This window comes from Isoptericola luteus (assembly GCF_020297055.1).
In the GTDB taxonomy this organism is placed as follows: domain Bacteria; phylum Actinomycetota; class Actinomycetes; order Actinomycetales; family Cellulomonadaceae; genus Isoptericola; species Isoptericola luteus.
Map to the genome: position 1 here is coordinate 85975 of NZ_JAIXCQ010000010.1, position 53203 is coordinate 139177.

The 53203-nt window shown below is 74.3% G+C and carries 42 protein-coding genes and 3 tRNA genes; 28 read left to right on the forward strand and 17 right to left on the reverse strand.

The genetic code is table 11. The annotated features are described in order from the left end of the window. Positions 1–86: 86 nt before the first annotated feature. From LEP48_RS14250 to LEP48_RS14260, 3 genes are all read right to left on the reverse strand, one after another. Positions 87–2723 (reverse strand): heavy metal translocating P-type ATPase, encoded by a 2637-nt coding sequence (locus LEP48_RS14250; RefSeq protein WP_225566263.1) that lies wholly within the window; start codon positions 2721–2723, stop codon positions 87–89. A gap of 161 nt (positions 2724–2884) precedes the next feature. Beyond that, positions 2885–3265: a heavy-metal-associated domain-containing protein gene (locus LEP48_RS14255; RefSeq protein WP_225566264.1), complete on the reverse strand. Its 381-nt coding sequence runs from the start codon at positions 3263–3265 to the stop codon at positions 2885–2887. Positions 3266–3289: 24 nt separating this feature from the next. Further along, positions 3290–3616: a metal-sensitive transcriptional regulator gene (locus LEP48_RS14260; protein WP_225566265.1), complete on the reverse strand. Its 327-nt coding sequence runs from the start codon at positions 3614–3616 to the stop codon at positions 3290–3292. A 293-nt stretch (positions 3617–3909) separates the two neighbouring features. Here LEP48_RS14260 and LEP48_RS14265 point away from each other — a divergent pair, with 293 nt between their 5' ends. Together LEP48_RS14265 and LEP48_RS14270 are read left to right on the forward strand one after the other, a co-directional pair. Continuing rightward, a complete protein-coding gene (locus tag LEP48_RS14265; RefSeq protein ID WP_225566266.1) occupies positions 3910–4242 on the forward strand; it encodes a helix-turn-helix transcriptional regulator in 333 nt (110 codons plus the stop codon). Next, entirely contained in the window at positions 4232–5524 is a 1293-nt protein-coding gene (locus tag LEP48_RS14270; protein WP_225566267.1) for a type II toxin-antitoxin system HipA family toxin, read from the forward strand. The genes LEP48_RS14265 and LEP48_RS14270 overlap by 11 nt, the downstream gene beginning before the upstream one ends. Positions 5525–5578: 54 nt before the next feature. On the opposite strand, the gene hemL is transcribed toward LEP48_RS14270, so the two are convergent. From hemL to LEP48_RS14300, 6 genes are all read right to left on the reverse strand, one after another. Beyond that, complete coding sequence (hemL, locus tag LEP48_RS14275) at positions 5579–6949, reverse strand: glutamate-1-semialdehyde 2,1-aminomutase (RefSeq protein WP_422723843.1); 1371 nt, start codon at positions 6947–6949, stop codon at positions 5579–5581. Continuing rightward, positions 6937–7968, reverse strand: a complete 1032-nt coding sequence (hemB, locus tag LEP48_RS14280) for a porphobilinogen synthase (protein WP_225566269.1) — start codon at positions 7966–7968, stop codon at positions 6937–6939. The genes hemL and hemB overlap by 13 nt, the downstream gene beginning before the upstream one ends. Further along, positions 7965–8822: a uroporphyrinogen-III synthase gene (locus LEP48_RS14285; protein ID WP_225566270.1), complete on the reverse strand. Its 858-nt coding sequence runs from the start codon at positions 8820–8822 to the stop codon at positions 7965–7967. The genes hemB and LEP48_RS14285 overlap by 4 nt, the downstream gene beginning before the upstream one ends. Then, positions 8819–9814 carry a hydroxymethylbilane synthase gene (gene hemC / locus LEP48_RS14290; protein WP_225566271.1) on the reverse strand — a complete coding sequence of 332 codons (996 nt, stop codon included), beginning with the start codon at positions 9812–9814 and terminating at the stop codon, positions 8819–8821. Before hemC ends, LEP48_RS14285 begins: the two co-directional genes overlap by 4 nt. An 85-nt stretch (positions 9815–9899) precedes the next feature. Further along, positions 9900–11381 carry a protoporphyrinogen/coproporphyrinogen oxidase gene (locus LEP48_RS14295; RefSeq protein WP_225566272.1) on the reverse strand — a complete coding sequence of 494 codons (1482 nt, stop codon included), beginning with the start codon at positions 11379–11381 and terminating at the stop codon, positions 9900–9902. Continuing rightward, entirely contained in the window at positions 11378–12571 is a 1194-nt protein-coding gene (locus tag LEP48_RS14300; RefSeq protein ID WP_225566273.1) for a uroporphyrinogen decarboxylase, read from the reverse strand. The genes LEP48_RS14295 and LEP48_RS14300 overlap by 4 nt, the downstream gene beginning before the upstream one ends. A gap of 49 nt (positions 12572–12620) precedes the next feature. On the opposite strand from LEP48_RS14300, the gene LEP48_RS14305 reads away from it, so the two are divergent. The 3 genes from LEP48_RS14305 (at position 12621) to LEP48_RS14315 (ending at position 15653) form a co-directional block, all read left to right on the forward strand. After that, a complete protein-coding gene (locus LEP48_RS14305) occupies positions 12621–14030 on the forward strand; it encodes a glutamyl-tRNA reductase (protein ID WP_225566274.1) in 1410 nt (469 codons plus the stop codon). A gap of 199 nt (positions 14031–14229) precedes the next feature. Beyond that, positions 14230–14610, forward strand: a complete 381-nt coding sequence (locus LEP48_RS14310; RefSeq protein ID WP_225566275.1) for an SHOCT domain-containing protein — start codon at positions 14230–14232, stop codon at positions 14608–14610. 119 nt (positions 14611–14729) lie between these two features. Continuing rightward, positions 14730–15653: a Ppx/GppA phosphatase family protein gene (locus LEP48_RS14315; protein ID WP_225566276.1), complete on the forward strand. Its 924-nt coding sequence runs from the start codon at positions 14730–14732 to the stop codon at positions 15651–15653. A 43-nt stretch (positions 15654–15696) separates the two neighbouring features. Here LEP48_RS14315 and LEP48_RS14320 read toward each other — a convergent pair whose 3' ends face one another. Beyond that, complete coding sequence (locus tag LEP48_RS14320) at positions 15697–17112, reverse strand: CoA transferase (RefSeq protein ID WP_225566277.1); 1416 nt, start codon at positions 17110–17112, stop codon at positions 15697–15699. Between the two features lie 105 nt (positions 17113–17217). Here LEP48_RS14320 and LEP48_RS14325 point away from each other — a divergent pair, with 105 nt between their 5' ends. The 9 genes from LEP48_RS14325 to LEP48_RS14365 all read left to right on the forward strand — a co-directional run bounded on the left by LEP48_RS14325 (position 17218) and on the right by LEP48_RS14365 (position 26656). Beyond that, positions 17218–18033 carry an N-acetylglucosamine kinase gene (locus tag LEP48_RS14325; RefSeq protein WP_225566278.1) on the forward strand — a complete coding sequence of 272 codons (816 nt, stop codon included), beginning with the start codon at positions 17218–17220 and terminating at the stop codon, positions 18031–18033. Beyond that, entirely contained in the window at positions 18027–18233 is a 207-nt protein-coding gene (locus LEP48_RS14330) for a hypothetical protein (RefSeq protein WP_225566279.1), read from the forward strand. The genes LEP48_RS14325 and LEP48_RS14330 overlap by 7 nt, the downstream gene beginning before the upstream one ends. A 14-nt stretch (positions 18234–18247) precedes the next feature. Further along, positions 18248–19516, forward strand: a complete 1269-nt coding sequence (locus LEP48_RS14335; RefSeq protein ID WP_225566280.1) for an anhydro-N-acetylmuramic acid kinase — start codon at positions 18248–18250, stop codon at positions 19514–19516. A gap of 66 nt (positions 19517–19582) precedes the next feature. Further along, entirely contained in the window at positions 19583–20407 is an 825-nt protein-coding gene (locus tag LEP48_RS14340; protein WP_225566281.1) for a DUF5926 family protein, read from the forward strand. A gap of 207 nt (positions 20408–20614) precedes the next feature. Continuing rightward, positions 20615–21502, forward strand: coding sequence for a glycosyltransferase family 2 protein (locus tag LEP48_RS14345; RefSeq protein ID WP_225566282.1), 888 nt, complete (start codon positions 20615–20617; stop codon positions 21500–21502). A 225-nt stretch (positions 21503–21727) separates the two neighbouring features. Then, positions 21728–22693: an ROK family protein gene (locus LEP48_RS14350; protein ID WP_225566283.1), complete on the forward strand. Its 966-nt coding sequence runs from the start codon at positions 21728–21730 to the stop codon at positions 22691–22693. Then, positions 22690–23646 (forward strand): polysaccharide deacetylase family protein, encoded by a 957-nt coding sequence (locus LEP48_RS14355; RefSeq protein WP_225566284.1) that lies wholly within the window; start codon positions 22690–22692, stop codon positions 23644–23646. Before LEP48_RS14350 ends, LEP48_RS14355 begins: the two co-directional genes overlap by 4 nt. After that, a complete protein-coding gene (locus LEP48_RS14360; RefSeq protein WP_225566285.1) occupies positions 23643–25010 on the forward strand; it encodes an MFS transporter in 1368 nt (455 codons plus the stop codon). The genes LEP48_RS14355 and LEP48_RS14360 overlap by 4 nt, the downstream gene beginning before the upstream one ends. Positions 25011–25102: 92 nt before the next feature. Beyond that, entirely contained in the window at positions 25103–26656 is a 1554-nt protein-coding gene (locus tag LEP48_RS14365) for a SulP family inorganic anion transporter (protein WP_225566286.1), read from the forward strand. On the opposite strand, the gene LEP48_RS14370 is transcribed toward LEP48_RS14365, so the two are convergent. Both LEP48_RS14370 and LEP48_RS14375 read right to left on the reverse strand, forming a co-directional pair. Then, positions 26650–31365: a hypothetical protein gene (locus tag LEP48_RS14370; protein ID WP_225566288.1), complete on the reverse strand. Its 4716-nt coding sequence runs from the start codon at positions 31363–31365 to the stop codon at positions 26650–26652. The two genes, LEP48_RS14365 and LEP48_RS14370, sit on opposite strands and share 7 nt — an antisense overlap. A gap of 150 nt (positions 31366–31515) precedes the next feature. After that, positions 31516–32616: a diacylglycerol/lipid kinase family protein gene (locus LEP48_RS14375; protein WP_225566290.1), complete on the reverse strand. Its 1101-nt coding sequence runs from the start codon at positions 32614–32616 to the stop codon at positions 31516–31518. A 165-nt stretch (positions 32617–32781) separates the two neighbouring features. Here LEP48_RS14375 and serS point away from each other — a divergent pair, with 165 nt between their 5' ends. Continuing rightward, positions 32782–34056, forward strand: coding sequence for a serine--tRNA ligase (gene serS / locus LEP48_RS14380; RefSeq protein ID WP_225566291.1), 1275 nt, complete (start codon positions 32782–32784; stop codon positions 34054–34056). Then, on the forward strand, positions 34053–34856 hold the full coding sequence (locus LEP48_RS14385; protein ID WP_225566293.1) for an HAD family hydrolase: 804 nt from the start codon (positions 34053–34055) through the stop codon (positions 34854–34856). Before serS ends, LEP48_RS14385 begins: the two co-directional genes overlap by 4 nt. Positions 34857–34980: 124 nt before the next feature. Here LEP48_RS14385 and map read toward each other — a convergent pair whose 3' ends face one another. Continuing rightward, entirely contained in the window at positions 34981–35763 is a 783-nt protein-coding gene (gene map, locus LEP48_RS14390; protein WP_225566295.1) for a type I methionyl aminopeptidase, read from the reverse strand. A gap of 237 nt (positions 35764–36000) precedes the next feature. On the opposite strand from map, the gene LEP48_RS14395 reads away from it, so the two are divergent. The 3 genes from LEP48_RS14395 to LEP48_RS14405 all read left to right on the forward strand — a co-directional run bounded on the left by LEP48_RS14395 (position 36001) and on the right by LEP48_RS14405 (position 39432). Continuing rightward, positions 36001–37386, forward strand: a complete 1386-nt coding sequence (locus tag LEP48_RS14395; RefSeq protein WP_225566297.1) for an ABC transporter substrate-binding protein — start codon at positions 36001–36003, stop codon at positions 37384–37386. 109 nt (positions 37387–37495) lie between these two features. Beyond that, positions 37496–38488: a carbohydrate ABC transporter permease gene (locus LEP48_RS14400; protein WP_225566299.1), complete on the forward strand. Its 993-nt coding sequence runs from the start codon at positions 37496–37498 to the stop codon at positions 38486–38488. Next, entirely contained in the window at positions 38485–39432 is a 948-nt protein-coding gene (locus tag LEP48_RS14405; protein ID WP_225566301.1) for a carbohydrate ABC transporter permease, read from the forward strand. The genes LEP48_RS14400 and LEP48_RS14405 overlap by 4 nt, the downstream gene beginning before the upstream one ends. A 71-nt stretch (positions 39433–39503) precedes the next feature. Here LEP48_RS14405 and LEP48_RS14410 read toward each other — a convergent pair whose 3' ends face one another. Continuing rightward, positions 39504–39965: a DUF805 domain-containing protein gene (locus LEP48_RS14410; protein ID WP_225566303.1), complete on the reverse strand. Its 462-nt coding sequence runs from the start codon at positions 39963–39965 to the stop codon at positions 39504–39506. A 239-nt stretch (positions 39966–40204) separates the two neighbouring features. Between LEP48_RS14410 and LEP48_RS14415 the strand changes: the two genes are divergently transcribed. Continuing rightward, entirely contained in the window at positions 40205–41077 is an 873-nt protein-coding gene (locus LEP48_RS14415) for an EamA family transporter (protein WP_225566305.1), read from the forward strand. A gap of 14 nt (positions 41078–41091) precedes the next feature. On the opposite strand, the gene LEP48_RS14420 is transcribed toward LEP48_RS14415, so the two are convergent. Together LEP48_RS14420 and LEP48_RS14425 are read right to left on the reverse strand one after the other, a co-directional pair. Further along, on the reverse strand, positions 41092–41793 hold the full coding sequence (locus LEP48_RS14420) for a bacterial proteasome activator family protein (RefSeq protein ID WP_255641451.1): 702 nt from the start codon (positions 41791–41793) through the stop codon (positions 41092–41094). A 57-nt stretch (positions 41794–41850) separates the two neighbouring features. Further along, the gene (locus LEP48_RS14425) at positions 41851–42828 is read right to left on the reverse strand and encodes an NAD(P)H-quinone oxidoreductase (RefSeq protein ID WP_225566306.1); all 978 of its coding nucleotides are present in this window, start codon (positions 42826–42828) and stop codon (positions 41851–41853) included. A gap of 186 nt (positions 42829–43014) precedes the next feature. Between LEP48_RS14425 and LEP48_RS14430 the strand changes: the two genes are divergently transcribed. The 5 genes from LEP48_RS14430 to LEP48_RS14450 all read left to right on the forward strand — a co-directional run bounded on the left by LEP48_RS14430 (position 43015) and on the right by LEP48_RS14450 (position 48684). After that, positions 43015–46638 (forward strand): sensor histidine kinase, encoded by a 3624-nt coding sequence (locus LEP48_RS14430; RefSeq protein WP_225566307.1) that lies wholly within the window; start codon positions 43015–43017, stop codon positions 46636–46638. A 34-nt stretch (positions 46639–46672) separates the two neighbouring features. Further along, entirely contained in the window at positions 46673–47122 is a 450-nt protein-coding gene (locus LEP48_RS14435; protein WP_225566308.1) for a roadblock/LC7 domain-containing protein, read from the forward strand. A gap of 10 nt (positions 47123–47132) precedes the next feature. Then, the gene (locus LEP48_RS14440; RefSeq protein WP_225566309.1) at positions 47133–47549 is read left to right on the forward strand and encodes a DUF742 domain-containing protein; all 417 of its coding nucleotides are present in this window, start codon (positions 47133–47135) and stop codon (positions 47547–47549) included. A gap of 343 nt (positions 47550–47892) precedes the next feature. Further along, positions 47893–48432, forward strand: a complete 540-nt coding sequence (locus LEP48_RS14445) for a GTP-binding protein (RefSeq protein WP_225566317.1) — start codon at positions 47893–47895, stop codon at positions 48430–48432. 167 nt (positions 48433–48599) lie between these two features. Then, positions 48600–48684: transfer RNA gene (locus LEP48_RS14450), tRNA-Ser, on the forward strand. A 49-nt stretch (positions 48685–48733) separates the two neighbouring features. Here the strand turns inward: LEP48_RS14450 and LEP48_RS14455 are convergent. Further along, entirely contained in the window at positions 48734–50539 is a 1806-nt protein-coding gene (locus LEP48_RS14455) for a GMC oxidoreductase (protein WP_225566310.1), read from the reverse strand. 115 nt (positions 50540–50654) lie between these two features. Here LEP48_RS14455 and LEP48_RS14460 point away from each other — a divergent pair. The 3 genes from LEP48_RS14460 to putP all read left to right on the forward strand — a co-directional run bounded on the left by LEP48_RS14460 (position 50655) and on the right by putP (position 52767). Beyond that, positions 50655–50746: transfer RNA gene (locus LEP48_RS14460), tRNA-Ser, on the forward strand. A gap of 153 nt (positions 50747–50899) precedes the next feature. Beyond that, a tRNA-Arg gene (locus LEP48_RS14465) sits at positions 50900–50972 on the forward strand. 286 nt (positions 50973–51258) lie between these two features. After that, positions 51259–52767, forward strand: a complete 1509-nt coding sequence (gene putP, locus LEP48_RS14470) for a sodium/proline symporter PutP (RefSeq protein ID WP_225566311.1) — start codon at positions 51259–51261, stop codon at positions 52765–52767. Positions 52768–53203 lie beyond the last annotated feature (436 nt).

Genomic DNA, 53203 nt, shown 5'->3' on the forward strand with positions numbered 1-53203 from the left:
TGTGAGCGCGCGTTTGGCCCACTTTCCGAGATGGAAGTGGGCCAAACGCGCGCTCACAACGGTCGGGGCGGAGAACGCAGTCGAGGTCAGGCGGCGCGGCGCAGGCGCAGGGAGTTGCCCACGACGATGACGGACGACGCGGCCATGGCCGCCCCGGCGATCATCGGGTTGAGCAGCCCCGCCGCGGCCAGCGGGATCGCGGCCACGTTGTAGGCGAACGCCCAGAACAGGTTCTGCTTGATCACCCGCAGCGTGCGCCGGGACAGCCGGACGGCGGCCGCCGCGGACCGCAGGTCGCCGCGCACCAGCGTGATGTCGCTCGCCTCGATGGCGACGTCCGTGCCGGTGCCCATGGCCAGGCCCAGGTCGGCGGTGGCGAGCGCCGCCGCGTCGTTCACGCCGTCGCCCACCATCGCGACGACGCGCCCCTCGCCCTGCAGGCGCCCCACGACGGCGGCCTTGTCCTGCGGGAGGACCCGGGCGATGACGGCGTCGTCGGCGATGCCCACCTCGCGGGCGGCGACGCGGGCTGCGCCCTCGCCGTCGCCGGTGAGGAGGACCGGGCGCAGGCCGAGGTCACGCAGCTCGCGCACCGCGGCGGCGGAGGTCGCCTTGACCGGGTCGCGCAGTACGACGATGCCTCGCGCGGCGCCGTCCCAGGCGACGACGACGGCGCTCGCGCCGGTCCGCTCGGCGTCGTCGAACGCTGCGGCGAGACCGCCGTCGAGCACGACACCCTGACCGGCCAGCCACGACGGCTGCCCGACCAGCACGCGCCGGGCGTTGAGCCCGCCGTCGGCGGCGAGCCCGGCGAGCCCCGAGTGGGCGCGCCGCACCACCGCCTCGACCCCGCCGCCCGGCGTGGCGCGGAAGTCGAACGCCTGGAGCGCGCCGATGCCGACGCCGTCGGCCCCGGTCGAGCTGTCAGGATCAGGTGCATCAGAACGTGCACGTGGTCCTGACAGCTCCGTGGCGGCGTCCGCGACGGCCGTGGCGATCGGGTGCTCGCTGAGCGCCTCGACGGCGCCGGCGTAGGCCAGCACCTCGCGCTCCGCCGCCCCGAGCGAGCTGTCAGGCCCAGGACCACCGGAACGTGCACGTGAACCTGACAACTCGGGGGAGGTGGGGGTGAGGACCCGCTCCACGCGCATGCGGCCCTGCGTGACGGTGCCGGTCTTGTCCAGCACGACGGTGTCGACACGGCGCGTGGACTCCAGGATCTGCGGGCCCTTGATGAGGATGCCGAGCTGCGCGCCCCGGCCGGTGCCGACCAGCAGGGCGGTGGGCGTGGCCAGGCCCAGGGCGCACGGGCACGCGATGATCAGCACCGCCACGGCGGCGGTGAACGCGAGCTGCAGGTCCGCGCCGGACAGCAGCCAGCCGGCGAGCGTGAGCACCGCCAGCCCCAGCACCACGGGCACGAACACGGCCGAGATCCGGTCCGCCAGCCGCGCCACGGGCGCCTTGCCGGTCTGCGCGCGGGCGACGAGTCGCCCGATCTGCGCGAGCGTCGTCTCCTCGCCGACCCGCGTCGTGCGGACCAGCAGGTGGCCCGACGTGTTCATCGTCGCCCCGGTCACGGCGTCGCCCGGCCCGACGTCCACCGGCACGGGCTCGCCCGTGAGCAGCGACGTGTCGAGCGCGCTCGCGCCCTCGACGACCTCGCCGTCCGTCGCGACCTTCTCGCCCGGGCGCACCACGAACACGTCGCCCACGCGCAGCTCCGCGACCGGCACGCGGTCGGTGAGCCGGGCGCCATCAGGCCCGACGGCGGGCGTGCCGTCGCCCGTGAGCCGCACCCGCTCGGCGTCCTTGGCGCCCAGCTCGAGCAGCGCGCGCAGGGCGTCGCCCGCACGCCGGCGCGAACGGTGCTCGGCGTACCGGCCGGCCAGCAGGAACGTCGTCACGACGGCGGCGACCTCGAAGTACAGCTCCGGTGCGCCGTCCGACGGCGAGGGCAGCAGCGACGGCCGCATCCGCATGCCGAGCTCGCCCGCGCCGCCGAGCAGCAGCGCCCACAGCGACCACAGTGTCGCGGCGACGACGCCGAGCGACACGAGCGTGTCCATCGTCGACGCCCCGTGGCGGGCCGCGCGTGCCGCCGCCGTGTGGAACGGCCACGCCCCCCACGTCACGACCGGCAGCGCGAACGCCGCCACGAGCCACTGCCAGCCCGTGAGCTGCAGCGCGGGGAGCATCGACAGCGCGACGACGGGGACGGTGAGCACGGCGGACACCACGAGCCGGCGGCGCAGGTCCGTGCCGCGCAGGTCCGTGTGGCGCAGGCCCTTGGCGTCGTCGGCCCGGTGAGCGGCGGGGGCGCCGGCACGGCCGTCGGCCACGTCGTGCGACGGCTCGGCCGCGACGGGACCGGCGCCGGCTGTGGACGTCGCTGTGGACGTCGCTGTGGACGGGCCTGTGGGTGCGGGCGAAGGCGCGGAGGGCTCGGGCGGCGCGACGTCGCGACGGGCGGTGACGTGCGCGGTGTACCCGGCCTTCTCGACGGCCTCGACGAGCGCGGCGTCGTCGACGTCGGCCGTGAGCTCGATGTGCGCGCTCTCCAGCGGCAGGTTCACGGTCGCGAGGACGCCGTCGACGCGGTTGAGGCGCTTCTCGACGCGGGCGACGCACGACGCGCACGTCATGCCGTCGATGGCGAGGTCGATCTCCGCGATCGGCAGGCCGGGGCCGTCAAGGGCCGTGGATGCGGTGGGGGTGCTCATCCGGGGTGACTCCCTGGTGCAGGTGCTGGGCGGAGGTCACCCGCGACGACCCGGGGTGGCGGGGTCGCGGTGGGGGCGCCGCGGTGGTGGACGGCGGCGCGGCGCGAGGAGCCGGACGTCGTGGGACGACGGGTCGGCCGGCTCCCCGCGGAAGGGGGCGGTCAGGCGCGCGGCGGGACCGACAGGTCGTACGTCTTGGTGGCAGGCTGCTCCGCGGTGCCGGACGCGCCGCCACCGCCGCAACCGCACGCGCAGCTGTGCGCCTCCTGGCGCGCGGGAGCCTGCGCCGCCTGCTGGGCGGCGAGGGCGTCGGCCTGGACGGAGACGGACGAGACCTCGTAGCCGGCCTCGTCGACGGCCTCGCGCAGCGCGGCCTCGTCCAGGGGCTCGTCGGAGAAGACGGCGACCTCGGACTCGCCGCCGACGTTCAGCTCGACGGTCACGTCCTCGACGCCGGCGACATCCTTGAGGTCCGACGTCACGTGCGCGACGCAGTTGGCGCACGTCATGCCGGTGACGCCCAGGGTGGTGACTGTGCTCATGAGTTCTCCTTGGCGGTGGTGGGTCTAGCTACGGACGAGGCGGCCGATGGCGTCGGCGGCCTCCTTGACCTTCGCGGCGCCCTCGGCCTCCGACGCGCGGGCGGCGTCGACGACGCAGTGGCCCAGGTGGTCCTCGACCAGGCCGATGGAGACGGCTTGCAGGGCCTTGGTCACCGCGGACACCTGGGTGAGGATGTCGATGCAGTACACGTCCTCGTCGATCATCCTCGCGATGCCGCGCACCTGTCCCTCGATGCGGCGCATGCGCTTGAGGTACGCCCCCTTGTCGGAGGCGTAGCCGTGCGGTCCGTCGTGCTGGTGTCCGACGGCGGGGGCGGTGGTCTCGGTCATGACGCCATCATACCCCTAGGGGGTACACGGTCAAGCGTGCGGGTCGCCGTCGCCCAGCCCTCCGTTGACCCGAAGGCTCTCGCGCAGGCGTCCGCCGCGTCGTCTGACCAGCCCGTCCGGGTACCAGATCAGCGTGTCACCTGTCCCGAGGACTCACGTCTGGTCGGCCCCGCGCTCGCGCCGCGCGCGGGGCACGCCGTACCGGTGCGTCGCCGGACCGCGCCTCGAGGCCATGCGGTAACATAAGCGCACGGTTACGCCGCTAGACATATGTTTATGGAAGGGAGGATCGAGTGAAACGCCACCGGTCGTACCTGCCGCAGACGCACGCCGCGCTGCGGGCCCTCGGTGGTGAGATCGCGATCGCTCGTCGTGAGCTCGGGTGGAGCGCTGCTGAGCTCGCCGACAGGCTCGGCTCGAGCCCTGGTCTCGTCGGGCGGATCGAACGCGGCGAGCCCGGGACGGCGGTCGGCACCGTGCTCGAGGCTGCCGTGCTGTGCGGCGTGCCGCTGTTCGGCGTCGAGGCGCGAGAGCTCGGGAGCGTGGCGTCGCGTGTGATCGACAAGCTCGCGCTGCTGCCCCAGCGGGTGCGACGTCACGACATCGAGGTGCCCGATGACTTCTGAGCCGCGCGCGCCGGAGCGGGTGTACGTCTGGGTGTGGCTGCGCGGCCAGTCGGAGCCCGTGGTTGCGGGCGCCCTCCAGGACTCGCACGCGGTTCTCGAGGGGCAGTCGGTGCTCGTGTTCCGGTACGCCGCCAGCTACCGGCGCCGCCCGGAGGCGGTCTCCCTGTTCACCCCCGAGCTGCCGGTGTCTGACCAGGTGCTGGATCCGCGAGACCGGCCGGGCCGTGTTCCGCTCCCGGTCGCGGGGGTGCTCAGAGACGCAGCGCCGGACGCGTGGGGCCGGAGGGTCATCAACGCTCGGCTCGGAGCCGAGGAACGGGACCTGAGCGAGCTGACGTACATGCTCTCGTCCGGGTCGAACCGGATCGGCGCGATCGACTTTCAGCCAGCGCCGGACGAGTACATCGCCCGTGACCAGGATGCGACGCTCGAGGAGCTGCTCGAGCTGGTCGACCTGATCGAGCGGGGTGAGCCGGTTCCAGCCTCGCTCGCCGCGGCTGCGCAGCACGGTACCTCCATCGGAGGGGCACGACCGAAGGCGCTCCTGCAGGACGGCGACCGGCAGCTCGTGGCGAAGTTCTCGTCGTCGACGGACACCCGACCGGCGGTGCAGGCGGAAGCCGTGGCGATGCTCCTTGCGCGGAGGGCCGGCATCAACGTCCCGGACGTCGAGGTGACGCGGGCCGCGGGCCACGAAGTCCTGCTGCTCGACCGGTTCGACCGTGTCGCGAAGCCAGCGGGAGAGGGGACGGCACGATTCGAGCGCCGCCAGATGATCACGATGCTGACGGTGCTGGGCCTGCGCGAGATGAGCTCCTACCAGGCGACGTACGCGCAGCTGGCGGACGCCGTACGCACCGGGCCGTGGACCGACGTCCGAGGGACGCTCACGGAGCTGTACACGCGGCTGGTGTTCAACGTCCTCGTCGGGAACAACGACGACCACCTGCGCAACCACAGCGCGTTCTGGGACGGGCACAGGCTGTCCCTGACGCCCGCCTACGACCTAGCACCTCAGATGCGGTCCACCCGGACGTCTTCACAGGCGATCGGCATCACGCGCGACGGCCGACGCAGCTCGCAGCTGCGCCTGTGCACGATGGTCGCCAGCGACTTCCAGCTGTCGGAGGCGGCCGCGGGCGAGATCGTCGACCGGGTGCGCGGGGCGATCGACGAGCACTGGGACGACGCGTGCGACCAGGCACGGCTGACCGCGGCCCAGCGCCAGTCGCTGATGGGGCGGGAGTTCCTGAACCCCTACGTGTTCTACGACGAGGCATAGCGGGTCGAGACCCGGCGTGGGGTCGTCCACGCCGACCGTGCGCCGCCCGAGCGGTCAGGCGCGCGCCCGCGCGGCGGCCTTCGCCCCCGCAGGGAGCGCGTCGAGGATGCGCGAGACCGCGTCGTCGTCGTGCGCCGCGGAGACGAACCACGCCTCGAAGACCGACGGCGGCAGGTTGACGCCCTCGTCGAGCAGCGCGTGGAACAGCGCGCGGTAGCGGAATGCCTCCTGGGCCTGCGCCTGCGCGTAGTCGCGCACGCCGTGCTCGGCCGCGGCGGGCCCGAAGAACGCGGAGAACAGCGAGCCGGCGCGCTGCACGCGGTGCGGCACCCCCTCCGCGTCGAGCGCGGCCCCCAGGGCGGTGGCCAGGGTGTCGGCGACGGCGTCCACCCGGTCGTAGACGGCGTCGTCAGCCAGCCGCAGCGTGGTCAGCCCGGCGGCGACGGCCACCGGGTTCCCGGACAGCGTGCCCGCCTGGTACACCGGCCCGGTCGGGGCGAGCTGGTCCATGATCGCCGCCGGGCCGCCGAGACCCGCCACGGGCATCCCGCCGCCCACGACCTTGCCGAACGTCAGCAGGTCGGGGTCGTAGCCCTCGCCTCCGGCCGCGTGGATCGCGGCGTTCTCCAGGCCCCACCAGCCGGACGGGCCGACGCGGAAGCCGGTGAGCACCTCGTCCATGACGAACAGGGCGCCGTGCTCGCGGGTGATGCGGCGCAGGCCCTCGTTGAACCCCTCGGCGGGCGGCACCACGCCCATGTTGGCGGGGCTCGCCTCGGTGATGACGGCCGCGATGCGGGGGCCGTGCTCCGCGAACGCGGCCTCGACGGCCGCGAGGTCGTTGTACGGGAGCACAAGCGTCTCCGCGGCGGACGCCTCGGTCACGCCCGCGGTGCCCGGCATGGCGAGGGTCGCGACGCCGGACCCGGCCTCGGCCAGCAGCGCGTCGACGTGCCCGTGGTAGCAGCCCGCGAACTTCACGACCAGCGGGCGCCCGGTGACGCCGCGCGCCAGGCGCACCGCCGTCATCGTCGCCTCGGTGCCGGTGGACACCAGCCGCACGCGCTCGGCGAGCGGCACCCGGCGGCGGATCTCCTCCGCGAGCTCGACCTCGCCCTCGGTCGGGGCGCCGAACGACAGTCCCCGGGCCGCGGCCTCCTGCACCGCGGCGACCACGGCCGGGTGCGCGTGCCCCAGCAGCGCCGGCCCCCACGAGCAGACGAGGTCCACGTACTCGCGGCCCGCGACGTCGGTGACGTAGGCGCCGCGCGCGGACGCGAGGAACCGTGGGTCGCCGCCCACGGAGCCGTACGCCCGCACGGGCGAGTTCACGCCCCCGGGGATGACGGCCTGCGCGCGCGCGAACGCCGCGCCGTTGTCGTGGGAGCTGCCGCCGGTCGGGGTCGTGCCGTTCACTTGATCCACTCCGCGATCTCGAGGGCCCAGTAGGTGAGGATGATGTCGGCGCCGGCGCGCTTGATGCCGAGCACCGACTCCAGGACGGACGCCTTGCGGTCGATCCAGCCGTTCGCCGCCGCGGCCTCGATCATCGCGTACTCGCCCGACACCTGGTACGCCGCGACGGGCACGTCGGACCGGTCCGCGACGCCGCGCAGCACGTCCAGGTACGACCCGGCGGGCTTGACCATCACCATGTCGGCGCCCTCGGCGAGGTCGAGGTCCGCCTCGCGCAGCCCCTCGCGGGCGTTGGCGGCGTCCATCTGGTAGGTCCGGCGGTCGCCCTGCAGGGCGGAGTCCACGGCCTCGCGGAAGGGGCCGTAGAACGGGCTCGCGTACTTGGCGCTGTAGGCGAGGACGCTCACGTGCTCGAAACCCGCGTCGTCCAGCGCGTCGCGAATCACGGCCACCTGGCCGTCCATCATGCCCGACGGCGCGACGACGTCCGCGCCCGCCTTCGCCTGCGCCACGGCCATGGCGGCGTAGCGCTCGAGGGTGGCGTCGTTGTCCACGACCTGCTCGCCGTCGGGACCGGTGACCAGCACGCCGCAGTGGCCGTGGTCGGTGAACTCGTCCAGGCAGGTGTCGGCCATGACGACGGGCCCGGGGCGTCCGGCGGTGCCGGGCGCGGCCTCCGCCTCGACGGCGGCGACGGCCTCGCGGGCGGTCCGGATCGCGCGCTGCAGGATGCCGTCGGGCGCCTCGGCGGCCGAGCCGGTCGCGTCGCGCACGGCGGGGATGCCGAACAGCATGACGCCGCCCAGCCCGGCGCGGGCGGCGTCGGCGACGGCGTCGCGCAGCGTGGCCTCGGTGTGCTGCACCTGCCCGGGCATGCTCGTGATCGGCACGGGGGCGTCGATGCCCTCCTTGACGAAGAGCGGCAGCACCAGGTCCGCCGGGTGCAGACGGTGCTCGGCGACGAGGCGGCGCAGGCGCGGCGTGGCGCGCAGGCGGCGCGGCCGGTAGACGATGCCCGAGGTGCTCACGGGTGCTCCTTGCTGGTGGTGGGCGCTGAGGCTGACGTGGGTGGGAGGGCTGGGGAGGTCGCCGCTGGGAGGGCTGGGGAGGTCGCCGCTGGGAGGGCTGGGGAGGTCGCCGCCGGGAGGGCGGTGGCGACGGCGGCGGCGAGGCCGTCGTCGGTGGGGGTGGCGGCGACGGCGGCCACGGTGAGACCGGCCTCGCGTGCCGCGGCGGCCGACGGGCCGCCGATCGCGACGACGGGCGTGCCGGTGCCGACCTGGCGTGCGACCTCGCGCGCCGCGGAGCCGGACGCGACGACGACGAGGTCGAAGCCGCCGTCCGTGGCGCGCCGGGCGACGTCAGGGGCCAGCTCGTGGCGCACGGTGCGGTAGGCGGTCACGACGTTGGGCGCCCAGCCGGCGGCGGAGAGGCCGCGGGCGAGGGTCGGCGAGGCGAGGTCCCCCAGGGGCAGCAGCACGCGGTGCGGCGCCGCGGGCCCGGGCGGGGGGAACGCCGCGACGAGGCCCGCAGCGGTGGCGTCGTCGTCGGCGGGCAGCAGGTCGACGCGCACGCCGACGTCCTCGAGCGCCGAGCGGGTCGCGGGCCCGACGGCGGCCCAGCGGGTGGCGGCCCGCGCGAGGTCCACCCCGGCGCGGCGGGCGGCGTCGTGCAGGGCGCCGACGGCGTTGACGCTGGTCACGACCACCCAGCGGTACTCGCCGCCGGCGACGGCACGGGCTGCGGCGTCGAGCGGGGCGTGGTCGTCGGCGGGGGCCCGCTCGATGACGGGCGCGGCGACGGCGTCGACGCCGGACGCCCGCAGGCGCGCGACCAGCGCCGCCGCGCGCCCGGCGGACCGCGCCACCCACACCGCCGTCACGAAGGCTCCGGCGCGCCGCCGACGAGCGGCGCGAGCCGCGCGGCTCCCTCGGCGAGCAGGGCCTCCGCCACGCGCACGCCGAGCGCGAGGGCAGCGGCGTCCTGGGCGGCGTGGTCGTCGGGCACCAGGTCCGTGGCGGCGTCGTGCCGGAGCTGCTCGGTGCCGTCCACCCGGGCGACCACGGCCGCGAGCTGCAGCTCCCCGGCGTCGACCCGGGCGAGCGCGCCGATCGGGGCGGCGCAGCCGGCCTCGAGCCGCGCCAGCACCGCCCGCTCGGCGAGGACGGCCAGGCGTGTCGGGCGGTGGTCCAGCGCGGCGAACGCGTCGGCGAGGACGGTGCCGGGCGCCAGGTCCGCCGTGCGCGCCTCGACGGCGAGCGCGCCCTGCCCGGGGGCGGGGGCGACGACGATCGGGTCCAGCACCTCGCTGACGACCGCCGTCCGCTCCAGGCGGGCCAGGCCCGCGTAGGCGAGGACGACCGCGTCGAGGTCGGCGTCCGGGCCGAGCGCGCGGGCCAGCCGCGTCTCGACGTTGCCGCGGATGTCGACGACCTCCGCGTCCGGCCGCGCGGCCCGCAGCTGCGCCGCGCGCCGGGGCGAGCCGGTGCCGATCCGGGCCCCTCGCGGCAGGGTCTCGAGCGTCAGCCCGTCGCGGGCGCACAGCGCATCGCGGGGGTCCTCGCGCTCGGGCGTGACGACGGTCAGGTCGTCGGGCTGCGTGGTCGGCAGGTCCTTGAGGGAGTGCACGGCGACGTCGCAGCGGCCCTGGAGCAGCGCCTCGCGCAGCGCGGTGACGAACACGCCCGTGCCGCCGAGCGACGCGAGCGAGCCGGTCTTGACGTCGCCCTCGGTGCGCACGCGCACGAGCTCGACCTCGCGGCCGAGCAGCTCGGTCAGCCGCCGGGCGACGTGCCCCGACTGGGTGGTGGCGAGCGCGCTGCCTCGGGTGCCGAGGCGCAGCGGTGCGGTTCCGGACGACGTGGGGGTGCTCACCCGTCCAGTGTCGCGCAGTCGCCGCGCCGGTGGGCAACCCACCGGCCGGCAGAGGCCGATCTCACACCACGCCGACGGGGCACCGTCAGAGGGCCGCGACCGTGGACTGCGCGTGGGTGACGATGGCGGCCAGGCCGGTGCCCGCCACCCACCCGCCGGTGACGGCGAGCCCCGGCGTGTGCCCGACGGCGGCGGCGAAGCTCGCCACCTGTGCGCGGTACGCCGGGGTGGGCGGGGGCAGGGAGCCGTCCCAGCGCTGCAGCAGGTGGTCGCGGACGCGACCGGTGAGGTCCACACCGAGCAGCGCGGACGCGTCACGTGCCGCCTCGTCGGCGGTGGGCGGCGTCGTCGGCGACCCGATCCGCCCGTACGACAGCCGCACCACGTGCACCCCGGGCCCGGCGACGGCGCGCACGCGGTCGGCCAGCCACGGCCACTTCGCCGTGGAGTGCGTCAGGGCCTTGGCCCGCAGGCCGGAACCCTCACCCGCCGGGGCTACGAGCAGCCCCGAGCCGCGGGGGGCGTCGTCGAGCTCGGGCGCGTCCGCCAGCAGCGTGACCAACCAGATGTCGGCGCCCTGCTCCGGCCGCGGCGCCGCGACGTCGACCCAGGGCTCGACCAGCGGTGCGACGTCGGGCGTCGCGACGATCAGCCGCGGGGCGCGCACGACGTCGCCTACCGCGGTCCGCACGTACCAGTCGCCGCCGGCGCCCGCGGCGGGGTCGCGCGCGACGTCGACCACCCGCTGCCCCACGCGCACCGCCGCGTGGATGGGGCCGGTCTGGTCCGAGGTGGGGGAGTCCGCGAACTCCTCGGCGCTCGCGGCGACCTCGCCGGTGAGGGCCTCGACCAGCGCGTGGATCCCGCCGCGGATGCCGCGGACGGCGGACCCGGCGGGCGCGGCGGCGCGCAGCTCGGCCACCGCCCGGGACAGCGAGCCTGTGCGCGCGTACGCCTCGAGCAGGCCCGGGGCGACGGACGCGACGTCGAGCCGGTCCAGGGGCGCGGAGTGGACGCCGGTCGCGACCGGTGCGACGAGGCGCTCGGCCACGCGGCCGCCAAGCCGCGAGCGCACGAGCGTGCCGAGGTCGGTGGTGTCGCCGACGACCCGGGGGAGCACCCGGTCGAGCGCCGCGCGCGCGACGCCGGTCCAGCCGATCGCCCGGCGCACGTCCGAGGCCCACGGCACGGACGGGATGCCGAGCACGCCGGCCGCGGGCAGCGGGAACGCGTCGCCGTCCGCGTAGCCCCACGCGGACAGGTCGGCGGGGGCCACGACGTCGAGCCCCAGCTCGTCGGCGAGGTCGGTCACCGCGGTGCCGCGCACGGCGAACGACTCGGCGCCGAGGTCGAGGCGCAGCCGGGGCAGCGTCGGGAGCACGCCGCCGCGGACGGGCCCGCCCACGCGGTCGGACGCCTCGAGCACCACCACCTGCAGCCCGCGGCGCACCAGCGTGCGCGCGGCGACCAGCCCGCCGACCCCGCCGCCCACGACGACGGCGTGGACGCGCTCCGGGGGCCGCGCGTCGGCGAAGGGCTCGCCGGGGGTCGCCGGCCCGGGCGTCACAGCGAGTGCACCAGCTCGACGACGCGGGTGAGCACGGTGGGATCGGTGTCGGGCGGGACGCCGTGGCCGAGGTTGACGACGTGGCCGGGCGCCCCCGCGCCGCGCGCGACGACGTCGCGGACGTGCGCCTCGAGCACGGGCCAGGGGGCGCCGAGCAGCGCCGGGTCGACGTTGCCCTGCAACGGCATCCGGCCGACGGCGGCCGCGGCCTCGTCCAGGGGGGTGCGGTAGTCGACGCCCACGGTCGGGTGGGTGATCCCGGCGTTCGTGAGCACGTTGCGCATGGCGGGCAGCAGGTGCGCCGTCCCGGTGCCGAAGTGGATGCCCGGCACGCCGGTGTCGCTGCCCGGCACGCGCAGGTCGGCCACGTGGGTCAGCGCCCGCATCGACGACGGCGCCACGTGCGCCTGGTAGTCCGCGAGCGACAGCGACCCGGCCCAGGAGTCGAAGAGCTGCACCGCGGACGCCCCGGCCAGCACCTGCGCGCGCAGGAACGCCCCGGTGAGGTCCGCGGTCCAGGCGGTGAGCCGCGCCCACGTCTCGGGGTCGGCGTGCATGAGGGTGCGCGCGGCGAGGTGGTCGCGCGACGGGCGGCCCTCCACCAGGTAGGCGGCGAGGGTGAAGGGCGCGCCGCCGAACCCGATGAGCGGCGTCGTCGACCCCTCCGGCGAGTTGTCAGGCTCACGTGCACCAGAAGGTGCGCGAGCGCCTGACAGCTCGTCGAGGCCTGCCACGGTGCGGCGCACAGCGTCCGTGATCGGCGCGAGCGCCTCCTCGGTGAGCCCCCGCTCGACCAGCCGCGCGACGTCGTCGGCCGTGCGGTACGGGCGGTCCATGACCGGCCCCACACCGGCCTTGATGTCCACGTCCACCCCGGCCAGGCGCAGCGGCACGACGATGTCGCTGAAGAAGATCGCCGCGTCCACACGGTGGCGCCGCACGGGCTGGAGGGTGATTTCCGCCGCCAGGTGTGGCATGAGGCACGACTCGATCATCCCTACCCCTTGACGGACCTCGCGGTACTCCGGCAGCGAACGGCCGGCCTGCCGCATGAACCAGACGGGGGTCGTGGCCGGGCGATCGCCCCGCAGCGCACGCACGAGCGGGGAGGTCGACGTCCGGCCGTCGACCAGCGGGTGGTCGGCGGGCAGGTGGACCGGGGCGGTGGCCGCAAGCGTGGGGGATGTCACGGTCAACGATTCTGCCCCCAGCCTTCCCCTCTCTTAAAGTTGGAGCACTGTGGCTCTCCTCTCTCTCACCGCATCCCACCGCGAGCTGGACCTCGACGCCCTCGAGCGCCTGTCCACCGGCTCGGCGTCCGTGGGCAGCGCCGTCGTCGGCGGGTGCGAGCCCGTGCGGGGCGCCGTGGTGATCTCCACGTGCAACCGGTTCGAGCTGTACCTGGACGTCGAGGCGCCCCTGGACGGCACCGGCGTCCGGCACGCGACCGGGCACGTCGCCGAGCTCGTGGCCGCCGCCTCCGGGGTCTCACCGCGCGTCGCGGCCGCGTCGTTCACCGTGCGCACCGGCACCGAGGTGACCGAGCACCTGTTCTCCGTCGCCTCCGGGCTGGACTCGATGGTGGTGGGCGAGCGGGAGATCGCCGGCCAGGTCAAGCGCTCCCTCGCAGAGGCGCGCACCGACCGGACCACGTCCAAGACCCTCGAGCTGCTGTTCCAGACCGCGTCGCGGACCTCCAAGCAGGTGGGCACCCGCACGGCGCTCGGCGCCGCGGGCCGCTCCGTCGTCTCGCTCGGCCTGGACCTGGCGGAGCGCGACCTCGCCGCGCCGCCGTGGCACGACACGACCGTCGTCCTCATCGGGACCGGCTCGTACGCCGGGGCGTCCGTCGCGGCGCTGCGGTCGCGCGGCTGCACCGACGTGCGCGTCTACTCGCAGTCCGGCCGCGCCGAGGCGTTCGCCGCGTCGCACGACGTCGAGGCCGCCGCCGACCTCGTGACCGCGCTGGCCGACGCCGACCTCGTGGTGTCCTGCTCCGGCGCGCGCGGCCGGGGCCGGGCCGCGGCCGGCAGCGACGTGCAGCCCGAGGCGTCGCTGGAGTACGTGCTCGACGCCGCCGCGGTGGTGCGCTCGCGCGAGCGCGCGGCGGCGACGGCGGGCGACCCCTCCACGGGCTCGGGGCGGCGGGAGCCGGAGCGGCCGCTGGTCGTGCTCGACCTGGCGCTGCACCGCGACGTCGACCCGCGGGTCGCCGACGTCGAGGGCGTGCTGCTCTACGACCTGGGCACCCTCAAGGCGAACGCCCCGGCGGCCGCGAGCGGCGTCGTCACGGCCGCGCGGCAGATCGTGGCCGACGCGGTCGAGGCCTTCGAGGAGAGCCGGCTGGGCCGTGCCGCGGACGCCGCGGTCGTGGCCCTGCTCGACGAGGCCGAGGTGCGGGTCCGCGCGGAGATCGACGCCGCGACCGCGCAGCTGACGGCCGAGCTCGAGTCGCGGGGCGAGGAGGTCGACGAGTCCGACCTCGACGCCATCGCGCGCGACGTGCGGCGGCGCGTGCACTCCGCGCTGCATGAGCGGATCGTGGCGGTGCGGGCGCAGGCGCTCGCCCGTGCCCGCGCTCACGAGGCGGCCGTCGTCGCGGGCGCGGAGGCCCTCACCTGCGGCGCCGGGGAACCCTCCGCGCGCTGACGTCCCGGCGCGGGGCCGTGACCTGGCCGAGCCGGTCGGAACGTCCGGTTCGGCGGTCGTATCCGCGCATCAGCCGCTTTCGCCGCGCGGACCGTGCTTTCCCGCACTAGCGTGCGAATCGCGGCGATCCGGTCAGCGTCTCGCGTCTCAGGGGCCGGGTGCCCGCCGCGATCCGACGCAACGGAAGGGCGCCACCGAGATGGACAGCTTCTGGGATTACATCTGGTACCTCGTCTGGATCTTCCTCTTCATCGCCTACCTCATGGTGCTGTTCCAGATCCTCACGGACCTGTTCCGGGACAGGGAGCTCTCGGGCTGGTGGAAGGCGGTGTGGGTGATCTTCCTGATCTTCCTGCCGATGCTGACGGCCCTGGTCTACCTCATCGCCCGCGGCCGCGGGATGGCGGAACGACAGGTCTCCGCGGTGAGGTCGGCGAAGGCGGACACCGAGGCGTACATCCAGTCGGTGGCGCAGCAGGCCTCGCCCGCCGACCAGATCGCCTCGGCCAAGGGACTCCTGGACTCGGGTGCGATCACCCCGGAGGAGTTCGAGCGGCTCAAGTCCAAGGCCCTGGCGTGACGGGGCGCCGGCGCTGACCGGAGGTTCATGACCCGGGCCGACGACGGCGCCCTCCCCCGCGGGGGAGGGCGCCGTCCTCACCTGCCCACGTACGCTCGGCACCGACCCACGGAGGCACGATGCGGCTCGGCGTGATCGACATCGGTTCCAACACGGTGCACCTGCTCGTCATGGACGCCCGGCCGGGTGCCCGCCCCGTCCCCCAGGCGTCGGTCAAGACGACCGTGCGCCTCATGCGGTACCTCCAGCCCGACGGCTCCGTGTCCGACGAGGGGGTGGCCGCGCTCGACGCGGCGGTGCGGACGGCGGCGTCGGCGGGTCGGGAGCACGCCACCGACGAGACGATGGCCCTGGCGACGTCGGCGCTGCGGGAGGCGACGAACGGGCCGGAGGTCCTCGCGACCCTGTCCGAGCGGGCGGGGGTGCCGATCGAGGTGCTCTCCGGCACGGACGAGGCGCGGCTGACGTTCCTGGCCGCCCGGCGCTGGTACGGCTGGGGTGCGGGCCGGCTGCTCGTGCTCGACATCGGCGGTGGGTCGCTGGAGATCTGCTCCGGGGTGGACGAGGAGCCCGACCTCGCGCTGTCCCTGCCGTGGGGCGCCGGCCGGGCGACGGTGGAGCACCTGCCCGACGACCCGCCCGGGCCCGAGCGGGTCGAGGCCCTGCGCGGGCTCTTGCGCGCGGCGCTGGAGCCCGTGGCGCGACAGCTTGCGGCGCTCCCGTCGCCGGACCACGTCGTCGCGACGTCGAAGACGTTCCGTTCGCTCGCACGCCTGGCCGGGTCGCGCGTCGACACCGTCGGTCCGGGCGACTCCTGGCGGCTGCGGCGCCGCGACCTCGCGGACTGGGTGCCGCGGCTGGCGAAGATCCCTGCCGAGGGCCGCACCGCCCTGCCCGGCATCACCCCGGAGCGGACCTTCCAGATCGTCGCCGGCGGCGTCGTCGCCACCGAGACGATGCGTGCGCTCGGCGTGGACGAGGTCGAGATCTGCCCGTGGGCGCTGCGCGAGGGCGCCATCCTGCAGCGCCTCGACCACCTCTGACGCGCCCCGACGTCGCCCTGTCCGGCGCGCAGGATGGGCATGGTCACCAGGTGGCGTGGTCGGTGCCCCACGGGTGGGCTGGGGCGCGGTGGTCGTCGGCGCCCGGCAGGGCGGGGAGCGCCGTCGTGACGCGCGGCCGGTGCCCGTGGCTGCTGGTGGCGTCCGACGCCGGCCGGCGGGCGGGCGGGTGCGCACGGTCGCGCTCGCCGACGTCGAGCAGCCACGCGCCCGTGCGCGCGAGCGCCGCGCTCACCTCGCGGCCCAGCCCGTCGCGTTCCCGGGCGGCGAGGGCGTCGACGACGGCGGCGGCGAGCAGGTAGCCGGTGGCGTGGTCCAGGGCCTGGGCGGGCAGCGCCCCCGGGGCGGCGCCGTCTTGCGACTCGACCAGGGCGATGCCCGACGCCGCCTGGACGATCGAGTCGAAACCCCGACGGTGCGCCAACGGACCGTCGTCGCCCCAGGCGCTCACCCGTGCGTGCACGGCCCCGGGCGGGACCCGCAGCCCGAACCGGTCCAGCGCGCCCGGCCGGTAGCCGGTGACGAGCACGTCCGCCTCGTCGAGCAGCGCCTGGGCGCGCTCGTGGTCGCCCGGCTCGTGCAGGTCGAGCAGCGCGCTCCGCTTGCCCTGCCCGGTGTCGAGGTGCTGCCAGCGGATCTCGGCGGGCACCGGCGGGTCCACCCGGAGCACGTCGGCACCCAGCTGGGCCAGGGCCCGCGTGGCCACCGGGCCGGCGACGACGCGCGTGAGGTCCAGGACGCGGACCCCGGCGAGCACCGCGCCCGGGTCGGCCCCGACGCTCCGCGGCCTGCCGGTACGCGGCCTGCCGGTACGCGGCCTGCCGGTACGCGGGCTCCCGGCGCCCGGTGCCCCGGCGGCGACCCCGTCCTCGCGCGCGACGACCCGCACCAGCGGCGCACCGCGCAGGGCGGCGGCCGGCGCGGACGCGCGCCACTCCTGCTCGTCGCGCACCCGCACGACGACGGCGCCCGCCGCGGCGGCGTCGTCCTCGAGCCGGGCACCGGGCACCTGCGCGACGCGTGCAGCGACGTCGTCCCGGCCGGCGCCGTCGGTCAGACCGAGCAGGTGCAGCAGCCGTGCCCGGTGGTGCGGGTAGTTCGCGTGCGTGCGGACCCAGCCGTCGGCAGCGGGGAAGAACCCCGACAGCGAGGCGAACCCCTCCACGGCCCGGCCGTCCAGGAGCAGCAGCCGGTCGGAGCCGAACGCCGCGGCCACCCGCGCCGGGTCGGGTCCCCGGGTCGTCAGCGGGCCGGTGGCGCCGGCACGGCCGGCGGCGGCGCACAGGGCCGCCACGGAGCCGAGCGCGAGGTCGAGCACGGGCAGGGTCGCCGCGAGCCAGGCGTCGCGCACGCCGTCGGGCGGGGGCGGGGTCGAGGGATGCGTCACGACGTCGCCGAGGCCCGCCTCGTAGTCCGACACCAGGGTGCGCCACGGGTCCATCGTCCGACGCTACGCCCGTGCGCCGCCGACGTGACGATCTCTTCGTCTCCCGGCCGGGGAAGCGAAGAGTTCCTGACGTCACCGGGCGTGCACGCGCGTGCCATCATGACGCTCGTGACCGTCGTGACGTTCGACGTCGGGAAGACCGGCTGCCGCGGTGCGCTCTGGCGCGACGGCGCACGCGTCCACGAGGCCGACGGGCCGGGCCCGTCCGGGCTCGCCGACGACGGCGGCGCGCAGGCGGCGGTGCGTTGCCTGGCGGCCGTCTGGCAGGACCTGGCCGCCGCCCCGGGCGGCGCGGGGACGCCGGACGTGGTCGTCGCCGGTCTCGCGGGCCTGCTCAGCGCGCCGGACCGCGCCGACGAGGTCCGCGCGGGACTGGCCGCCGGGCTCCCGGGGGCGCGCGTCGTGGTCACGAGCGACGCCGTGACGTCCCACGCGGGCGCGCTCTCCGGGCAGCCCGGCGTGGTGCTCGCCGCGGGGACGGGCGTGAGCGCGGTCGGCCTGGGGGCCGACGGCGTGCTGCACCTCGTGGACGGCTGGGGCTACCTGCTCGGGGACGCGGGGAGCGGGTACGCGATCGGGCGCGCCGGCCTGGACGCCGCGCTGCGCCAGGACGACGGGCGGTCCGCGGAGGGCGGCTCCGCGGACCTGCACGCCAGGCTCACCGCGCGCTGGGGAGACGCGCGCGGGGTGCCCCGGCTCGTGCACGGCGCCGACAACCCCGCGCGGGTCGTGGCGTCGTTCGCCCGGGACGTGTTCGACGGCGCCCGGTCGGGCGACGCCGTCGCGCTCGGGATCTGCGGGCGGGCCGCGCAGGACCTGGCGCCTCCGTCGCGGTGGCGGCGCGCCGCGCCGGCCTCGGCGCCGCCCCGTCCGTCGCGGTCACCGGTGGGCTCTTCGGGGCCGGACCGGTGCTGACCGACCTGTTCGACCGTGCGCTGGGCGCCCGCCTGCCGGGTGCGGTCCGGCAGGAGCCGGACGGCGACGCGCTCGCGGGCGGGCATCTCCTGGCGACCCGGCCGGACCTGCCGCACCTGGCGGCCGGCCCGCCCGGCCCGCCCGGCCCGGGGTCGTCGGCGGCGCAGGTGGCTCCCGGGGCACCGGGGACGCCGGGGTGATCGTCGTCGGGCTGATGACGGGTACGTCGGCGGACGGGCTCGACGTCGCGGTCGTCGACCTCACGCTGCGCGGCTGGTCGGCGGGTGGCCCCGCAACGGGCGGCCGGTCGGCGGGCGACCCCGCAACGGGCGGCGGGCCCGAGGGCGGGGACGAGCTCGTGCTGCGGCTCCTCGACCACCGCGAGCTGGCGTTCCCGGCGGACCTGACGCGGGACCTGCTGCGACTGCTCGAGCCCCACGACGTGCCGCTCGCACTGGTCAGCGGGGTCGACGCGCGCCTGGGCCGGTTCTGCGCCGACGCGGTCGCGCACGTCCTGGAGCAGACGGGCGCGCCCGCGGAGCTCGTCGTCTCGCACGGCCAGACGGTGCGGCACGACGTCGACGGCGGCCGGGTCACGGGCACGCTGCAGCTGGGCCAGCCGGCGTGGATCGCGGAACGCACGGGCGTCCCGGTGCTGTCGGACGTGCGCTCGCGGGACGTGGCCGCGGGCGGCCAGGGTGCGCCGCTGGTGGGGATCCTCGACCACCTGCTCCTGGCCGGCGTCACCGAGACGACGGCGGCCCTCAACCTGGGCGGCATCGCGAACCTCACGGTGGTGGGGCCGGGTCGCGGCACGGTCGCCTACGACACCGGCCCGGCCAACGCCCTGATCGACGTCATGGCGCGGCGGATCACGGGCGGCGCGCAGCACTACGACACGGGTGGGGCGCTCGCGGCCCGTGGACGGGTGCTGCCCGGCCTGCTCGACGCCCTGCTGGCCGAGCCGTACTACGCGCGGCCGGCGCCCAGGTCGACCGGCAAGGAGCTGTTCTCCGGGGCGTACCTCGACGCGCACCTCGCCGCCTATGCGGCCGCGGGCGCTGCGGGCGCCACGGCTGCGGGGGCTGCGACCGTGGAGGCGGACCCGCACGACGTCGTCGCCACGCTCGTGGCGCTCACGGCACGGACGGTGGCCGACCAGTGCCGTGCGCAGGACGTGCGGTCGGTGCTGGCGTCGGGGGGCGGCACCCGCAACCCCGAGCTCATGGCGGCGCTGCGGCGCGAGCTGGGCGACGTGCCGCTCGGGACGACGGACCGGATCGGCCTGCCGGAGGGCGCCAAGGAGGCGTGCCTCATGGCGCTGGTCGGGTGGCTCACCTGGCACGGGCTCCCGGCGACGCTGCCCGGCGTCACGGGCGCCGACCACCCCACGGTGGCCGGCCGGATCACGCCGGGGGCTGGCCCGCTGCGGCTCGCGTCGCCGCTCGACGCGCTCCCGTCCGCGCTGCGCGTGGAGGTCTGACGCCGGTCCCGCCCGCGGGGCGAGGTGGACCGCCGCGCGGTCCCGCGAACGGCTAGGATCCACGCCATGGCCAAGACTTCTCCGTCCGACGTCGTGCTGCGCCCGTTCGAGGGTCTCCCCGGGGAGGCGGACTGGGTCGCGCTGCGTGAGATCGTGCCGTCGGCGACGGCGACCGCTCGCACCACGGCTGACCAGGGGGCACGTGACGTCGTGGTCACGACGGTGCTGCCCGGGGGCTGGGGCGCACTGCACCGCCAGGACGGCACGGTGCTGCTCGCCCTGCAGGGCGCGTCGGGGTCCGACGACCTGAGCCGTGACCTCGCGGCGCTGCTGCTCGCGGCGATCGAGGCCGAGCCGGGCACGGGGGTGTTCGCGGACGAGGTCGAGGTCGGCGAGGCGCGTCTGCAGGACGTGCTCGACCTCGAGGTGCCGTTCGAGGTCACCGTGCACGACGGTTACAACTACTGGCTCGACGCGGACGCCGAGACCACCGACGAGATCCGTGAGTCGCTCGACGAGGCGGCGGAGTCGACGATCCCGACGGTCAAGCTGGCCGCGGCCCCGTCGGTGTACTGGTGCCGGATGTCCAAGGAGTTCGTGCGCTGGGCGCGCACGGAGGACGAGGACCGCGTGGTCGACGGGATCGCCCGCCTGCAGGCCCGCCGCGAGGCAGGGCTCGCGGACGGCAAGTTCCTCGGCATGTTCCGCGCGTGCGGCCTGGTGGTGCCCGTGTGGGAGCTGCCCCGCGGCACGGAGGCGTCCGACATCGAGGAGCCCGTGGCCGTCCTCGCGGCGCGTCTGGACGAGGCGATCGCGCTCGACGCCCCGCTCGACGCGAACGAGCGCCGCGCCCGGGCGGGCATCGTCTCGCGGCAGGTGACGCTGCGCTGATCCGCTCGACGGTGGTCTCTGCGGCGCTGTGCCGGTGGCGACCCCGAGATCTTCACTCTTCATCCCGAGCGACACCGTTTCTTGACCAGACGCGGAGACGACTACGGAGTACAGTCGTTCGGGGAAAACCCCGCACATGCGAAGGCCGAGGATTGGGCCAAGAATCGCTGGCGGTACACACGTCATGAGGGCAACGGGCAGGGAGTCGTGAACACGGACCAGGGCGCCATCTCCATGGGTGCTGAAACGACGTCCGGCAACGGGGACGGCGCTGGCGCGGGGGTGGCACCGCGGACAGGTGCGCTCCCGGTGGCCAAGACGCCGCGACCGCCGGTCGGGCACAACCGTCGCAACCCGCAGCGGGTGGCGGTGATCATCCCCGCCAAGGACGAGGCCGACCGCATCGCGTCGACGGTCCGGGCCGCGCGCGCCATCCCGCACGTGGACCTGGTGCTCGTGGTCGACGACGGCTCCACGGACGAGACCCAGCACGTGGCCCGCGACGCCGGTGCCGTCGTCGTGCGGCACTCGCACAACCGCGGCAAGGCGGCCGCGATGGAGACCGGCGCGGCGGTGGTCGCGATGCGCGACGCCGACGGCCGCGCCCCGCGTCTCCTGCTCTTCATCGACGGCGACCTCGGCGACAGCGCCGTGAACACGGCGCCGCTCGTGGGGCCGGTCCGCGAGGGCGTCGCGGACGTCGCCATCGCGCTGCTGCCGCCCCAGCCCGGGGCCGGCGGGCGCGGCATCGTGGTGGGCACCGCCCGGCGTGCGATCCAGCACCTCACCGGGTGGTCGCCGACGCAGCCGCTGTCCGGGATGCGCTGCCTCACCCGTGAGGCGTTCGAGGCGGCCACGCCGCTCGCGCACGGCTGGGGCGTCGAGACGGGCATGACCATCGACCTCCTGCGCCGCGGGTACGTCGCCGTCGAGGTGCCGTGCGACCTGCGGCACCGGGCGTCGTCGAACGACCTCAAGGGCCAGGTGCACCGCGCCACCCAGTACCGCGACGTGCTCCTGGCGGTCAACGCGCGTCGTCTGCGCGGCACCGTCGACGCGGTGCGCGGCATGGGCAAGGACCGCGCCTCCCACTAGGCCGCCGGAGCGCCCGGAGCGGGCTCCCACCAGGCCTCCTACCAGGCCTCCTACCAGGCCTCCCACCAGGCCTCCCACCAGGCCTCCCACCGGGCCTCCTGCCACGGCCGCCGTCGCGGACGGGTGCCCACGTCGACATCCTCCGCGCTCGGTGGATACGCTCAGGCCCCGGCGAGGTCGCCGCGACCTGCGCGCACCCGCGTCCTATCGCTCGACGGAGGCTTGATGGACACGTCTTCAGCCACGACCCCCGCCCACGACCCGGCAGCCCCGCCCGGCACCCGCGCCGACGGGGCCCCGGGCGAGCAGTTCGGGCTGGGCCTGGAGGTCGCTCGCGACCGGGTGCGGGTCGCGCTCGTCGACGGGACGGGGAAGGTGCGTGCCCGGGCCGAGCGGCGCGACGTGCAGCGCACGCCCGCGGCCCGTGCCCGCGCCGCCGCGGTCCTCGCGCACTCGTGCAGCGAGGACGTGGAGGCCCGGCTGGGTGCGGGCAAGGGCGTGCGGATCCGGCACGCCGTGGCCGCGTTCCCGTCCGTCGTCGCGCCCGACCAGGCGTCGGTGTACCGCGTGCCGGGCTTCGAGAAGGGGGGGACGGCGCTGCGGGACGCGCTCTCCGACGCCCTCGGGTGCCCCGTCGACATCGAGAACGACGCCAACCTGGCGGCGATCGCCGAGCACCAGCTCGGCGCCGCGGTGGGCCGGTCGTCGTTCGTCTCCGTCCTGCTCGGCGAGGGCTTCGGGGCCGGGATCGTGCTCGACGGGCGGCTGCACCGCGGTGCGGCCGGGATGGCAGGCGAGGTGGCGTTCGTCCCGCAGCCGGGCCGGGCGCTCGGCACGCAGGTGCTGGGCGACGTGGCGCTCGCGGCGCTGGCGAAGGAGCACGGGCTGCCAGAGAATCTTTCGCTGCGCGAGGTGCTCGACCGCGACGAGGCGGGGGACAGGTCCGCGGGAGAGGTCGCCGAGGAGGTCGCGCGCCGCACCGGCGTCATGATCGCGACCATGACCCTGGTGCTCGACCCGGCGCTGTTCGTGCTCGGCGACCAGGCCGCCCGCCCGGGCGTCCACGACCGGGTGACGTCGTACCTGCGGGACCAGATCGCCGTCCTGCCGGTACGGGTCGAGGCGTCGACCCTCGGGTCGGACGCCGTCGTGCTCGGCGCGGCCTGTGCGGTGAGCGAGGTGCTGCGATGACGGCCGCGCACGGCGCGCCGTCGGACCTGACCGCGCGCCTCGGCCTGGAACCGGGGGCGCGCGCGATCATCCTCAACGCCGACGACTTCGGCATGTGCCGCGCGGCGAACCGGGGGGTGGTGCCGCTGCTGGAGGCCGGTCACCTGGACTCGGCGACGCTCATGGTGCCGTGCGCGTGGGCGCCGGAGGCCCTCGCCTTCGCGGCGGGGAACCCCGCCGTGGACGTGGGCGTGCACCTCGTGCTCACCAGCGAGTGGACCAGCTACCGGTGGCGACCGTTGACCGGGGCGGGCACGTCGCTCGTCGACGCCGCCGGCTACTTCCCCACCCAGGTGGTCGACGTCGAGACGCAGGCCACGGAGGCGGACGTCGCGGCGGAGCTCACGGCCCAGCTGGACGCCGCGCTGGCCGCCGGCGTGGACGTGAGCCACCTCGACAACCACATGGGTTCGGTCTACGGGTTGGCGACGGGCCGGTCGTTCCTCGGCCCGGTGCTGCGGCTCGCGGCCGAGCGCGGGCTGCCGTTCCGGCTCCCGCGCTCGCTCGAGCGGCTCGAGGACACGGGCGTCGACCCGGGCGGCTCGAACGCCCAGCAGGTGCTGGACACCGCGACGGCGGCGGCCGACGAGCTCGGCGTGGTCATCGTCGACCGGCTGTGGACGCACCCGTTCGCGCTGGCCGGCGAGGGGACCGACGACGTGGAGTCGTACGAGGACGTCAAGGCGGGCTTCCTCGACCTGCTGCGGGCCGTGGGCCCGGGCGTCACGGAGATCTTCCTGCACCCCATGGTCCCCGGCGACGAGCTGACCGACGCCGTCGACTTCGCCGCACCCAAGCGCGGGTACGAGGCCAGGCTGCTCGCGGACCCGGACGTCGCCGCGACGATCGCCGCCGAGGGGCTGGTGCGCGTCGCGTGGCGCGACCTGCGCGCCGTGCAGCGGGGGGAGCGGTGAGCCTCCCGCTCGTGGCGCGGGTGCGCGATCGTCGTCTGGAGGGGGCGCCCACCCGCGCCCAGACCATCGCGTACGGGGCGTCCGCGTTCCCGGCGAACCTGCTGCTGCAGACGTTCTCGGCGTTCGTCGTGTACTTCTACGTCGACCGGCTGGGCGTGCCGGCGGGCTGGGTCGCGGGCGCGATGATCGCGCACGGCATCCTCAACGCGCTGCTCAACCCCCTGGTGGGTGCCGCGTCCGACCGGCGCCGCACCCGGTGGGGCCGGCGCCTGCCGTGGATCGGGCTGGGCGTGGTCCCGCTGGTCGCGGCGTTCGCGCTGGTGTGGATGCCGCCGCCGCTGGAGCCGTCCGGGCTGGTCGTCTGGTTCCTCGTGGTGGTCGCGATCTACGACGTCGCGTACGTCGCGGTGGTGCTCAACGCCTCCGCGCTGTTCCCGGAGATCTTCCGCACGACGGCGGAGCGGGCACGCGGCAACTCGCCGCGGCAGCTGTTCGGCCTGGTGGGCATGATCCTGGGCACCGCGGGCGCGCCGCTGCTGTACGACTCCGTGGGCTGGGCCGTGATGGGCCTGGTCCTGGCCGTTGTGAGCCTGGGCTTCTTCTGCTGGTCGGTCGTGGGCATGGTCGAGCGGCCCGTCGACGAGGCGGTGGTGCGCGAGCGGGAGGCGGCCGTCGGCCTGCGCGACCAGCTGCGGTACACGTTCGCGAACCGGGCGTTCGTCACGTACGTGCTGGGCTCGCTGCTGCTGCAGAGCACCACGGCGATCCTGCTCGCCGCGGTGCCGTTCTACGTGCGGTACACGGTGGGCGGTTCGGACGCCGACGCGACGCTGCTGCTCGCCCCGATCTTCGTGGCCGCGATCCCCGCCATCGTGGGGTGGTCGTGGGTGGTGCGCCGGGTCGGTCCGCGGACGGCGATGCTCGCCGTCGTCGTGGTCTACGGCCTGGCGACCTGCCTGTACCTGATCCCGACGACGGTGGGCGGGGCCGCGCTGGCCGGGCTCGCGGTGGGCCTCGGCGTGGCCGGGCTGATGCAGGTGCTCGAGGTCGCCCTCGCCCAGGTCATCGACGACGACGAGACCCGGACCGGCCTGCGTCGCGAGGGCATGTACTTCGGCGCGAACGGCTTCGTGGTGCGCGGTTCCGTGGTGGTGCAGGCCGTGGTGCTGGCGGCGGTGCTCGCCGCGAGCGGGTACGTCGAGGGCGCGGCCGGGCAGGTGCCCGAGGTGGCGACCGGCGTCCGGCTGCTGCTCGGCGGCGTGCCCGTGCTCCTGGCCGCGGGGGCGTTCGTGTGCTTCTGGTTCTACCCGCTGCGCGCGTCGTCGCCGGTGCCCGAACCTGTCGAGGCACCGGCCGCCCCCTGAGCGCGGTCGTGGCGTGAGCGCGGGATCGGGGACAATTCCTTGCGGGGACGTCCCCGAACCCCCGCTCACGCCGTCCGCCCGAAGGAATCCCCATGCCGCAGGACCTGCGCGCCTCACTGCCTGACCCCGCACCTGAACCGCTGCCCGTGGCGGGCGCCCCCGAGGCCACGTCCACGGGCTCGTTCCGGGCGGCTTTCACGTCGCTCCGCACCCTGCGTACGGAGGTCCTGGCCGGCCTGGTCGTCGGTCTGGCGCTGATCCCCGAGGCGATCGCCTTCTCGATCATCGCGGGCGTCGACCCGCGCATCGGGCTCTTCGCGGCGTTCACGATGGCGGTGACGATCTCGTTCGTCGGCGGGCGCCCCGCGATGATCTCCGCCGCGACGGGGGCGGTCGCGCTCGTCGTCGCGCCCGTCGTGCGGGAGCACGGGCTGGACTACCTCGTGGCCACCGTCATCCTCGGCGGGCTGATCCAGGTGCTCCTCGGCGTCCTCGGCGTCGCGCGGCTCATGCGGTTCATCCCGCGGTCGGTGATGGTCGGGTTCGTCAACGCGCTGGCGATCCTCATCTTCAGCTCCCAGGTGCCGCACCTGCTGGGCGTGCCGTTCGCGGTGTACCCGATGGTCGCGGCGGGCATCGCGATCATGGTGTTCTTCCCCCGCCTGACGCGCGTGGTCCCGGCGCCGCTCGTGGCGATCGTCCTGCTCACGGTCGTCGCCGTCGCCGTGGCGATCGCGGTGCCGACCGTGGGCGACGAGGGCGCGCTGCCGGAGTCGCTGCCCTCGCTGTTCGTCCCCGACGTGCCGCTGAACCTCGAGACGCTGGGGATCATCGCCCCGTACGCGCTGGGGATGGCGCTCGTGGGCCTCATCGAGTCCCTGCTCACGGCCAAGCTGGTCGACGACATCACGGACACCCACTCGAACAAGACCCGGGAGTCCTGGGGGCAGGGCGTGGCCAACGTCGTCACCGGGTTCTTCGGCGGCATGGGCGGTTGCGCCATGATCGGCCAGACGATGATCAACGTGAAGGTCTCGGGTGCCCGCACGCGGCTCTCGACCTTCCTCGCCGGCGTGTTCCTGCTGGTCCTCGTGGTCGGGCTGGGCGACGTGGTGGCGATCATCCCGATGGCGGCGCTCGTCGCGGTGATGGTCATGGTGTCCGTGGGCACGTTCGACTGGCACTCGGTCCGGCCTTCGACGCTGCGCCGCATGCCCCGCTCGGAGACGGCGGTCATGCTGTCGACGGTCGTCGTCACGGTCGCCACCAACAACCTGGCGATCGGGGTCGTCGTCGGCGTGCTGGTCGCGGCGGTGCTGTTCGCCCAGCGGGTCTCGCACCTGACGTCGGTCACCCGGCTGGACGCGTCGGACGACGACGGCGAGCGGGTGTACGCGGTGGCGGGCGAGCTGTTCTTCGCGTCGTCGAACGACCTCGTCTACCAGTTCGACTACGCGGGCGACCCGCGCCGGGTGGTGATCGACATGTCCGACGCGCACGTGTGGGACGCCTCGACCGTGGCCGCGCTCGACGCCGTCCAGCAGAAGTTCGCGGCGCGCGGCAAGACCGTGACGTTCCGCGGGCTGAACGCCGACAGCGCCGCCCGCCTCGAGCGGCTGGCCGGGCACCTCGGCGCCGGTCACTGAGGGGCGGGCGCGTCCTTCGGTGAGCCCGGGGGTGGTTCCGCGCTGCCAGTGCCCCCGGTGCCCTCGGTGCCTCCGGTGCCCCCGGCGGGCGCCTGCGAGGGATCCCCGGACGGCTCCACGGCGTCGTCGGCGGGCAGGTCGGTGCGGAGCACCAGCAGGCCGAGCAGCGGCACGCCGGCGCACAGCATGATCGTCACCACGCGGATGCCGTAGTCGTTGGCGACCGCACCGCCGACGCCGGCGAGCAGCAGGCTGACCAGCACGGGACGCAGCAGCGGCCACTCCGCCTCGGCGCGCACCAGCCAGGCGGCGCGCAGCCGGCGGCCGCCCCACAGGGCGAGGACGATGCCGAGGAGGACCGCGAGCGCGAGCCAGGCCGGCAGCCCGCCGCCCAGCGAGCGCAGGGCGTACCCGGCCTTGCGCAGGATCGTCTCGACGGCGCCACCGTCGATCACCGACTGCACGAACGCGCCCAGGTGGGTGCGCTGGGCGGCCGGGCGCAGCCAGTCGAGCACGCCGATGACGGCGACCAGGGCGACGCCGGCGCCGCCCGCCAGCAGGAGCCGGCGCCAGGTGACGCGCGCGCCGAGCACGCCCAGCACGAGCACCACGAAGACGGGCACCAGCACCAGGCCGCCGCCGACGTCCGCCCCGAACGACGGCCAGACGCTCACGAGCAGGGTGACGAGCCCGACCGTCGACGCGACGACCGCCGCCGGGACGCGTCCCCAGCGGCGCAGCACGGCGGTGGCCAGGCCGGCGGCGGCGATGATCGCGACGGTGGCGTAGATGGAGTAGGTCGGGTTGCCGAACCCGTAGTAGCGCCCGCCGAGCGTGGGGGCGGAGCCCAGCGGGCTCGCACGGTGCAGGGGCGTGCCGAGCACGGCGTCCAGCGTCAGCACGACGAACGTCAGGGTCGCGACCACCGTCGCCCCGGCCCAGACGGGCCGCCGCGGGGCCAGCGCGCCCACGAGTGCCACGAGCAGCGTGCTCGCGCCCAGGGTCGCCCAGAGGGCGGTCACGGGGTCGCTGAGGCGCCACCAGCCCCACGCGGACATGAGGAACGCGGCGGCGGGTACCGACGCGCACGCCAGCAGCAGCCCGTCGAGCGTGCGTGCGAGCACGCTGCCGGCGCCCTCGAAGCGCCGCCGCAGGCGGGGCAGCACCAGGACGACCAGGCCGAACGCGAGCAGGCCGACGTAGACGGGCAGCATCGTCACCGTGCCGGTGGTGACGCGCAGCATGTGGTCGCGCTCGGAGATCAGCGCGAGCTCTCGCACCGTCGCGCCGGTGCCGCCGGGCCGCTCGTCGGCGAGCACCAGCGGAGACCCGGTGAAGTCCGGCGGCTGCGACAGCCCGAACGCGGTCACGAGGGTCGTGGGCACGTCCAGCAGCCGCACCACGCCGAGCCAGTGGGTCGCGCCCGAGCTGAGGTAGGCGGGCGCGTCGTCGGCGTCGGGGTCGGCGATCCCCACGCCGAGCGAGGCGCGCGTCGGCGCGGGGTTGCCGACGTCGAGGAGCAGCACGGCCGCGTCGGCGGGGGCGGCGGCCAGGACGGAGCGCACGGTGGCGTCGACGGCCCGCACCGCCTGGTCGCGCTCCTCGCCGCCCGACGTCACGTCGGCAGGCACGGGGAGCGTGCCCGAGGACGACCCCGGGTCGGGGTGGTACGGCGCGGATCCGGCGTCGACGACGGTCACGGGGCACGAGAACGCGTCCGCCGGGTCAGCCAGCGCCGCGTCCAGGTCCCGGTAGCGCGGCACCGTGCCGTCCCGCCCGGCGAGCGCGAGCGCCGCGCCCGGGGCGACGGCGGTCGCGCACACGCCGCCGTCGGTGAGGGTCTGGCCCAGCACACCGAGGTTCGGGCGGAACTCGGAGGCGGACTGCAGGGCGGCGAGCTCGTCCCAGCCCTCGACGACGGCCGCGCCGTCGGTCGTGGTGCCGGCGGGCGCACCGTCGGTCGAGGCGGTGACCTCCCACGCCGCGCAGGACCAGGTGCCGTCCACGACCTCGCCGGTGACGGGCGCGCGGCCTGACGAGATCCCGAGCCAGCCGGCGGCGGGGCACGTGGCGGAGGCGCCCCCGACGGCGGGGGTCACCCCGGCACCGCTGGCGCCGTCGCGCAGCGCGTTCCAGAGGGTGGGCGTGGCCGTGGGGCTCACGTCCTGCCAGCGCAGGCCCCCGGTGCCGATGATCACCAGGGGATGCTCGGCGTCCACGACGGGGGCGCCGTCGCCGTCCGTGATGTCGCCCGCCTGGGCGAGCGCGGAGCCGGGCAGGGCCGTGGCCCCGACGAGCAGCGCGACGAGCAGCCCGGCGCACACGCCCACCACCACGGCGGGCATCCGGGACAGCGGCGGCGCCGATGCGCGCCGGCGGCGGGCGGACCGGCCCGGGGCGGCGGCGTGGCGGTGGGCCTCGTCGAGGGTGTGCGTCAGCCGCCCGGCCAGCAGCACCGGCACTGCGACGGCGAGCATGAGCGACGCGACGGCCACGCCGGAGTCGTTGAGCAGCGTGCCCACCGCGGCGGTGACGAGGAGGGCCACGACGGTCTGGCGCAGCAGCGGGTCGCGACGGTACGCGCGGACGACGGCGTCCAGCCGGGCGCGGGCGGGGTCGAGCAGCGCCCAGGCCGCCACGGCGCAGACGAGCAGGGCGGCGGCGCCGGCGGGGTTGGCGATCGTCGCCCACGCCCCGGCGGCCTTGCCGGCGACGACGCCGAGCGCCCGCCCGTCGACGACGGACTGGACGAAGCCGCCGAGGTGGCTGCCGACGCCCGGGAGCAGCCAGTCGGCCACCGCGACCACGACCACGACGCCGACGGTCAGCGCGCCGACCAGCACGATGCGGCGCAGCGTCAGCCGCACGTGCGCGACGGCGAGCACGAGCACCGCGAACCCGGGCACGAGGGCCAGGATGCCGCCGAAGTCCGCGCCGAACGCCGGAAGGCCGTCGACGGCCACGGTCACGACGCCCACGGCTCCTGCCGTGCAGGCGGCGACCCTGGTGCTGCCGCCGCGGGCCCGCACCGCGGCAGCGAGCCCCGCGGCGAGCACGATGCCGGTCACGGCGTAGACCGCGAAGACGGTGTTCGAGAAGCCGTAGAAGCGGGCGCCGAGCGAGGGCGCCGGGCCCAGGAGCGAGCCCTGCTGGAGCGTGGTCCCGGTGAGGCCGTCGAGCGTGACGACCAGCCAGGTCACCCCGGCGAGCGTCGTCGCGAGCCGCCAGGGCGACGGCGGAAGCGCGCGTCGCGCGACCCAGGCGACCAGGGTGGCGCCGAGGGCCGCCGCGGCGAGCGACAGGTTCAGGGTCGTGGTCGGCACGGCGGACGCCCACCACCGCGAGAGCGTCGCGAGGGAGGCGGCCACGGGCAGGCTGGCCGCCACGGCGAGCACGGCGACGGCGATGCGCAGCGCGGCCGGCGTGCGCGGCGTCGCGCGGTCCCGGCTGCGTCGCCGCGCGAGCAGGAGGGAGCCGATCACCACGATGTCGGCGGTGGCGACGAGCCCCAGCAGCAGCGGCGAGAGCCGGGGCACCGTGTCCGTGAGCACGCCGAGGTACTGCCGGTTCTCGACCGTCCTCGAGACGGGGATCCGGCGTTCGTCGCCACGCTCCAGGGGGGAGCCCGTGAACGGGGTCAGGGCCTCGGCGAGCGGGTCCTCGCCCGTCTTCTCGGTCTCGAGGTCGTCGGGGGCCGGGGGAGCCGTGCCGGAGAGCGCCCCACCGGTGAGGGTGTCGGCGACGGTCGCGCTGAGGTCGGCGAGGACGACGACGCCGGGCCAGCGCGACGACGTCGAGCTCAGCCACCGGGCCGACCCGCCGGGGGCGGTCCAGTCCACGACGACCTGAAGGTCCGCGGGGCCGAGCGGCGTGTCGGAGATCCCGGCGACGACGAGCCGCCCCCCGCCGGGCAGCAGACCGGCGAGCCGGCCGACCCGTTCGTCGAGGTCCTCGACGGCGGTGGTGCGGTCACCGGCCGCGTCGGGCAGCACGCCGAGGTCGACGACCGTCACCGCGCAGCCGGCCACCAGGTCGGCGGTGAGCTGGTCGGCGCTCGAGAGGTAGCGCGCGACGTCCCCCGTGTCGTCGGCGACCGCGACGGCGGCGCCCGGCCCGACGGCGGTGGTGCACGCGCCCGCGACGTCGGCGAGCTCGCCGATCGCGCCGGGCACCGAGGTGGGCGGGAGCACGGGGTCCTCGACGGCCAGGTCCGCCCAGCCGGGCACGCGCACGGCCTCGACCGGTCCGTCCGTGGTGCCGGGGACGGGGACGTCGGGGCAGCCTGCGGCGAACGTGTCGTCGTCGCTCGCCTCGGTCGTGTCCTCGTCGAGCGGCTCGGCCGTCGTCGCCGCCACCTTGCCGCCGGCGGACATGCTGAGCCAGGCGTCGAGCGGGCAGGTCGGGATGAGGGTGCGCACGGCGATCGACGCGACAGACCCGCCGCCCATGAGCCGCCAGAGGTTCGGCGTGCGGACGGCGTCGACGTCCGACCACTGCAGGCCGGAGACGCCCGCGAGCACCAGCGGGGTGTCGGGGGCGGGCTCGTCCTGGGGCGCGGCGGCCGCGCGGCCCGCGCCGCCGACCACCAGCACGAGGAGGATCAGCACCGCGGCCGCCGCCGCGAGCACCCGGGACGTCGTGGCCCGGGATCGCGCGGCCATGGATCGCGCGGCCACGGCGGTCGCGGGGGTGCGGGCAGGGCTGATCACGCGGGCCAGCCTATGCGGGCGTGCCCCGGGAGCCCGGGTGGTGGCGGCCCTGAGCACCGACGTTCACGTGATCGGCCCGTCTTGTGCGCCGGACGCCTGCGTCTGCGCCGTGCACGGGTGCCGCGAGCCTCGGCGTCGGGCGTCGCGGCCTCAGGCCGTCCGCACCACGAGCGCCCCCGGCTCGACCCACGTCACGAGCTCGACCGCCCGGCCGAGCGGGTCGCCGTCGACCTGGGCCTGCTCGCCCTCGGGCACGCGGATGACGACGTGGCGGGCCCGGATGTGGTCGATGCGCCCGATCTTGCCCGGCAGGTCGTTGCGGACCCCGAGGCCTTGCGCGACGACCTCGCCGAGCAGCTGGGCCCAGCCCGCGAGCCCGCCGCGGGTGTCGATGGCGGCGACGTCCAGCTCGCCGTCGTCGATGATCGCGTCGGGCAGCAGGGTGATCCCGCCGGGCAGCCGCCCGCAGTTGCCCACCATGATGCTGCGCAGCCGCGCCGAGACCTCCTCGCCGTCGTCGAGCCGGATCGACGCGTGCATCCGCCGCCCGTGCAGGTGCCGGGCGCCCGCGAAGAAGTAGGCGATCCACCCCACCCTGGCCTTGAGCTGGTCGTCCGCGTCGGCGACCATCGCCGCGTCGAACCCCAGGCCCGCGATGACGAGGAAGATGTGCGCGGCGTCGGGCTCGTCGGGCTGCTCGACGTCCGGGGCGAACTCCGTGATCCTGGCCCGGCCCACGTCGATGGCGCGGTCCTTGCCGCCGAGCACGATCGTCAGCGCCTCGGTCACCGACGTCAGCGGGATGTCGAGGTTGCGGGCCAGGAGGTTGCCGGTGCCCACGGGGATCAGGCCCATGGGCGTCCCGGTGCCGGTCAGGGCCTCCGCGACGGCGCGGACCGTGCCGTCCCCACCGGCGGCGACCACCACCTCGGCGCCGTCGGCCACGGCCTGGCGGGCCTGGCCGGTGCCCGGGTCGTCCACGGTCGTGGAGTAGAACCGCGGGCGGGGCAGGGCCGCCTCGGCGCACACGCGCTCCGCGGTCTCCTGGACGTCGGCGGCGCCCTCCTTCGAGGGATTGATGACGACGGCGATGCGCGGGCCGTGCGCTGCGTCGTCCTCTGCACCGCCGGCGCCGTCCCGGCCGGGGGCACGGCCGCGCGACCGGGAGCGCGACCACAGCACGAGCGTCACCGTCAGCGCGACGAGGGCCACACCCAGCGCGACGATCCCCACCACGAGTTCACCCGGCATGAGGGCAACCTACGAGGTCGGGGGCGGTCTCGCGAGACGGTCCGCCCGTCCGGCGTGGTCGGCGTGGGTCACAGGCGGTCTGCCGCGCGCGTCCCGGGCGTCGTCCGGCGCGGCACTCAGAATTCCCGCGGCGGCCCGGCCGGGCCGACCGTTAGGCTGGCGGGCGTGATCGACCTTCGACTTCTGCGCGACGACCCCGATGCCGTCCGCGCCAGCCAGCAGGCCCGCGGCGACGACCCCACCCTCGTGGACTCGGCCCTCGACGCCGACGCACGCCGTCGCTCCTCGCTCACGGAGTTCGAGTCGCTGCGCGCCGAGCAGAAGGCGATGGGCAAGCAGGTCGCGAAGGCCCAGGGCGAGGAGAAGGCCGAGCTCCTGACCCGCACCAAGCACCTCGCCGAGCAGGTCAAGGCCCGCCAGGCCGAGGCCCAGGGCGCGGAGAAGGAGCTCGACGAGCTGCTCTACGCGATCCCCAACGTCGTCGAGGGAGCGCCTCCCGGGGGCGAGGCCGACTTCGTCGTGCTGCGCCACGAGGGCGGCACCCCGCGCGACTTCGCGGCCGAGGGTTTCACCCCGCGCGACCACCTGGACCTCGGCGAGCGCCTGGGCGCCATCGACACCGCCCGTGGGGCGAAGGTCTCCGGCTCGCGGTTCTACTACCTCACCGGCATCGGCGCGCGGCTCGAGCTCGCGCTCCTCAACGCCGCGATGGACCAGGCCGTGACCGAGGGCTTCACGCCGATGATCACGCCCACCCTCGTCAAGCCGGAGACCATGCGGGGCACCGGGTTCCTCGGTGCGCACGCCGACGAGGTCTACCGGCTCGAGAAGGACGACCTGTACCTGGTCGGCACCTCCGAGGTGGCGCTCGCGGGCTACCACGCGGACGAGATCATCGACCTGTCGGCCGGCCCCCGGCGGTACGCCGGCTGGAGCGCCTGCTACCGCCGCGAGGCGGGCTCGCACGGCAAGGACGTGCGCGGCATCATCCGCGTCCACCAGTTCCACAAGGTGGAGATGTTCAGCTACTGCGCCCCCGAGGACGCCGCGGCCGAGCACCAGCGCCTGCTCGCGTGGGAGGAGGCCATGCTCGCCAAGGTCGAGCTGCCGTACCGGGTCATCGACACGGCCGCGGGCGACCTCGGGAGCAGCGCCGCCCGCAAGTTCGACTGCGAGGCCTGGCTGCCCACGCAGGAGCGCTACCTCGAGCTGACCTCGACGTCGAACTGCACCACGTTCCAGGCCCGCCGCCTGGGTGTGCGCGAGCGCACCGAGGACGGCTCGACCCGCCCCGTCGCCACGCTCAACGGCACCCTCGGCACCACCCGCTGGATCGTCGCCCTCCTGGAGAATCACCAGCAGGCCGACGGGTCGGTGCGCGTCCCGGCGGGGCTGCGCCCCTACCTGGGCGGCCTCGAGGTGCTCGAGCCCGTCAGGTGAGCGCGCAGCGACGCCTCGTCGCCCTCGACATCGACGGCACGCTGATCGGGTACGACGGCGGCATGTCGGCGGCGGTGCACGACGCCGTGGCGGCGGTCCTCGAGGCGGGCCACCACGTGGTCCTGGCCTCGGGCAGGTCGCTCGTGGCGATGACGCCGGTCGCCGAGCTGCTCGGCATCACGACCGGGTGGATGGTGTGCTCCAACGGTGCGGTGACCGTGCGGCTGGACCCGGCGGCGGAGCGGGGCTGGGAGCTGGACCAGGTCGTCACCTTCGACCCGGCGCCCGCGCTGCGCCTGCTGCGCACCGAGCTGCCCGACGCCCGTTTCGCGGTCGAGGACGTCGGCGTCGGGTTCCGCATGAACGCGCTGCTGCCCGACGGCGAGCTCGAGGGCGAGCACCAGGTCGTCGACTTCGAGCAGCTCTGGGCCCGCGAGGTGACGCGCGTCATCATCCGTGACCCGGAGCGCACCCCGGAGGAGTTCAGCGAGATGGCCGCGCGCATCGGGCTGGTCGACGTCACGTACGCCGTCGGCTGGACGGCGTGGATGGACGTCGCTCCGAGGGGCGTCACCAAGGCGTCGGGGCTCGAGCGGCTGCGCGAGCAGCTCGGCGTGGACCCGGCCGCGACGGTCGCCGTCGGTGACGGGCGCAACGACGTCGACATGCTCCGCTGGGCCGGCCGCGGCGTCGCGATGGGGCACGCGGACGAGGTCGTGCGTGCCGCGGCCGACGAGGTCACCGGCACGATCGACGAGGACGGCGCCGCCGCCGTCCTGCGCTCCCTGCTGCCGAGATAGAGAGGCTCCCCGCCGAGATAGAGAGGCTCCCCGCCGAGATAGAGAGGCTCCCGCGCGTACTCCGTACGTCGCGGTCCGCCCTCTCTATCTCGGCTGGGAGCCTCTCTATCTCGGCGAGGTGCGCTCAGCGACGGGCCGTGAGGACCAGCGGGCCGTCGTCGGTGATGGCGATGGTGTGCTCGCTGTGCGCGCCGCGGGACCCGTCGGCGGACCGCAGGGTCCAGCCGTCGGGGTCGGTGTAGATCTCGTCGGTGGTCTCGAGGAACCACGGCTCGATGGCGATGACGAGCCCGGGCTTCAGCGGGAATCCGCGCCCGGCGCGCCCGTTGTTGGGCACGTGCGGGTCGCCGTGCATGGTGCGGCCGACGCCGTGCCCACCGAAGTCGGTGTTGATCGAGTAGCCGGCGGCGTGCGCGACCTTCGCGATGGCGGCGGAGATGTCGCCGACCTTCTTGCCGGGGCGGGCGGCGGCGATGCCCGCCTCGAGCGCGATCTCGGTGGTCTCGATGAGCTTGGAGTCCGCGGCGGCGCGCTGCGGGGTCGCCGAGCCGCCGACGACGAACGACACGGCCGAGTCGGACACCCAGCCGTCCACCGACGCGGCGAAGTCGATGCTCAGCAGGTCGCCGTCGCGCAGCGCGTAGTCGTGCGGCAGGCCGTGCAGCACGGCGTCGTTGACCGACGTGCAGATCACCTTGCCGAACGGCATCGCGCCGAACGACGGGTGGTAGTCGATGTAGCAGGACTCCGCGCCGCGGTCCTTGATCATCGCGTGGGCGACGGCGTCCAGCTCGAGCAGGTTGACCCCGACGGCCGCAGCGGCACGCACCTCGGTGAGCACCTCCGCGACGAAGCGGCCCGCGGGGCGCATCTGCTCGATCTCTCGCGGGCTCCTCAGCTCGATCATGACGGTCCTTCCAGGTGGTGCGTCGCGTGGCGGATCACGGACGAGACGGTTTCTGGCACCAGGGTGTCACGGATCGTCACCGAGTCGTGACCATGAAACGTGTTGCGGGAACTTGCACCGAGGGCCAGAGGTGCGGTCGACTCAGGACAGGGGCAAGATCCGAGGTCAGGGGTGATTGAGGATCAGCCCGGCAACAGCCCGTATCGACGGACCACAGAGCAGTGGAGGGGTTTGGCCATGACCAGACGAACGACGACAGCACGACGCCGCATGATGGCGGTCGCAGCCGGCGGGGCGGGTCTTGCGCTCGTCCTCGCCGCCTGCAGCGACCCGGACGGTGAGGGGGGCGCCGCCGACGAGACCACGTCGGCCGGCGGCATGATCGACTGCGCGCCGTACGAGGAGTTCGGTGACATCGACGGCAAGGAGGTCGACGTCTACACCTCGATCGTCGACCCGGAGGGTGCCACCCAGCAGGCGTCCTACGACGCCTTCGAGGAGTGCACGGGCGTCACCGTCAACTACGAGGCGTCGCGCGAGTTCGAGGCGCAGCTCCTCGTCCGCCTCCAGGCGGGCAACGCGCCGGACATCGCCTACCTGCCGCAGCCGGGCCTGCTCAACACGATCGCCAGCGACTTCCCGGACGCCATCAAGCCGGCGCCGACGCAGGTCGCGGCCAACGTCGACGAGTTCTTCAACGAGACGTGGAAGGGCTACGGCACGGTCGACGGCACCTTCTACGCCGCACCGCTGGGCGCCAACGCCAAGTCGTTCGTCTGGTACTCGCCGTCGATGTTCTCCGACGCGGGCTACGAGGTCCCGACCACGTGGACCGCGCTGATGGACCTCACCGAGAAGATCCACCAGGACACGGGCGGCCAGGTCTGGTGCGCCGGTGTGGAGTCGGGCGACGCCACGGGCTGGCCGGGCACCGACTGGATCGAGGACATGGTGCTGCGCACCGCGGGCCCGGACGTCTACCAGCAGTGGTACACGCACGAGATCCCGTTCGACGACCCGCAGATCCTCGAGGCGTGGGAGGCCGCAGGGCAGATCCTGCAGAACCCGGACTACGTGAACGCGGGCCTGGGCGGCGTCGACTCGATCGCCACGAAGTCCTGGACCGACGCCGGCAACGGCATCCTCGACCAGCAGTGCTGGATGCACCGTGCGGCGAACTTCTACATGACGCAGTGGCCGGAGGGCACCGAGGTCTCCGAGTCCGGTGACGTCTTCGCGTTCTACCTGCCGACCGACCAGACCGACGTCCAGCCGATGCTGGGTGGCGGCGAGTTCGTCACCGCCTTCGCGGACCGTCCCGAGGTGCAGGCGTTCCAGACCTACCTCTCGAGCGCCGACTGGGCCAACGAGAAGGCCAAGGCGACGCCGGCCGGCGGCTGGGTCAGCGCGAACAACGGGCTGGACCCGGCGAACCTCGCCACCGAGTTCGACCAGTACGTCGCGGGCGTCCTGTCCGACCCGAACACCGTGGTCGCGTTCGACGCCTCCGACCTCATGCCGGGCGAGGTGGGTGCCGGGACCTTCTGGCGGGCCATCGTCGAGTGGCTGACGGGGTCCTCCGCCGAGGAGGTCACCGCGCAGGTCGAGAACAACTGGCCGTGACACCGCACGTCCGCGCGGGCGGCCCGGGCCTCGTGCCCGGGCCGCCCGCGCGGACCGCGCCCGGGGCCCCGGTGTTCGATCCCCGCCCCACCCCCGGAGGAGCTCGCCGATGACCGGGGTGCGGGGACCCGGGACCTCGACGACGGAGAAGTTCGCGGTGATGCTGGTCGCGATCGCTCTGTTCGTCGTCGTGATGGGACTGATCCTGTTCGCTGTCGACAGGCCCAAGCGCATCCCGTCCTGGGTGGTCGCGCTGGGCTTCGTCGGCCTCCCGCTGGCGTTCCTCGCCTACGGCCTGGTGCGCCCCGGCCTGATCACGCTCTACCAGTCGTTCTTCAACCGGAACGGCACCGAGTTCATCGGCTTCGACAACTACGTGCGGGCGTTCACCGAGGGGCAGTTCCAGCACGTGCTGCTGGTGACCGCCGCGTGGGTGGTCCTGGCCCCGCTGCTGAGCACGGTGATCGGACTCGGCTACGCGGTCCTGGTGGACCGCACCCGGTTCGAGAAGCTCGCCAAGGCCCTCGTGTTCGTGCCGATGGCGATCTCCATGGTGGGCGCGTCGATCATCTGGAAGTTCGTCTACGAGTTCCGTCCCGACCAGGTGAACATCGAGCAGATCGGGCTGCTCAACCAGGTGCTCGTGTGGGTGGGCCTCCCGCCGCAGCAGTTCCTCATCTCCGAGCCGTGGAACACCGGGTTCCTCATCGTCGTGATGGTCTGGATCCAGACCGGTTTCGCGATGACGGTGCTCTCGGCGGCGATCAAGGCGATCCCGGACGACATCACCGAGGCCGCCCGGCTCGACGGGCTGCACGGCATGGGGATGTTCCGTCACATCACGGTGCCGAGCATCCGGCCGGCGCTCGTCGTGGTGCTCACCACGATCGCCATGGCGACCCTCAAGGCGTTCGACATCGTCCGCACGATGACAGGCGGGCAGTTCGGCACCCAGGTGGTGGCGAACGAGTTCTACACGCAGGCGTTCCGGCAGGGGAACCGCGGGCTGGCCGCAGCGCTGGCCGTGCTCCTCTTCCTGCTGGTGATCCCGATCATCGCCTACAACGTCCGGCAGATGCGCCAGTCGGAGGAGATCCGATGACCACCACCCCCACGCCCGGCCCGAACGTCGTCGTCCCGGCCGCCGACGAGGGCGCACCGCGGACCGAGCGCAAGCTCACCCGGCTCGAGAAGCGCGCCATCGCGACGAAGGGCCGGCTCAGCTCGCCCTGGGCCTCCGGCATCGCGATCGTCATCGCGATCCTGTGGACCATCCCGTCCCTGGGCCTGCTGATCACGTCGTTCCGCCCGGAGTCGGACATCCGGCGCACCGGCTGGTGGACGGTGCTCACCGGCAACGCCGACCTCACGATGGACAACTACAACGAGGCGTTGTACGGGAACAGCAACGACCTGGCCACGTTCTTCGTGAACTCGTTCGTCATCACGCTCCCCGCGGTGCTCATCCCGATCACGCTCGCGCTGCTGGCGGCCTATGCGTTCGCGTGGATCAAGTTCCCGGGTCGCAACTTCCTGTTCGTCGCCGTGTTCTCGCTGCAGGTGGTGCCGCTCCAGATCGCGCTGGTGCCCCTGCTGAGCGACTACGTGAACTGGAACGTCAACGGCAGCTACTGGACGGTGTGGCTGTCGCACTCGATCTTCGCGCTGCCGCTGGCGATCTTCCTGCTGCACAACTTCATGAAGGACATCCCACCGTCCCTGGTGGAGGCGGCCCGCGTCGACGGCGCGGGGCACGTGAAGATCTTCTTCCGGGTGCTGTTCCCGCTCCTGGTGCCGGCGATCGCCTCGTTCGGCATCTTCCAGTTCCTGTGGGTCTGGAACGACCTGCTCGTCGGCCTGACCTTCGCCGACCCGAAGTACCAGCCGCTCACGGTCGCCATCGCGGAGATGGCCGGCTCCCGCGGCGGAGACTGGTACCTGCTGTCCGCCGGCGCGTTCATCTCGATGATCGTGCCGCTGGTGGTGTTCCTGGCCCTGCAGCGCTACTTCGTGCGCGGGATGCTCGCCGGGGCGGTCAAGGGCTGAGCCACGTCCCGCCGGGACGACGACGGCGGCCCGGGCGAGGTGCCCGGACCGCCGTCGTCGTGCAGGGTCGCTCAGGCGGCGACGGGCGCGGCCGAGGGGGCCTGCGCCAGCTTGGGGTCCGCCCCGTACTGGTTCGCGCCGACGGTGCCCGGCGAGGCGCACATGACGATCAGGATGATCGCGCCCACGAACGGGATCAGGGAGAGGAACCAGAAGAGCCCGGACTTGTCCTGGTCGTGGAGACGGCGCACCGTCACGGCGATGGTGGGCAGCGTGAGGGCCAGGCCCACGAGGCCGGCGACGCCGTAGACCGCGAGGCCGCCACCCAGGGCGGCGCCGGAGATCTCGCCGGTCACCGGGTCGATCGTCGCGCTGGCGACGCTGCCGGCCATGACCACGGTGAGGACGATCGACAGGATCGCGCCGATGATCGCCTGGAAGAGGAACCAGAACCAGAACTCGGAACGGCGCGCACGCCCGGAGAACGTGGCGTACTGGGAGAAGACGGACTTGACTGCGTCCGGGAATGACATCGGGATATACCTCGTGTGCTCAGGGACGTCGGCGACGTCACGGGTGGCGCCGGTCGACGCCGCCGTGAGCGTAGAGGGTCCGTGCACCTGGCGTCCAGGAACCCGTCACATCTTCTCCAGGTTCACGCCCAGTTCATGGCCGGTCCCTCACGGGTCCATGACCAGACGCACGACCAGACGCATGACCGGTGCCGTGATCAGGGGAGGGGCTGCCGCGGCGGCGAACGTACACTCCGTGGGTGTCGCCCCTGAGCCCCCGGCCGCGCGCCGGCACCGACCGGGTCCCGGCCCCGGCGATCTTCGCGGTCTCGGGCCTCACCCTCTATGTCGGCGCGGCCGTGGCCGTCGGGCTGTTCGACACCCTGGGTGCCCCGGCGGTGAGCTGGTGGCGCATCGTGCTGGCCGCCGTCGTCCTGCTCGCCTGGCGCCGGCCCTGGCGGCGCACGTGGACCCGGCGCAGCCTCGCCGCCGCCGGCCTGTTCGGCATCGTCCTCGCCGCGATGAACATCGCGTTCTACGTCGGGATCGACCGTCTCCCGCTCGGGGTGGGGGTCGCCATCGAGTTCGTGGGGCCGGTCGCCGTCGCGGCGGTCACCGGGCGGGGCTGGCGGGAGCGGGTCGCGATCGCCGTCGCCGCGGCGGGCGTCGTCCTGCTGGCCGGCGTGACCCTCGAGTCCGACCTGCCGCGCGAGGACGTGGTCGTCGGTCTGGCGGCGCTGCTCACCGCGGCGGCGTGCTGGGCCGGCTACATCGTGCTCGGCAAGCGGGTGGCGGGCGCAGGCGCCGGCATCGACGGTCTCGCCGTGGGGATGGCGGCCGGGGCGGTGGTGTTCGCGCCGTTCTTCGGCGCCTCGGTGGGGCAGGTCGTGCCCGACCCGGGGCTGCTGCTGTTCCTGCTCGTCGTGGCGGTCTGCTCGTCGGTGGTGCCGTACGTGCTCGACCAGGTCGTGCTCCGCCGCGTGGGCACGGCCACGTTCTCCGTCCTGCTCGCGATGCTGCCCGCGATCGCGGTGCTCGTGGGCGCCGTGGTGCTGCGCCAGCTCCCGACCTGGCCCGAGGTCACGGGCCTGGTGCTGGTCTCCGGCGCCATCGCGCTGACGGCCCGGTCGTAGCCCGCCGTCGTCGGCTACAGGTACTGCCCGGGGGACGGGCGGCCGTCCTGGGGCCCCGGCCTCTGCCCATGGGCTGCGGACTCCCCGTGACCGCCCGGACCGAACGGCGCAGCGCCCGCCCCGGGCGGCAGCGCACGCCGCATCTGCGAGAGCTGGGCCTGAGCGGCCATCTGCTGGGCCACCAGGGCGGTCTGGATGCCGTGGAACAGCCCCTCCAGCCAGCCCACGAGCTGCGCCTGGGCCACCCGCAGCTCCGCGTCGGACGGCGCGCCGTCGTCCGTGAAGGGCAGCGTGATCCGGTGCAGCTCCTCGACGAGGTCGGGCGAGAGCCCGTCCTCGAGCTCCGTGAGCGAGCGTTCGTGGATCTCCGCGAGCCGCGTCCGCGCGGCGTCGTCGAGCGGCGCGTCCCGCACCTCGTCGAGCAGGCGCTTGATCATGGAGCCGATCCGCATCACCTTCGCCGGTTCCTCGATCCGCGAGGCGTCCTCGGCGTCCGTGGCGTCCCCGACGTCCTCGACGTCCTCGACGTCGCCGGCATCTTCCGGGGAGCCGGTCGAGACCTCCTCGTCCCCGGTCGTCTCACCCCTCGGCGCGGCCGTCCCCGGAGCGGGTGAATTTTCGCCGTCGGTGACCCGGTCGCCGTCGGGCGTGACGACGCGTCCTCGCCCGGTCTCCACCTGGTCGTCCTGCTCGTTGCTCGGGTCGCTGTGGGTCATAGGACCCAGTCTGGCCCGGACCGCCGATGCGGGCTCCGCGGGAGCGCGTGCGGGGCGCTACGGAACGAGCAGCACCTTGCCGAACGGGACGCCCGACTCCAGCAGCTCGTGAGCGCGGGCCGCCTCGTCCAGCGGGATCCGGGCGTGCACGACGGGGCGCAGGCGACCCTCGGCGACCATCGGCCACACGTGCTCGCGGACGGCGGCCACGAGAGCGGCCTTCTCGGCCGCGGACCGGGACCGCAGGGTCGTGCCCGTCACCCAGGCGCGCCTGGCCATGAGGGCGCCGAGGTCGATCTCGCCGCGCGCCCCCTGCTGGAGCCCGATGACGACGAGGCGCCCGCCGGTCGCCAGCGCGCGCACGTTGTCGCGCAGGCCACAGGCACCGAGGACGTCGAGGACGACGTCGGCGCCGCGCCCCTCGGTGGCGGCCCGCACGGCCTCGACCACGTCCTCCGCGCGGTGGTCGACCGCCACCTCGGCGCCCAGCCCGAGGCACCGCGCGACCCGCTCCGGGCCGCCCGCCGTCGTGATCACGTGGGCGCCGAGCGCGGTCGCGAGCTGGACCGCGACGCTGCCGACCCCGCCGGAACCGCCCTGCACCAGCACGTGCTCGCCGGCGCGCAGCCGCGCGGTGTCCACGAGGTTGGTCCAGGCGGTGCAGGCCGCCTCCGGCAGGGCCGCCGCGTCGACCAGGTCGACGCCCTCGGGAGCGGGGAGCACCTGGGTGCCCCGGACCACGACCTGCTCGGCGTAACCGCCTCCCTCGAGGAGCGCGACGACCCGGTCGCCGGGCCGCCAGGGCGAACTTTCGTGGCCGGCGCGGCGCACCGTACCCGAGATCTCCAGGCCCGGCCATGCGGGAGCACCGGCCGGAGGAGGGTAGTGTCCGGTGCGTTGCAGCAGGTCAGCTCGGTTGATCCCGGCAGCAGCGACGTCGATGAGCACCTCGTCAGGGCCTGGTTCGTCCAGGTTCACCCGAGATGAGGTGAGTTTCGCCGGACCGCCTGGTGCCGATATCGTGACCGCTCGCACGCTGAAAGAGCCTAACCTGCGACGTCGAGACTTGCTCGGCGTCGCGCGGCACCCGAAGCGTGCGGACCTTACCGAAGGGCGACGGGGTCGACGACCGTCCCCGCTCCTTCGACGACATTGGGATGGAGAGAGGTTCAGATGCTCCGCAGGTTGGGCGTTCGCGGGAAGATCCTTGCGACACTCGCCGTGCCGATCTTCGTCCTTGCGCTGACGGCGGCGTGGATCACCTGGGGGTCCGTCGAGGAGAACCGGCGTGCTGAACAGACGTCGGCCCTCATGGACTCGCTGGTGCTGCAGGACGAGGCCGGTACGGCCTTCGCGGCCGAGCGTGCCCTGGCCTTCATGATGTTCGAGGATTTCCCGGGGGCCCGCGAGGACCTCGTCGAGGCCCAGGAGCGCACGGACGCGGCGCTCGACGCGCGTGACGAGGCGCTCGAGGCGCTCGACACGTCGGCGCTGACCACCAACGTCCAGGACGCCGTCCGTCGCACCCTCGCCGACCGCGCGAAGATCGACCAGCTCCAGCGCTTCGTGACCTCGAACCAGATCAACGAGAGCCGCGCCACGGAGCAGTACGGCCAGCTCATCGAGAACGCGCTCGAGGTGCCGCGATCGGTGGCACAGAGCACCGAGGACGCCGGTCTCGCGCAGCGCATCAACGCCTACGTCACGCTCGACGAGGCCATGCTCTCGAACACCCTCGAGCGACCCCTGGTGGCCGCCGCGCTGGCCTCCGCCGGCGACCTCCAGGACGACAGCGACGACAACGTCGACACGACCACCGTCAGCCGCATGGTCGCCGCGCTGCAGGACACCGACGACCTGCGGACGGAGTCCCAGGAGCGCCTCGATCTCATCCCGGGCGAGCTGCGGGTCCCGTCGTACAGCGACGAGCTCGACCAGATGCGCCTGCAGCTGCGGTTCTGGGCCGTCTCCGGTATCGACCGCGAGGTCGTCGGGAGCTGGGCCGAGCTCTCGCAGGACTGGGTCGACTCGACCCAGCCGGTGCGTGACGAGGTCCGGACCATGACGGCCGACTACGCCGAGGACCGCGCCGGCGACGCCCAGCGGACCGCGCTCCTCACGGGTGCCGGCGCGTTCGGCATCGTGGTCGTGTCCCTGCTGCTCGCCCTCCTCATCGCCCGCCGGATCGTGCAGCCGCTGCGCCGCCTCACCACGGCCACGGCCGACGTGCGCGACCGCCTGCCGCAGATGGTCGAGCAGATGGCGGTGCCGGGCCAGGCACCCGCCATCGACCTCGTCCAGGTGCCCATCGAGTCCAGCGACGAGATCGGCCGCCTCGCCGCGGCGTTCAACGAGGTCAACGAGACCACGATGGTCGTGGCCCGGGAACAGGCCGCGCTCCGTGGGTCCATCGCCGAGATGTTCGTCAACGTGGCACGTCGTGACCAGGTGCTGCTGAATCGCCAGCTGGCCTTCCTCGATGAGCTCGAGCGCTCCGAAGAGGACCCGGGCACGCTGTCCAACCTCTTCCGCCTCGACCACCTCGCGACCCGGATGCGGCGTAACGCCGAGTCGCTGCTGGTCCTCGCGGGCATCGACTCCGGGCGTCGTGTGCGCAACCCCATGCCGGTCTCCGACGTGGTCCGTACCGCGTCCTCCGAGATCGAGCTGTACGACCGCGTCCGGCTCAACCTCGGCGTCGACCCGCACATGCTGGGCCACAACGCACTGAACGCCGCGCACCTCATCGCCGAGCTCCTCGAGAACGCGACGATGTTCTCCGAGCCGCACACGCCGGTCGAGGTGACCACGTCGCGCGACGAGCGCGGTGTCGTCGTCGTCGTGCGGGACCACGGCCTGGGCATGAGCGCGGACGAGCTCGCCGACGCGAACGTCAAGGTCGCGCGGACCGCCGCCTCGGACGCCGTGGGCGCCCAGCGCCTCGGCCTCTTCGTGGTCGGCCGTCTGGCCGAGCGCCTCGGCGCCACGGTCCACTTCGCCACCGGCTCGTCGGGCAGCGGCACCGAGGTCACGGTCGCCTTCCCGGCCGTCCTGTTCCTGCCCGACGACGCGCTGCCGCTGCCGCAGCCGACCGACCCGCTGGCCTCCAGCACGCAGGCCGCCGTGGCCAGCATGACGCCCGACCCGGCACCGAGCCCTGTTCAGCAGGCGCCGGTCGCGCAGCAGCGCCCCGCCCCGGTGGTCCAGCAGCCCCCGGCCCCTGCCCCCGCCCCCGTGGCGGAGCGGTTCGAGCCGCAGCCCGCGCAGACCAACGCCATGCCGACCGTCGCGCCCGCGCAGGACCTCGCGCCCACCGGCACGTTCGAGCACCTCGAGCCGGAGCCGCCGGCCGCGGTCCCGGTCGACCTCGACATGCTGACCGACGGGACCACCTCCGTCGGCATGCCGCGTCGTCGCCGCTCCGGGCCGGAGCAGCCCGCGGTCGAGCGCACCGACACCGGCCAGATCGTGCTGCCGCCGCTGGCGACGCCGAACCTCCCCGACGTCATCGAGGACACCACGATCGAGTCGTGGCGCCCGCCGGCGGACGTGGAGACCTCGACCTCGTCGTCGCTGCCCAGCCGTCGCCGGTCCGAGCCCGAGCCGGCGCGCGTCGAGCCCGAGCCCGCCCCGGCGCCGGTGCTGGACGTCGAGCAGCGGACCGGCCTGTTCTCGAGCTTCCGGTCGATGAACGTGCTGGACGACCCCGACACCGAGAGCACCCTGCAGCTCGGTGCGATCACGGAGGACCCGGCCGCGCTGCCCGAGGAGATCGCTCCCCTCGCGCCGGTGGCCCAGCCCGCCCCGCGGCAGCCCGAGCCGTCGCCCGCGCCGCAGGCGTTCGAGTCGCGGTCCGAGTCCGTGGTGAGCTCCGTGCCCACCGCGCCGGCGCGGCAGTCCGTGGTCCGCCCGGTCGAGGCGGCTCCCGAGGCCGACCGCTGGTACCAGGAGCAGTCGGCGCCCGTACCGGCACCGGCGCCCGCCGCGCCCGCCGCGCCCGTGGCGTTCGCAGGGGAGCCGCACCAGCCGGCCCAGGTCGCGTGGTCGCCGACCACCGGCTCCCAGGAGCCCGTCTCCGAGGCGTCGGGCGAGCTGGGCAGCCTGCCGGCGTTCGAGGACCTCATGGCCGACCTCCCGTCGCGCAAGAGCACGCGCGAGGCGTCGAACCCGGCGCGCAAGCGTGGCCTGTTCGGCCGCAAGCCGAGCTCGGACGACGAGCCGGACGCCCCTCAGGGCACGTCCGCCCCGTCGTGGTCGTCGCCTGCGGCCTCGGCGGCCCCGGCAGCCCCGGCGGAGGTCAGCGACTGGCCCGCCCTCCGGAACGCCGGGCTGTCCGCGCCGGCGCCGTCGGCACCGGCCGCCCCGCCGGTCGACGACGGGTCCCGCGCGTCCACGTCGTACGGCGGCTCCGTGCTGCCGCTCCGAGCGACGGGGGCCGGCGCCGACGACCCGCTCGACCCGAACTTCGTGCCCGACACTGTCGAGGCACGGTCAGAGTGGATGGCCTCGGCCGTCCTGTACGAGGAGATGTCGACGCTGCTCCAGCGTGGTGTCTTCCAGGAAGGGAACGTGACCTCGACGAACGACGAGCAGACCTACCGTCCCGCGAGCGTCGCCAACGGCGCCGCCCCGGGGCTCGTGCGTCGGAGCCGCACCGGCGAGCCGCCGGCTTCGACGACGCGCTTCACGGCGCGCATCGAGCGTGACCCCGAGCAGCTGCGTTCGCGCCTTTCGGCCTTCCAGTCTGCGACCAGCCGGGGTCGCGACGACGCCGGTGCGATCTCGGCCTCGACGCGACCCGCCCCGACCGTGAATGATGTCCCTGGATCGTCACCGCAGCGGTGACCTGCGCCTTCGGCGTACCTGACGAGGAGGAAGCGTGACCCTCAGTACTGAAGCGACCAACTTTGGGTGGCTTCTCGACAACTTCGTGCGGACGGTTCCTGGGAGCCGGCACACCCTCGTGGTCTCGGCAGACGGTCTGCTCATGGCGATGTCGGACCAGCTGGACCGAACGAGTGGTGACCAGCTCGCTGCGATCGTGTCGGGTATGTCGAGTCTGACCCGTGGTGCCTCACGACAGCTGGACGGCGGCAACGTCCGCCAGGCCGTCATCGAGATGGACAACGGGTTCCTCTTCCTGATGAACGTGTCCAACGGCTCGGTGCTCGCGGTCGTGGCCGAGTCGTCCTGCGACATCGGTCTGATCGGCTACGAGATGGCGTTGCTCGTCTCGCGGACCGAGGCGACCCTGACGCCGCAGCTGATCTCCGAGATGCGTGGCAGCCTCCCTGTGGACGGCGCGTCGCGCTCGACGCAGGTGGGATGAGGCGAAGGCCATGACGCACGCATCGTTCGGTTCTCTGGGCTCGCAATCCGCGGACGGCTACGAGGCCTCCACGGTGCGTCCCTACGCCGTCACGGGTGGCCGCGTCCGCTCCGCGCTGTCCGACCTGCCTCTCGAGGCGCTGGTCGAGGTCATGCCGGGAGCGGTCAACAGCGTCGGTCTCACCCCCGAGAAGCGGGCGATCCTGCAGCACGCGGCGCACACGTATGTGTCGATCGCGGAGCTGTCGGCGCTGCTGCGCCTGCCTCTCGGTGTCGTCCGCATCTTGGTGGCGGACATGCAGGAGGAGGGGCACATCACCGTGCACACCTCGACCCCGGTCAACGTCCACACGGGGCACGGCAGTTCCCACTCGGGCCTGTCCCTGAGCGTCTTGGAGAGTGTTCTCAATGGCATTTCCGCCCTCTGACAGCGCGGCGCGCGGTGCGTCCGGGGGCATGTCCCCCGCGTGGGCACCCGTCTCGCAGACCGTCGGCGCCGTGAGCGCGTCGCCGGCGGGCGCCGCACCCGCTGTGGGTGGGACGCCGCAACGCCAGAGCGTGCTCGGCGGTGGTCCGCAGCAGGCCCCCCAGCAGGCTGCCGCCCCGGTGGCCACGGCGTCCGCGTCGGTCTCCGGCGGGCAGGCCTCGGCCGACGCCCGTCCTGTCGCGCAGCCGGTGCAGGCTCCGGCCTCGACTGCGCAGCAGCCGGCGGCCACGCAGGCCCAGCAGCCGGCGCAGGGTCCGAAGTCGGCCGCGCCGACGGTCACGAAGATCGTCGTCGCGGGTGGCTTCGCCGTCGGCAAGACCACGTTCATCGGATCCATCTCGGACGTCGAGCCGCTGAACACCGAGGCCGCGATGACCGAGCACTCGGTCGGTGTCGACGACGCGGGCGGCGTCTCCGACCGCAAGACGACCACGACCGTGGCGATGGACTTCGGCCGCGTGGCGCTGCCGGGCAACCTGTGGCTGTACCTCTTCGGCACCCCGGGCCAGGACCGCTTCCTCTTCATGTGGGACGACCTGGTGCGCGGCGCGATCGGCGCCGTCGTGCTGGTCGACACCGACCGGCTCGAGCAGTGCTTCCCGGCGATCGACTACTTCGAGTCGCGGAACATCCCCTTCGTGGTGGGTGTCAACTGCTTCGACGGCGTGGCCAAGCACCGCCTGGAGGACGTGCGCGAGGCGCTCCAGATCCCGGCGCACGTGCCGATGCTCTACACGGACGCCCGCTCGCGGGCTGCGACGAAGCAGACCCTCATCGCGCTGGTCCAGCTGGCCATGCGCCAGCTCCGTGGCGGCGCTGCCTGAGCGCAACCTCGAACGGCCCTGACGGCCCCCGACGCTCCGGCGTCGGGGGCCGTCGTCGTCGGGCCCCGGGGCAGCCTCCCGGCCCTCCGGTCGGGGAGGCGGGCGGCCGGGGGCCATGGGGCCGGCCGGTACACTGCTGTGCCGGGCCGCCGCTCGCGGGGGCCTGAGGAGGGCTGACAGAGCGGCCTAATGTGACGGTCTTGAAAACCGTTGTGCAGCAATGCACCGGGGGTTCGAATCCCTCGCCCTCCGCCGCCGCCCGCAGCTGCCGCACGTGCTCTCGAGCACGTGCGGCAGCCGGTCAGCGGATCTCGACGATCGGCAGGCGCAGCGCCCCGGGCGCCGCCGCCGGGACGACCGGCCGCGCGGGCGTCGTCGGCGGCACCACGACGTACTCCGCGCCGATCGGCGGCCGTCCGTCCGCGCCGTCACGGTTCGGCCACAGCGCGCACGCCCGCTCCGCCTGCGCGGTGATCGTCAGCGAGGGGTTGACGCCCAGGTTCGCGGTCACGGCGGAGCCGTCCATGACGTGCAGGCCCGGGTGTCCGTGCACCCGCAGGTACGGGTCCACCACGCCGGTCTCGGCGGTGGCGCCGATCGTGCACCCGCCGAGGATGTGTGCCGTCATCGGCACGTCGAACGGGTCCCCGACCGTGCCGCCCGCGATGCCGTCGCCGCCCATGCGTGCCGCCATCGCGCGCACGGTGTCGTGCGCCGCGGGGATCCAGGTCGGGTTGGGTGCGCCGGTGCCCTGGCGGGAGGTCAGCCGCCGCCCGAACGGACCCCGGCGGGTGAACGTGGTCAGGGAGTTGTCGTGCGTCTGCATGACGAGCGCGATCACGGTGCGCTGCGACCAGCCGCGCAGGTCGTACAGGGCCGGGAGGTCCCGTCGCCGGCGCCACAGCTCGCCGACCCAGCGCCTCCAGCGCGGCCCCTCGCCAGGACGGACACCGTCCACGAGCACCGTCTGCAGCAGCCCCATCGCGTTGGACCCGCGGCCGTAGCGCACCGGTTCCACGTGGGTGTGCTCGTCCGGGTAGAACGACGACGTGATCGCGACGCCCCGCGAGTAGTCGGGCTCGCCGACGTCGCCCCGGCGCACCGGTCGCATCGCGCCCAGGAGGGCCTCGGAGTTCGTCCGGGTGAGGTGACCCAGCCGGTCTGACAGATGGGGCAGCGTGCCGGAGTCCTTCATCGCGTGCAGCAGCCGCTGGGTACCGAGCGCGCCGGCCGCGAGCACGACCTGGCGGGCGCGGAACGTCCGACGGCGCGACCACGGGCGCCCGGTGCGGTGCGTGCGCACCTCGTACCCGCCGTCGGGCAGCGGGACGACGGCGGACGCCGTGGTGAGCGGCTCGACGCGGGCACCGGCGCCCTCCGCGAGGTGGAGGTAGTTCTTGACCAGGGTGTTCTTCGCGTTGTGCCGGCACCCCGTCATGCAGGCGCCGCAGTCGAGGCAGGGGCTGCGCTCGGGTCCGGCGCCCCCGAAGTAGGGGTCCGGCACGGGCGGGCGGGCGGGCCCGTGCGGCCCCGCGGGGGAAGCGTCGTGCGCGCGGGCACCGGTTGCCTCGCCGTCGGCACCGAGGTAGACGCCCACGCGCACGCGCCGGACGGTGTCTTCCACGCCGAGGTCGCGTGCGGCGTCGCGGATCAGCTCGTCTGCGGGCGTCGTGCGCGTGTACGTCGTGGCGCCGAGCATGCGCTCCGCCTGGTCGTAGTAGGGCGCGAGCTCGGACTCCCAGTCGGTGATCGCGGCCCAGGCGGGGTCCGCCCAGAACGCCGGGGGCGGGCGGTACAGGGTGTTGGCGTAGACGAGGGAGCCGCCGCCGACCCCCGCGCCGGCGAGCACCAGGACGTCGCGCAGGCGGTGGATGCGCTGGATGCCGTAGCAGCCGAGGGCGGGCGCCCAGAGGAACCTGCGCAGGTCCCACGACGTGCGGGGGTACTCGTCGTCGGCGAACCGGCGGCCCGCCTCGAGCACCCGGACGCGGTAGCCCTTCTCCGTGAGCCGCAGGGCGGCCACGCTGCCCCCGAAGCCCGAGCCGATCACCAGTACGTCGTCGTCGTCGCGGCCGTGCTCCGGTCCGTGGTCGTCGTCGTCCACCATGGCCCCGACCGTATCCGGTCGCCGCGCCGCGCCGCGCCACGCGGCGGCTTTTGCTCCGGGGCACCATGGGCGGTTACTCTGGGCGCCGCGGTGGTCCGTTCTGTGACCGCCACGAGGAGACGTCGCATAGTCTGGTCTAGTGCGCCACCCTGCTAAGGTGGTAACGGGGCAACCCGTTCGCGGGTTCAAATCCCGCCGTCTCCGCCAGGAAGGCTCCGGTGTTCAGCACCCGGAGCCTTTTCTGTCGCCTCTGTCGGACGGGGCAGGTGTCCTCCGTCACGATCGCCGGTCCCGGTTTGGGGAACGGGCGTGGGGGCGGTAATGTTTCCGACGGCCGGTGCGAGAGCGCCGATCGGTACTGCGCCCGTAGCTCAACGGATAGAGCATCTGACTACGGATCAGAAGGTTGGGGGTTCGAATCCCTCCGGGCGCACAGCAGCCCCTCACCAGGTGACACGCCGGGTGAGGGGCTTTTCCGTGCCTGGAGGAGGACGGCGCCCTCCGCGTCGTGCCCCTGCGTGGCCGCCGTCCCGTCCGCGCCGCACCTGTCCCACGGGATCCCCGAGGCGCGGCGGGGGCGGGGACGGCCCCGCGCGGCGACGTGCGGACCGAGGCCGATCCTGCGACGCTCCGAGGATCGGGTCCACCGCGTCGACGACGCGCGGTGAGCCGCCGGAGTCTCGCCGTCGTCGTCGACCGACGATCGGGAGCGCGCGGAGATGAGCGACCAGACCTGGCAGACGATTGCGATCGTCGCGTATCTCGTGGCGATGCTGTGCATCGGGTACGCGGCGTTCCGCAGCACGGACGACCTCGACGACTACATGCTCGGCGGACGCCGGTTGTCGCCCGGGGTCGCGGCCCTGAGCGCGGGGGCGTCGGACATGTCCGGCTGGCTCCTCATGGGACTGCCCGGCGCCATCTACCTCTCGGGGCTGATCGAGGCCTGGATCGCGATCGGGCTCACGATCGGTGCGTGGCTCAACTGGACGTTCGTCGCGCCACGACTGCGGGCCTACACCGAGGTCGCCGCGAACTCGATCACGGTGCCCAGCTTCTTCTCGAACCGGCTGCACGACGCGCAGCACCTGCTGCGGATCGCGGCCGGCGTCATCGTGCTCGTCTTCTTCACCTTCTACGTCTCCTCCGGCATGGTCGCCGGCGGGACGTTCTTCGAGAGCTCGTTCGGTTTCGAGTACACGACGGGGCTGTACATCGTGGCGGGGGTGACCCTGGCCTACACCCTCTTCGGGGGCTTCCTCGGGGCGACGTGGACCGACGTGGCCCAGGGCCTGCTCATGCTGGCCGCGCTGATCGCGGTCCCCGTCGTGTCGATCGTCGAGATGGGTGGCTGGGGGGCCGTGGTCGACGGGATCAAGGCCGCCGACGCGGGAGCGGGCACCGACCACCTCTCGTTCCTGGTGGGGGCGTCGGCCACCGGGGTCATCTCCGCGGTGGCCTGGGGCCTGGGCTACTTCGGCCAGCCGCACATCATCGTGCGGTTCATGGCGATCCGGAGCCCGAAGGACACCAAGGCGGGCCGGCGGATCGGCATCGGGTGGATGATCCTCACCGCGACGGGCGCGGTGCTCACCGGCCTCATCGGGTTCGCCTACATCAACGTCAACGGGCTCACCCTCGACAACCCCGAGACGATCTTCCTGTATCTCTCGCAGGTGCTGTTCCACCCGGTCGTCGCCGGCCTGGTGCTGGCCGCCGTGCTTGCGGCGATCATGTCCACCATCTCCTCCCAGCTCGTCGTCTCCTCGTCCGCGCTCGTCGAGGACCTGGTGAAGATGACGGGGCGGACGATGAGCAACCGCGCCGAGGTGATGCTCGGGCGGACCGGTGTCCTGCTGGTGGCGGTCGTCGCCGGGATCATCGCGCTCGACCGGACGGCGACGATCCTCGACCTGGTCGGTTTCGCCTGGGCGGGCTTCGGCGCGGCATTCGGCCCCATCGTGCTCCTGAGCCTGTACTGGCGCCGGCTCACCCGCTGGGGCGCGCTGTCGGGCATGGTCGTCGGCGCGACGGTCGCCTTCGTCTGGGGGCAGACGGACTCCCTGGCGGACACGCTCTACGAGATCGTCCCGGGCTTCGTCGCAGGCCTGGTGGTGGCGGTCGTGGTCAGCCTGCTGACACCGAGGCCCGGCGGCGCCGTCCTGGAGGAGTTCGAGCGCGCACGCCGTCTGGCGGCGGGCGAGGAGGCGGACGCCGTCCCCGCCTGACGGGCGGCAGCTTGCGACGCGAGGGGCGTCCGTGGCGGGACGTGGCGCGCGCCACGTCCCGCCACGTTGCGCTCACGCTCGGACCTGGGTAATGTTCTCGAGGTCAGCCCGACGGGCCGACGGACACCGAGGAGACAACCGCAAGGTTGGGTACCGGTGGCCGGGCCGGAGCTGAAACCCACAATCTTCAGGTTGGACGTACTTCTGTGCGCGCCGATCGGTGGGGCTGCAGATTCATTCTCGTCCAGGTTGTCCTGATCTTCGGAACAGGGCGGTTTGAGAAGAAGAAAAGGATCTGGTAAGTTTGAGGAGTTGCCCCGGACGGGATCGGAGCGGTTGCTTCGGTGTTGGATGGTGTGCGTCGGTTGTTTGAGAACTCAACAGTGTGCTTGATAGATAGTCAATGCCAATAGTTTGTTGGAACCTTTGTTGGTTC

Bases quoted from the DNA above. Each gene is read 5' to 3' on its own strand.
- LEP48_RS14250 (WP_225566263.1), bottom strand. From the start codon at position 2,723: ATGAGCACCCCCACCGCATCCACGGCCCTTGACGGCCCCGGCCTGCCG.
- LEP48_RS14255 (WP_225566264.1), bottom strand. From the start codon at position 3,265: ATGAGCACAGTCACCACCCTGGGCGTCACCGGCATGACGTGCGCCAAC.
- LEP48_RS14260 (WP_225566265.1), bottom strand. From the start codon at position 3,616: ATGACCGAGACCACCGCCCCCGCCGTCGGACACCAGCACGACGGACCG.
- LEP48_RS14270 (WP_225566267.1), top strand. From the start codon at position 4,232: ATGACTTCTGAGCCGCGCGCGCCGGAGCGGGTGTACGTCTGGGTGTGG.
- LEP48_RS14310 (WP_225566275.1), top strand. From the start codon at position 14,230: ATGGACAGCTTCTGGGATTACATCTGGTACCTCGTCTGGATCTTCCTC.
- LEP48_RS14315 (WP_225566276.1), top strand. From the start codon at position 14,730: ATGCGGCTCGGCGTGATCGACATCGGTTCCAACACGGTGCACCTGCTC.
- LEP48_RS14320 (WP_225566277.1), bottom strand. From the start codon at position 17,112: ATGGACCCGTGGCGCACCCTGGTGTCGGACTACGAGGCGGGCCTCGGC.
- LEP48_RS14325 (WP_225566278.1), top strand. From the start codon at position 17,218: ATGACGCTCGTGACCGTCGTGACGTTCGACGTCGGGAAGACCGGCTGC.
- LEP48_RS14335 (WP_225566280.1), top strand. From the start codon at position 18,248: ATGACGGGTACGTCGGCGGACGGGCTCGACGTCGCGGTCGTCGACCTC.
- LEP48_RS14340 (WP_225566281.1), top strand. From the start codon at position 19,583: ATGGCCAAGACTTCTCCGTCCGACGTCGTGCTGCGCCCGTTCGAGGGT.
- LEP48_RS14350 (WP_225566283.1), top strand. From the start codon at position 21,728: ATGGACACGTCTTCAGCCACGACCCCCGCCCACGACCCGGCAGCCCCG.
- LEP48_RS14355 (WP_225566284.1), top strand. From the start codon at position 22,690: ATGACGGCCGCGCACGGCGCGCCGTCGGACCTGACCGCGCGCCTCGGC.
- LEP48_RS14365 (WP_225566286.1), top strand. From the start codon at position 25,103: ATGCCGCAGGACCTGCGCGCCTCACTGCCTGACCCCGCACCTGAACCG.
- LEP48_RS14375 (WP_225566290.1), bottom strand. From the start codon at position 32,616: ATGCCGGGTGAACTCGTGGTGGGGATCGTCGCGCTGGGTGTGGCCCTC.
- map (WP_225566295.1), bottom strand. From the start codon at position 35,763: ATGATCGAGCTGAGGAGCCCGCGAGAGATCGAGCAGATGCGCCCCGCG.
- LEP48_RS14395 (WP_225566297.1), top strand. From the start codon at position 36,001: ATGACCAGACGAACGACGACAGCACGACGCCGCATGATGGCGGTCGCA.
- LEP48_RS14400 (WP_225566299.1), top strand. From the start codon at position 37,496: ATGACCGGGGTGCGGGGACCCGGGACCTCGACGACGGAGAAGTTCGCG.
- LEP48_RS14405 (WP_225566301.1), top strand. From the start codon at position 38,485: ATGACCACCACCCCCACGCCCGGCCCGAACGTCGTCGTCCCGGCCGCC.
- LEP48_RS14410 (WP_225566303.1), bottom strand. From the start codon at position 39,965: ATGTCATTCCCGGACGCAGTCAAGTCCGTCTTCTCCCAGTACGCCACG.
- LEP48_RS14420 (WP_255641451.1), bottom strand. From the start codon at position 41,793: ATGACCCACAGCGACCCGAGCAACGAGCAGGACGACCAGGTGGAGACC.
- LEP48_RS14440 (WP_225566309.1), top strand. From the start codon at position 47,133: ATGACGCACGCATCGTTCGGTTCTCTGGGCTCGCAATCCGCGGACGGC.
- LEP48_RS14455 (WP_225566310.1), bottom strand. From the start codon at position 50,539: ATGGTGGACGACGACGACCACGGACCGGAGCACGGCCGCGACGACGAC.
- putP (WP_225566311.1), top strand. From the start codon at position 51,259: ATGAGCGACCAGACCTGGCAGACGATTGCGATCGTCGCGTATCTCGTG.